The 55,184-nt window shown below is 62.4% G+C and carries 56 protein-coding genes, 1 other RNA gene and 3 pseudogenes (1 of these 60 running past the window's edge); 43 read left to right on the top strand and 17 right to left on the bottom strand.

The window, feature by feature from the left end; translation table 11 throughout:
- Both ACWGTI_RS25445 and ACWGTI_RS25440 read right to left on the bottom strand, forming a co-directional pair.
- Positions 1-105, bottom strand: partial view of a hypothetical protein gene (locus ACWGTI_RS25445; RefSeq protein WP_056582983.1) — the 5' portion only. Its footprint begins 93 nt before the window's first position; the window shows 105 of its 198 coding nt (coding positions 1-105); it begins with the start codon at positions 103-105; the stop codon falls past the left edge of the window.
- 145 nt (positions 106-250) lie between these two features.
- Positions 251-736, bottom strand: coding sequence for a thioesterase family protein (locus ACWGTI_RS25440; protein ID WP_454589672.1), 486 nt, complete (start codon positions 734-736; stop codon positions 251-253).
- 225 nt (positions 737-961) lie between these two features.
- On the opposite strand from ACWGTI_RS25440, the gene ACWGTI_RS25435 reads away from it, so the two are divergent.
- From ACWGTI_RS25435 to ACWGTI_RS25420, 4 genes are all read left to right on the top strand, one after another.
- Positions 962-2,371: an FAD-binding oxidoreductase gene (locus tag ACWGTI_RS25435; RefSeq protein ID WP_454589671.1), complete on the top strand. Its 1,410-nt coding sequence runs from the start codon at positions 962-964 to the stop codon at positions 2,369-2,371.
- A gap of 86 nt (positions 2,372-2,457) precedes the next feature.
- Positions 2,458-2,892, top strand: coding sequence for a hypothetical protein (locus tag ACWGTI_RS25430; protein ID WP_454589670.1), 435 nt, complete (start codon positions 2,458-2,460; stop codon positions 2,890-2,892).
- A 69-nt stretch (positions 2,893-2,961) separates the two neighbouring features.
- A complete protein-coding gene (locus tag ACWGTI_RS25425; protein WP_454589669.1) occupies positions 2,962-3,093 on the top strand; it encodes a hypothetical protein in 132 nt (43 codons plus the stop codon).
- Positions 3,094-3,118: 25 nt separating this feature from the next.
- Positions 3,119-7,090: an AsmA family protein gene (locus ACWGTI_RS25420; RefSeq protein WP_454589668.1), complete on the top strand. Its 3,972-nt coding sequence runs from the start codon at positions 3,119-3,121 to the stop codon at positions 7,088-7,090.
- Positions 7,091-7,096: 6 nt separating this feature from the next.
- Here ACWGTI_RS25420 and ACWGTI_RS25415 read toward each other — a convergent pair whose 3' ends face one another.
- The 4 genes from ACWGTI_RS25415 to ACWGTI_RS25400 all read right to left on the bottom strand — a co-directional run bounded on the left by ACWGTI_RS25415 (position 7,097) and on the right by ACWGTI_RS25400 (position 9,027).
- Positions 7,097-7,318: a ribbon-helix-helix domain-containing protein gene (locus ACWGTI_RS25415; protein WP_023668319.1), complete on the bottom strand. Its 222-nt coding sequence runs from the start codon at positions 7,316-7,318 to the stop codon at positions 7,097-7,099.
- 13 nt (positions 7,319-7,331) lie between these two features.
- Entirely contained in the window at positions 7,332-7,526 is a 195-nt protein-coding gene (locus ACWGTI_RS25410) for a DUF4169 family protein (protein ID WP_454589667.1), read from the bottom strand.
- Positions 7,527-7,544: 18 nt separating this feature from the next.
- Positions 7,545-8,087 carry an SspB family protein gene (locus ACWGTI_RS25405; RefSeq protein WP_454589666.1) on the bottom strand — a complete coding sequence of 181 codons (543 nt, stop codon included), beginning with the start codon at positions 8,085-8,087 and terminating at the stop codon, positions 7,545-7,547.
- Positions 8,088-8,349: 262 nt separating this feature from the next.
- On the bottom strand, positions 8,350-9,027 hold the full coding sequence (locus tag ACWGTI_RS25400) for a TetR/AcrR family transcriptional regulator (RefSeq protein ID WP_454589665.1): 678 nt from the start codon (positions 9,025-9,027) through the stop codon (positions 8,350-8,352).
- A gap of 170 nt (positions 9,028-9,197) precedes the next feature.
- On the opposite strand from ACWGTI_RS25400, the gene ACWGTI_RS25395 reads away from it, so the two are divergent.
- The gene (locus ACWGTI_RS25395) at positions 9,198-10,403 is read left to right on the top strand and encodes a multidrug effflux MFS transporter (RefSeq protein ID WP_454589664.1); all 1,206 of its coding nucleotides are present in this window, start codon (positions 9,198-9,200) and stop codon (positions 10,401-10,403) included.
- A 43-nt stretch (positions 10,404-10,446) separates the two neighbouring features.
- Here the strand turns inward: ACWGTI_RS25395 and ACWGTI_RS25390 are convergent, their stop codons facing one another.
- Positions 10,447-10,596, bottom strand: a complete 150-nt coding sequence (locus tag ACWGTI_RS25390) for a hypothetical protein (RefSeq protein WP_454589663.1) — start codon at positions 10,594-10,596, stop codon at positions 10,447-10,449.
- 18 nt (positions 10,597-10,614) lie between these two features.
- Positions 10,615-10,974, bottom strand: a transfer-messenger RNA (tmRNA) gene (gene ssrA, locus ACWGTI_RS25385).
- A gap of 164 nt (positions 10,975-11,138) precedes the next feature.
- Here ssrA and ACWGTI_RS25380 point away from each other — a divergent pair.
- Together ACWGTI_RS25380 and ACWGTI_RS25375 are read left to right on the top strand one after the other, a co-directional pair.
- Positions 11,139-11,450: a DUF2853 family protein gene (locus ACWGTI_RS25380; RefSeq protein WP_454589662.1), complete on the top strand. Its 312-nt coding sequence runs from the start codon at positions 11,139-11,141 to the stop codon at positions 11,448-11,450.
- Positions 11,451-11,591: 141 nt separating this feature from the next.
- The gene (locus ACWGTI_RS25375; RefSeq protein WP_454589661.1) at positions 11,592-12,386 is read left to right on the top strand and encodes a thymidylate synthase; all 795 of its coding nucleotides are present in this window, start codon (positions 11,592-11,594) and stop codon (positions 12,384-12,386) included.
- Between the two features lie 3 nt (positions 12,387-12,389).
- On the opposite strand, the pseudogene ACWGTI_RS25370 reads toward ACWGTI_RS25375, so the two are convergent.
- Positions 12,390-12,610 (bottom strand): annotated as a pseudogene (locus tag ACWGTI_RS25370) (TOBE domain-containing protein).
- Positions 12,611-12,768: 158 nt separating this feature from the next.
- On the opposite strand from ACWGTI_RS25370, the gene modA reads away from it, so the two are divergent.
- The 4 genes from modA (at position 12,769) to ACWGTI_RS25350 (ending at position 15,812) form a co-directional block, all read left to right on the top strand.
- The gene (modA, locus tag ACWGTI_RS25365) at positions 12,769-13,563 is read left to right on the top strand and encodes a molybdate ABC transporter substrate-binding protein (RefSeq protein ID WP_454589660.1); all 795 of its coding nucleotides are present in this window, start codon (positions 12,769-12,771) and stop codon (positions 13,561-13,563) included.
- A gap of 24 nt (positions 13,564-13,587) precedes the next feature.
- The gene (modB, locus tag ACWGTI_RS25360) at positions 13,588-14,292 is read left to right on the top strand and encodes a molybdate ABC transporter permease subunit (RefSeq protein ID WP_454589659.1); all 705 of its coding nucleotides are present in this window, start codon (positions 13,588-13,590) and stop codon (positions 14,290-14,292) included.
- Positions 14,289-15,401, top strand: coding sequence for a molybdenum ABC transporter ATP-binding protein (gene modC / locus ACWGTI_RS25355; RefSeq protein ID WP_454589658.1), 1,113 nt, complete (start codon positions 14,289-14,291; stop codon positions 15,399-15,401). Before modB ends, modC begins: the two co-directional genes overlap by 4 nt.
- A gap of 69 nt (positions 15,402-15,470) precedes the next feature.
- Positions 15,471-15,812, top strand: a complete 342-nt coding sequence (locus tag ACWGTI_RS25350) for a winged helix-turn-helix domain-containing protein (protein ID WP_454578083.1) — start codon at positions 15,471-15,473, stop codon at positions 15,810-15,812.
- Positions 15,813-15,920: 108 nt separating this feature from the next.
- Here ACWGTI_RS25350 and cobF read toward each other — a convergent pair whose 3' ends face one another.
- On the bottom strand, positions 15,921-16,685 hold the full coding sequence (gene cobF / locus ACWGTI_RS25345; RefSeq protein ID WP_454589657.1) for a precorrin-6A synthase (deacetylating): 765 nt from the start codon (positions 16,683-16,685) through the stop codon (positions 15,921-15,923).
- Between the two features lie 130 nt (positions 16,686-16,815).
- Here cobF and ACWGTI_RS25340 point away from each other — a divergent pair, with 130 nt between their 5' ends.
- From ACWGTI_RS25340 to ACWGTI_RS25310, 7 genes are all read left to right on the top strand, one after another.
- Positions 16,816-17,826 carry a DUF4424 domain-containing protein gene (locus ACWGTI_RS25340; protein WP_454589656.1) on the top strand — a complete coding sequence of 337 codons (1,011 nt, stop codon included), beginning with the start codon at positions 16,816-16,818 and terminating at the stop codon, positions 17,824-17,826.
- Positions 17,826-18,356 carry a dihydrofolate reductase gene (locus ACWGTI_RS25335; RefSeq protein WP_454589655.1) on the top strand — a complete coding sequence of 177 codons (531 nt, stop codon included), beginning with the start codon at positions 17,826-17,828 and terminating at the stop codon, positions 18,354-18,356. The genes ACWGTI_RS25340 and ACWGTI_RS25335 overlap by 1 nt, the downstream gene beginning before the upstream one ends.
- Positions 18,353-18,967 (top strand): dimethylsulfonioproprionate lyase family protein, encoded by a 615-nt coding sequence (locus ACWGTI_RS25330; RefSeq protein WP_454589654.1) that lies wholly within the window; start codon positions 18,353-18,355, stop codon positions 18,965-18,967. The genes ACWGTI_RS25335 and ACWGTI_RS25330 overlap by 4 nt, the downstream gene beginning before the upstream one ends.
- Positions 18,968-19,121: 154 nt before the next feature.
- Positions 19,122-20,237, top strand: coding sequence for an FtsH protease activity modulator HflK (gene hflK / locus ACWGTI_RS25325; RefSeq protein ID WP_454589653.1), 1,116 nt, complete (start codon positions 19,122-19,124; stop codon positions 20,235-20,237).
- Complete coding sequence (hflC, locus tag ACWGTI_RS25320; protein ID WP_454589652.1) at positions 20,237-21,193, top strand: protease modulator HflC; 957 nt, start codon at positions 20,237-20,239, stop codon at positions 21,191-21,193. Before hflK ends, hflC begins: the two co-directional genes overlap by 1 nt.
- A 4-nt stretch (positions 21,194-21,197) precedes the next feature.
- A complete protein-coding gene (locus tag ACWGTI_RS25315; protein ID WP_454578076.1) occupies positions 21,198-21,383 on the top strand; it encodes a DUF2065 domain-containing protein in 186 nt (61 codons plus the stop codon).
- Positions 21,384-21,526: 143 nt separating this feature from the next.
- On the top strand, positions 21,527-23,044 hold the full coding sequence (locus tag ACWGTI_RS25310; protein ID WP_454589651.1) for a DegQ family serine endoprotease: 1,518 nt from the start codon (positions 21,527-21,529) through the stop codon (positions 23,042-23,044).
- Positions 23,045-23,089: 45 nt separating this feature from the next.
- On the opposite strand, the gene ACWGTI_RS25305 is transcribed toward ACWGTI_RS25310, so the two are convergent.
- Positions 23,090-23,662 carry a GNAT family N-acetyltransferase gene (locus tag ACWGTI_RS25305; protein ID WP_454589650.1) on the bottom strand — a complete coding sequence of 191 codons (573 nt, stop codon included), beginning with the start codon at positions 23,660-23,662 and terminating at the stop codon, positions 23,090-23,092.
- Positions 23,659-24,546, bottom strand: coding sequence for a phosphoserine phosphatase SerB (gene serB, locus ACWGTI_RS25300; RefSeq protein WP_454589649.1), 888 nt, complete (start codon positions 24,544-24,546; stop codon positions 23,659-23,661). Before serB ends, ACWGTI_RS25305 begins: the two co-directional genes overlap by 4 nt.
- Here serB and miaA point away from each other — a divergent pair.
- Complete coding sequence (gene miaA / locus ACWGTI_RS25295) at positions 24,536-25,501, top strand: tRNA (adenosine(37)-N6)-dimethylallyltransferase MiaA (protein WP_454589739.1); 966 nt, start codon at positions 24,536-24,538, stop codon at positions 25,499-25,501. The two genes, serB and miaA, sit on opposite strands and share 11 nt — an antisense overlap.
- A gap of 131 nt (positions 25,502-25,632) precedes the next feature.
- Entirely contained in the window at positions 25,633-26,424 is a 792-nt protein-coding gene (locus ACWGTI_RS25290) for a GGDEF domain-containing protein (RefSeq protein ID WP_454589648.1), read from the top strand.
- Between the two features lie 220 nt (positions 26,425-26,644).
- Here the strand turns inward: ACWGTI_RS25290 and ACWGTI_RS25285 are convergent, their stop codons facing one another.
- Positions 26,645-28,474 (bottom strand): ATP-binding protein, encoded by a 1,830-nt coding sequence (locus ACWGTI_RS25285; RefSeq protein ID WP_454589647.1) that lies wholly within the window; start codon positions 28,472-28,474, stop codon positions 26,645-26,647.
- Between the two features lie 152 nt (positions 28,475-28,626).
- Here ACWGTI_RS25285 and ACWGTI_RS25280 point away from each other — a divergent pair, with 152 nt between their 5' ends.
- The 3 genes from ACWGTI_RS25280 to ACWGTI_RS25270 are packed head-to-tail and all read left to right on the top strand — an operon-like array spanning position 28,627 to position 30,062.
- The gene (locus ACWGTI_RS25280) at positions 28,627-29,193 is read left to right on the top strand and encodes a helix-turn-helix domain-containing protein (RefSeq protein WP_454589646.1); all 567 of its coding nucleotides are present in this window, start codon (positions 28,627-28,629) and stop codon (positions 29,191-29,193) included.
- A 4-nt stretch (positions 29,194-29,197) separates the two neighbouring features.
- Positions 29,198-29,506: a hypothetical protein gene (locus tag ACWGTI_RS25275; protein ID WP_454589645.1), complete on the top strand. Its 309-nt coding sequence runs from the start codon at positions 29,198-29,200 to the stop codon at positions 29,504-29,506.
- 22 nt (positions 29,507-29,528) lie between these two features.
- On the top strand, positions 29,529-30,062 hold the full coding sequence (locus ACWGTI_RS25270) for an N-acetyltransferase family protein (RefSeq protein ID WP_454589644.1): 534 nt from the start codon (positions 29,529-29,531) through the stop codon (positions 30,060-30,062).
- Here ACWGTI_RS25270 and ACWGTI_RS25265 read toward each other — a convergent pair.
- The gene (locus tag ACWGTI_RS25265; protein WP_454589643.1) at positions 30,059-31,861 is read right to left on the bottom strand and encodes an NAD(P)-binding domain-containing protein; all 1,803 of its coding nucleotides are present in this window, start codon (positions 31,859-31,861) and stop codon (positions 30,059-30,061) included. The two genes, ACWGTI_RS25270 and ACWGTI_RS25265, sit on opposite strands and share 4 nt — an antisense overlap.
- A gap of 179 nt (positions 31,862-32,040) precedes the next feature.
- A complete protein-coding gene (locus ACWGTI_RS25260) occupies positions 32,041-32,937 on the bottom strand; it encodes a LysR family transcriptional regulator (RefSeq protein ID WP_454589642.1) in 897 nt (298 codons plus the stop codon).
- Between the two features lie 122 nt (positions 32,938-33,059).
- Between ACWGTI_RS25260 and tmpA the strand changes: the two genes are divergently transcribed.
- From tmpA to ACWGTI_RS25230, 6 genes are all read left to right on the top strand, one after another.
- Positions 33,060-34,211 carry a 2-trimethylaminoethylphosphonate dioxygenase gene (gene tmpA, locus ACWGTI_RS25255; protein WP_454589641.1) on the top strand — a complete coding sequence of 384 codons (1,152 nt, stop codon included), beginning with the start codon at positions 33,060-33,062 and terminating at the stop codon, positions 34,209-34,211.
- Entirely contained in the window at positions 34,208-34,792 is a 585-nt protein-coding gene (tmpB, locus tag ACWGTI_RS25250; protein ID WP_454589640.1) for a (R)-1-hydroxy-2-trimethylaminoethylphosphonate oxygenase, read from the top strand. Before tmpA ends, tmpB begins: the two co-directional genes overlap by 4 nt.
- 651 nt (positions 34,793-35,443) lie before the next feature.
- Entirely contained in the window at positions 35,444-36,154 is a 711-nt protein-coding gene (locus ACWGTI_RS25245) for a DUF1236 domain-containing protein (RefSeq protein WP_454589639.1), read from the top strand.
- A 337-nt stretch (positions 36,155-36,491) separates the two neighbouring features.
- Positions 36,492-38,273 (top strand): acetolactate synthase 3 large subunit, encoded by a 1,782-nt coding sequence (locus ACWGTI_RS25240; RefSeq protein WP_454589638.1) that lies wholly within the window; start codon positions 36,492-36,494, stop codon positions 38,271-38,273.
- Between the two features lie 134 nt (positions 38,274-38,407).
- Entirely contained in the window at positions 38,408-38,980 is a 573-nt protein-coding gene (gene ilvN, locus ACWGTI_RS25235; RefSeq protein ID WP_112127254.1) for an acetolactate synthase small subunit, read from the top strand.
- A gap of 176 nt (positions 38,981-39,156) precedes the next feature.
- Entirely contained in the window at positions 39,157-39,792 is a 636-nt protein-coding gene (locus ACWGTI_RS25230) for a macro domain-containing protein (RefSeq protein ID WP_454589637.1), read from the top strand.
- Positions 39,793-39,824: 32 nt separating this feature from the next.
- On the opposite strand, the gene ACWGTI_RS25225 is transcribed toward ACWGTI_RS25230, so the two are convergent.
- The gene (locus ACWGTI_RS25225) at positions 39,825-40,190 is read right to left on the bottom strand and encodes a metalloregulator ArsR/SmtB family transcription factor (protein WP_454589738.1); all 366 of its coding nucleotides are present in this window, start codon (positions 40,188-40,190) and stop codon (positions 39,825-39,827) included.
- Positions 40,191-40,386: 196 nt separating this feature from the next.
- Here ACWGTI_RS25225 and ACWGTI_RS25220 point away from each other — a divergent pair, with 196 nt between their 5' ends.
- The 12 genes and pseudogenes from ACWGTI_RS25220 to ACWGTI_RS25165 all read left to right on the top strand — a co-directional run bounded on the left by ACWGTI_RS25220 (position 40,387) and on the right by ACWGTI_RS25165 (position 52,039).
- Positions 40,387-41,343: an acyl-CoA desaturase gene (locus tag ACWGTI_RS25220; RefSeq protein WP_454589636.1), complete on the top strand. Its 957-nt coding sequence runs from the start codon at positions 40,387-40,389 to the stop codon at positions 41,341-41,343.
- 121 nt (positions 41,344-41,464) lie between these two features.
- Positions 41,465-42,061, top strand: coding sequence for a LysE family translocator (locus ACWGTI_RS25215; RefSeq protein WP_454589635.1), 597 nt, complete (start codon positions 41,465-41,467; stop codon positions 42,059-42,061).
- Between the two features lie 135 nt (positions 42,062-42,196).
- Complete coding sequence (locus ACWGTI_RS25210) at positions 42,197-42,667, top strand: nucleoside deaminase (protein ID WP_454589634.1); 471 nt, start codon at positions 42,197-42,199, stop codon at positions 42,665-42,667.
- A 219-nt stretch (positions 42,668-42,886) separates the two neighbouring features.
- Positions 42,887-44,176 carry an efflux RND transporter periplasmic adaptor subunit gene (locus ACWGTI_RS25205; protein ID WP_454589633.1) on the top strand — a complete coding sequence of 430 codons (1,290 nt, stop codon included), beginning with the start codon at positions 42,887-42,889 and terminating at the stop codon, positions 44,174-44,176.
- Positions 44,173-47,334 carry an efflux RND transporter permease subunit gene (locus tag ACWGTI_RS25200; protein ID WP_454589632.1) on the top strand — a complete coding sequence of 1,054 codons (3,162 nt, stop codon included), beginning with the start codon at positions 44,173-44,175 and terminating at the stop codon, positions 47,332-47,334. The genes ACWGTI_RS25205 and ACWGTI_RS25200 overlap by 4 nt, the downstream gene beginning before the upstream one ends.
- A 55-nt stretch (positions 47,335-47,389) precedes the next feature.
- A complete protein-coding gene (nthA, locus tag ACWGTI_RS25195; protein ID WP_454589631.1) occupies positions 47,390-48,010 on the top strand; it encodes a nitrile hydratase subunit alpha in 621 nt (206 codons plus the stop codon).
- Complete coding sequence (gene nthB, locus ACWGTI_RS25190) at positions 48,007-48,666, top strand: nitrile hydratase subunit beta (RefSeq protein ID WP_454589630.1); 660 nt, start codon at positions 48,007-48,009, stop codon at positions 48,664-48,666. Before nthA ends, nthB begins: the two co-directional genes overlap by 4 nt.
- On the top strand, positions 48,653-49,018 hold the full coding sequence (locus ACWGTI_RS25185; protein ID WP_454589629.1) for a nitrile hydratase accessory protein: 366 nt from the start codon (positions 48,653-48,655) through the stop codon (positions 49,016-49,018). The genes nthB and ACWGTI_RS25185 overlap by 14 nt, the downstream gene beginning before the upstream one ends.
- Before the next feature lie 98 nt (positions 49,019-49,116).
- A pseudogene (gene fusA / locus ACWGTI_RS25180) lies at positions 49,117-50,016 on the top strand (elongation factor G); the annotation flags it as partial.
- A 72-nt stretch (positions 50,017-50,088) separates the two neighbouring features.
- Positions 50,089-50,343, top strand: a pseudogene (locus ACWGTI_RS25175) (IS1 family transposase); the annotation flags it as partial.
- The gene (locus tag ACWGTI_RS25170) at positions 50,340-50,600 is read left to right on the top strand and encodes a hypothetical protein (protein WP_454589628.1); all 261 of its coding nucleotides are present in this window, start codon (positions 50,340-50,342) and stop codon (positions 50,598-50,600) included. The pseudogene ACWGTI_RS25175 and the gene ACWGTI_RS25170, both read left to right, overlap by 4 nt.
- A gap of 311 nt (positions 50,601-50,911) precedes the next feature.
- Positions 50,912-52,039 carry an ATP-dependent DNA helicase gene (locus ACWGTI_RS25165; RefSeq protein WP_454589627.1) on the top strand — a complete coding sequence of 376 codons (1,128 nt, stop codon included), beginning with the start codon at positions 50,912-50,914 and terminating at the stop codon, positions 52,037-52,039.
- Positions 52,040-52,045: 6 nt separating this feature from the next.
- Here the strand turns inward: ACWGTI_RS25165 and ACWGTI_RS25160 are convergent, their stop codons facing one another.
- Positions 52,046-52,465, bottom strand: coding sequence for an STAS/SEC14 domain-containing protein (locus tag ACWGTI_RS25160; RefSeq protein WP_454589626.1), 420 nt, complete (start codon positions 52,463-52,465; stop codon positions 52,046-52,048).
- Between the two features lie 118 nt (positions 52,466-52,583).
- Between ACWGTI_RS25160 and ACWGTI_RS25155 the strand changes: the two genes are divergently transcribed.
- Both ACWGTI_RS25155 and ACWGTI_RS25150 read left to right on the top strand, forming a co-directional pair.
- Positions 52,584-53,345 carry a pyridoxine 5'-phosphate synthase gene (locus ACWGTI_RS25155; RefSeq protein WP_454589625.1) on the top strand — a complete coding sequence of 254 codons (762 nt, stop codon included), beginning with the start codon at positions 52,584-52,586 and terminating at the stop codon, positions 53,343-53,345.
- 64 nt (positions 53,346-53,409) lie between these two features.
- Positions 53,410-55,184: potassium transporter Kup (locus ACWGTI_RS25150; RefSeq protein WP_454589624.1), on the top strand; the 1,775-nt coding region annotated here is incomplete at its 3' end.

Here is a 55,184-nt window from a genome sequence, read left to right as displayed (position 1 = left end):
GAAGATCTCGTTGTTGACGTTCTTCAACGAGCGCCAGAAATCATAGTCGGTGATACGCGGATCGGCAGCCAACCTGTCCACTTCGACCTTGATATCGGTTTTCATGCACGTTCCTCGAACCGCCTGTGCCCGCCGCCCGCATCGCAACTCGGATCAGCCCGTTCTCAAACGGTCTGCTGAGTCGTTCAATGGCTCAAATGGTTTGTTAACGTTAAAACCTTGGTAAGGTTAACGCGGGCGCCGGAGGGCTTCAAGCGGTCTTGCGGCGAATGCCGATTGACCGGCCGGCGCGTTCGGGCATCGGCAGGCCTGAATGGGCGGCGCGCATCGCTTCCACCTTGGCCTGCACGTCGGCGGGGAAGCGCGCAACCTTCGGCCCGGACATATCGACATGCAACGATAGGGTTTCGGAGGTGGCGGCGAGCCAGCCGTCGACGTGGCGGATTTCCTGGTAAGCCCGCAGCCGCTTGTCGTCATGGTCGATCAGCTGGAAGGATACGACGACCTTGTGTTCGAGGTGCAGCTCCTGGACGTAACAGACATGAACCTCGGCCGTGTAGATGGTCAGGCGCCGCTCCTTGACATAGTCCAGCCCCATGCCCATCGCCTCGAACGCCTCGTCCGAGCAGCGGTCGAACAGCACGTTGTAATAGGCCATGTTGAGGTGGCCGTTGTAGTCGATCCAGTCCTTCTCGATGTCCATCGGTTTGGAGACGAAGGGGGCGGAGATGGGCATCGTGAGCTTCCTTGTTTTGGTGCTGGACCGAGTTCTGGCGCTGGACAGGACGCGGCCGGTGAGACTAGAGCGGTTCACCGTTTCGCGGAAACGGTGAACCGCTCTCGTTTTTTGTTTTGACGCAATTCCGGAGGGAAAACCGCTTCACACTTTTCCTGGAATTGCTTCTTGTGCATCCATAATCGCATAACAAGCGTGGACGCTGGTCCATTCGCGGAGGAATTCATGGCTCTGAGCGACCTCAACCCGGTCGAACGCAACGAGGAAGGCATCGCTGCCGTGCTCGGCATCCTCAAGCAGCAGTTCGGCGAACGCTTCCAGACCGGCGCGGCGATCCGCTCGCAGCATGCCCACACCACCACCTATATTCCGACGCAGTCGCCCGATGGCGTCGCTTTCCCGGAGACGGCCGCCGAGGTGCAGGAGATCGTGCGCGCCTGCGCGACGCATCGCGTGCCTGTCATCGCCTTCGGCGTCGGGTCCTCCCTTGAGGGCCACACCAATGCCCCGGGCGGCGGCATCTCGGTCGACACATCGCGCATGAACCGCATCCTGGCGGTCAACCCTGAGGATCTCGACTGCACCGTCGAGCCCGGCGTGACGCGCGAGGATCTCAACCGTCATTTGCGTGACACCGGCCTGTTCTTTCCGATCGATCCCGGCGCCAATGCGTCGCTCGGCGGCATGGCGGCGACGCGGGCCTCCGGCACCAATGCGGTGCGCTACGGCACGATGCGCGAGAACGTGCTGTCGCTGACGGCTGTCATGGCCGATGGGGAGACGGTGACGACCGGCAAGCGGGCGAAAAAGAGTTCGGCCGGCTACGACCTGACGCGGCTGCTGGTCGGCTCGGAAGGCACGCTCGGCATCATCACGTCGCTGACTTTGAAGCTCCAAGGCATTCCGCAGGCGATCTCCGGCGGCGTCTGCCCGTTTCCGAGCCTCGAGGCAGCCTGCAATGCGGTGATCGCCACGATCCAGATGGGCATCCCGGTGGCACGCATCGAACTGGTCAATGCGCTGCAGATGCGGGCGATGAAGAATTATTCGAAGCTCGATTATCCGGAGAGCCCGTGCCTGTTCGTGGAATTCCACGGCAGCGATGCCGGCGTTGCCGAACAGGCGGAAACCTTCGGCGTGATCGCCGAGGATAATGGCGGCGGACCGTTCCTGTGGACCAGCGTCGCTGAGGAGCGGGCGAAATTGTGGAAGGCCAGACACGATGCCTATTGGGCATCGCTGACGCTGCGTCCCGGCACCAAAGGCCTGTCGACCGATGTCTGTGTGCCGATCTCGCGGCTGGCCGAATGCGTTGCCGAAACCGAGGCGGATATTGCCGAGATGGGCCTTGTGGCGCCGATAGTCGGCCATGCTGGCGACGGCAATTTCCACGTGCTGGTGCTGATGGATGTGAACGACCCCAAGGAGATTGCGCTGGCGGAAAAATTCGTCGCCCGGCTGAACATGCGGGCGATCGCCATGGACGGCACCTGCACCGGCGAACACGGCATTGGCCAGGGCAAGATAGGCTTCCTGCGCCACGAACTCGGCCATGGCGTCGACATCATGCGTTCCATAAAACAGGCGCTCGATCCGCAGGACATCATGAACCCGGGCAAGATATTACCTGCATAGGCGAAATGTGAGGGGCGACAATGCGGTACGGGACCGAGACTATTGAGCCCCTGGTTATAAGCGCATCGCGCGGCAAGACACTGTTGTTGCTGTCGACCAGCCTCTTCTTTGTGCTGGCCTGCGCTTTCCTGATCCATGTCTCCGAGGACGGCGACACCACCGGCCTTTGGTGGTGCCTGGCCTTTTTCGGGCTGGGCGTGTTGGTGTTTGCCTGGCAGCTTGTGCGCCCGCAGATCCTGGTGCTGAACGGACAAGGTTTCAGTCTCGGCGGCGGTCTTGTTCGATCGCCGAAGCTGGTGCCCTGGAATCATATCGAAGGCTTCTACGTCGTCCATCGTCGGCGCAGAATCGGCGATATGATCGGGTACAATTTCGCACCGGGGGTCAAGAAAAGCTCCGTCATGCGCAGCGTCACCAAAAGCCTGGGCGCCGAAGCCGCATTACCCCAGGGCTGGACATTGTCGCCCGAGGAGATGGTGGCGCTGCTGAACGAATATCGCCGAAGGGCCATGGCGGGATAGGACCGTTGGGGGCGACAGCTGCGTCGTTGCCGTAGGAGGGCCAGCAGATGCCGACATCAAGAGGCGTTGTTGCCGATCGACGTGCCGCTATCGGCCGCCGGTCCGCCCTTGCCGCATGTCTGTGCCGATGAGGACAGGCTGCTCGTTGCCCAAGGAAATTGCCTCTTTATCGACACGCTGATGCGGGTAGAGTGCGGCTGACTTTCAATCAACCCGTTCGGAGCTGATGCTCGCACGCCTGTTCGTGATCTTCGGTGGCTTGTTTGTGCTGGTGCTGCTTGCAGCACTCGTGGTGCCGTATTTTATCGACTGGACCGGCTACCGCGCCCAGTTCGAGCGCGAGGCGAGCGCCATTCTCGGCCGCAAGGTGACGGTGCAGGGCGATGCCACCGCCCGGCTGCTGCCGTTCCCCTCGGTGACCTTCTCCAACGTCACCGTCGCCGGCGGCCCCGGCGGCCAGCCGGCTATGACCGTCGAGACCTTTTCGATGGATGCGGAGCTGGCGCCGTTCCTGCGCGGCGAAGTGCTGATCTTCGACATGCGGCTGGTGCATCCGAAGGCGACAATCGACATTGCGGACAACGGCACGGTCGATTGGGCGATGCGGCCGTCCTCGCCCTTTGACCTCAACCAGATCTCGATCGAGAAACTGACGGTAACGGAGGGAGAGATTGCGCTGCGTCATGCCGCCGGCGGGCGCAGCCATCTGATTTCTGAAATCAATTCGACCATCTCGGCCAAGTCGCTGGCCGGTCCGTGGCGCATGGACGGCACGTTGCGGCTCGACGGCCTGCACTCGACCGTCGCCGCCTCGACCGGGAAGGCCGAGGGCAATGGCCAGATGCGGCTCAGGCTCAAGGTCGATCCCGATGCCTATCCGCTTGTCGTCGAGACCGACGGCAATGCCGGCATCGTCAATGGGGCTGCCGTCTATTCCGGCCAGTTCAAGATTTCAGGCGCCGACAAGAATAGTCACGAGAAAAGCGGGGCAGCGCTGCGCGGCACCGATGGCGAGGTTGTTGAGATCAATACGGGCAAGGTCAGCGCCGGCAAGCCCGATCCGGGGTTCAGGCTGAACGGCAAGTTCTCGCTCGACCACCAGAAGCTCGGCGTCGATGAATTCCGTTTCGAGACCGGGCCGCTCGACAATCCCTACACCGCCGACGGCAAGGCTTCGATCGATCTCGGGCTGAAGCCGAACTTCGCCATCGAGGCCAATGGCGCGCAGGTGCAACTGGACGAGGCGGTGGGCGCTGAGAAGGGCGCCGGCCTGACACTGGACCAGCGCATTGCCGGGATTGAGCAGGCGCTGCTCGACCTGCCGAAACCGACCATACCCGGCACCGTCGAGGTCAAGCTGCCGGCGGTGGTGGCCGGTGACACCACGGTGCGCGACGTGCATCTCTCCGCCGAGCCGGTCGCGGGCGGATGGTCGGTGAAGTCGATGGCTGCGACCTTGCCCGGGCGCACCACGCTGGAAGCCAGCGGCATGCTCAGCGTGGAGGACCATTTCGGCTTCAGCGGCTCGCTGCTTCTGGCGGTGGCGCAACCTTCCGGCTTTGCCGCCTGGCTGTCGAAGGATGTTGACGAGGCGGTCCGCCGCCTGCCGGCCGCCGGCTTCAAGGCCAAGGTCGATCTGTCAGAGAAGCGCCAGGCGTTCAGCGATCTCGAACTGATCCTCGGCAAGGCAAAGTTTTCCGGCCGCATCGACTCCAGCCAGCCCGACGACGCCAAGCCGTCGGTGCTGATGCGGCTCACGGGCGGCGAACTGGACGTCGACGGGCTGACGGCGTTCGCCTCGATCTTCGTCAGCGACAAAGGCGCCAACCGCTTTTCCGACCGCGACCTCGATTTCCAGATCAAGGCCGGGCCTGTCAGCGCCGGCGGGCTAACCGCCGACACAGTCGATACCGCGCTCCGGCTGCGCGACGGGCTGCTCGAAATCGACCGGCTGTCGATTGGCGGCCTTGCCGGCGCGTCGATCAGCGCCACGGGCCGGATCAAGGATTTCCCGGCGAGCCCTACCGGCAAGCTCGACGCCTCGGTGGTATCAGTCGATCTGAAGCCGCTGATCGACATCGCCGCGCAACGCTATCCCGACAATGATGTGCTGAAGGGGCTGGCAAGCCGCACGACTGCCTATCCCGAGCTGTTCCAGGACGCGCGCGTCGATCTGGTGGCAAGTGCCGCCGACAATGGTGACGGCACAACGGGGCTGGCGGTGAGCGGGCAAGGCAAGGCGGGTGGATCCGCCTTTTCGGCGTCGCTGTCGGGCAAGGGTGCCGTCGGCCAGTTGCTCGACGCGCCGGTGACGCTGACCTTCAACGCCAAAAACCCCGACGCCGCGGCGCTGCTTGCGCTTTATGGAATGCCGGCGCTTCCGCTCGGCATGCTCGGCCAGGCAAGCACAGATATTTCGGCCAAAGGCACGCTTGGCGGCGGCTTGGCGACCAGCTTCAACCTGGCCGCCGATGATTTCAAGGCAACGTTTGACGGCACTATTGCCGAAAGCCCGCAGGGCGCCACCGTCAAGGGCAAGATCGGCGTCGACGCCTCCGATATCGAACCCTGGCTGATGACGACCGGCGTCGGCCTGCCGGGCATGGGGACGGGTACCTCGACCTCGCTCAGCGCGGATGCCGATTTCGGGAATGGCCTGCTAGTGCTGAGCGGCCTCAGCGGGTCCATCAACGAGGCGGAGATCTCGGGCGACGTCAACGTCGATGCGAAGCAGGGGCTGCCGCATCTCTCAGGTGCGCTGGCACTCGACGAATTGGACCTCGACCCGATCGCCGTTGCGCTGTTCGGCGACCAGGCGTTCCTTGCCAGCAACGCGAACTGGCCGACGGCGCCATTCAGCCAGAAATCCAGCCTGCCATTCAGCGCCGATCTCGACTTGACCACGGCCACCCTTGCCGCCGGACCCATGGCGACGGCCTATGACGCGTCGCTAACGCTGAAACTCGATCAGGAAGGCATCCGCGTTTCGGACCTGAAGGCGAAACTGCTCGGCGGCGCGCTCACCGGGCTGTTCGAGTTGAAGAACACGGACGGCACCGGGCTGTTTTCCGGCCAGATGAAGCTTGCCGGCGCCGATCTGGCGACCGTGCTGCCGGATGCCGGCTTGAGCGGAAGCGGCGATTTCTCGACAGGCCTGTCGACCAGCGGCAAATCGGTCGATGCGATGATCGCTGCACTCTCCGGGTCCGGCACGGCGGCGCTGAAAGGCCTGACCATTGCCGGCGTCAATCCCGATGCCTTCGGCGCTTTGATCGCCAAGGCCGATGCGATAGGGCGCGACATCGATGTGGCCAAGACCGCGGGCTTTGCACCTGACATTGTCGGCGGCGGCAATTTTGCCGCCGGCGATACCGATATCGCCTTCACGGTTGCCGGCGGCACGCTGAGGGCGCCGCCGATCAAGCTGGAAAACGCCGGCGCGGCGCTGTCCGCCGACGTCACGGCGGACCTGAACACCGGCACCGTTGCCGCCAGGGGTGCGATCACCTACAAGCCCGGCGACGAGGCGCTGGTCGGGTCGGATCCCTCGGTCAATTTCAGCGTCGACGGGCCGTTCGGCGCGATGAAGAAACAGTTCGACAGCGAACCGCTGGCGCAGTTCTTGACACAGCGCGCGCTGGAAAAAGAGCAGCAGCGGGTCGAAGCGATGCAGGCAGCACTGCTCGAGAAACAGCGGCTGCGGCGCGAGGTGCGCTACTACGCCGCCCTGCAGACCGAACGCGACAACGCGGCCGAGGAATTGCGCAAGCAGGAGGAAGCGGCGCGGCTGAAAGCCGAGGCCGACGCCAAGGCGAAAGCGGAAGCCGACGCCAAAGCACAGGCCGAAGCGGATGCGAAGGCCAAGGCGGACGCCCAGGCAAAAGCAGATGCCGAGGCAAAAGCGCAGGCGGACGCCGACGCCAAGGCCAAGGCGGATGCCGACGCGAAGGCGCAGGCCGAGCAGCAGGCAGCCGAAGACGCAGCCAAGGCCGAAGACGAACGGAAGAAGGCTGAACAGGCGATGCGCATTGCTTCGCAGGAAAAGGCCAGGCTGGAGGCCGAACGCAAGGCTCAGGAGCAGGCGCCGAAGGTCGACCACTCACTGCCCGGCGTCAATGACGGTTCGGCCCCCGCGCCGCCGAAGCCCAAGACAAATCCGTTTTCGGTCGACAATCTGCTGAAGTCGCTGGGCAATTAAGCCTGTTCAGACCGCGCCGCGCTTGGCCCAGTCCAGCACGTGGAGCCTGAGTGCCGATGACAAATTGGCGTCGCGCGGCCTTGTCTCATCAATTTCGGCGACGAGAGCCGCAAGCGTCAGCTTGCGCGCAGCGGCAATGGCGACGAGGTCGTCATAGAACGGCTTTTCGAGTGAGTAGCTGGTGCGGTGGCCGCGGATCGTCACGGAGCGTTTTTCGACTGGGCTCACTGCAGGCTGTCCATCAGTCGCCCTGATCTTCAGGGCGTTCGCGGCGATGGCCGGCGACGAATTTTTCGGCCTTGTCAGCAGTCAGCCGGTCGCGGTCCTTTTCGGCTTTGGAGCGGCCATGCAGAGCGCGGTTCTCGCCCGCCAGCTTTTCCTTTTCGGCGCGAGCCTTCTGCTTGCGGAGCTGTCGAAGGTTGACGACGTCGCCCATGTCGCGCCGTCCGTCCCGCTACTTCTTGCGGAAGGCGTCGAGCGACACGACGTCTGCGCCCTTGCCGGCGGCATCGGCCGCGGCCGGCTTTTTCTCGGCTTCGGCCGCAGCCGCCTTCTTCTCGGCCTTCGGCTTTTTCTCGGAGACGATGGCCAAGGGCTCAAGCGCTGGCTGGGCGGGCGCCTCGTCTTCCGCGGGGACATCTGTCTTAACGTCGAATTCGAGTTCGAAGTTGACCGACGGATCGTAGAAGCCGCGCACGGCCGAGAACGGGATTTCCAGCTTCTCCGGCACGTCGGAGAAGGACAGCCCGACCTCGAAGCCGGTGTCGGTCACCTTGAGGTCCCAATACTGGAACTGGATGACGATGGTCATCTGTTCGGGATAGCGCTCGCGCAGCCTGGACGACACGCGCACGCCCGGCGCGCCGGTCAGGAAGGTGATGAAGAAATGATGATTGCCCGGAAGGCCGGTGCGCGCCACTTCGGCCAGGACCTTGCGCATGACGCCGCGCAACGCCTCCTGGGCCAGAATGTCGTAGCGGATGTGGTCGTCGGCCATGTTCTGGTCGGGTTCCGTTGAATCGTCCGCATAGCTGTAATCAAGCTTGAGGGCGGCGTAAACCGGATATAGGCGCGAACTGATCAGGCCAAGGGGTGTGCCGGCGATTTGATAGCTCAGAGACCGTTTGGAAATTCTACTCTGGCGGCCATCTGATGGCGTTTTCTCCGCTTCCGGTGCTCACGGACCCGAACGTCCGCTGCGCTCCGGTTCTCGAAACCACCACCATATGACTCGCCACAGCGAATTTCGAAACGGTCTCTCAGGCGAGGGCGGCCAGCTTCGCCGTCGCCGCCTTGCGCTTGCCGAAGGCGGCCAGAAAGGTGCGTACACCATTGGTGGCGGACTGCAGGACCTCCTCCCTCGTCGGTACGCCGCCAAGCATGAAGGTGATCTGCAGCTCGGCATTGACCAGCGCAAGAAACTGGCGCGCAGCAATATCGGGATCGTCGACGCTCAGATGCCCGGCATGGGCGAGGCGGGCAAACCGCGCGGCAAGGGCCGACCAAGTGCGGCCTGGCCCCTGTTCGCGCCATACCTCGAAGAGTTCAGGATAACGCCCGCCATCGGTCTGGATCAGCTTGCGCAGGAAGCGGCCATCGCGGCTGCAGATGCAATTGTGGTTCATGCGCACGGCGAAGTCGATGAGATCGGCTTCGAGATTGCCCGGCTGATCGGGAAAAGTGGCAATGGTTGCAAAGATACCGGCATTGCAGCGCTCGGTCAGATCGCGCATCACGGCAATGAAGAGCTTTTCCTTGTCGCGGTGGTGGTTGTAGATGGTCTGGCGCGAGACGCCGGCTTCGCCCGCGATCAGGTCGATATTGGCGCCGGCAAAGCCCTCCCGGCAAAACACCGAGGCCGCCGCATCGATGATCGACATACGCTTGGCCTCGTGGCCGCGTGGCGGGAAAATGTCAGGAGAAACACCAGCCTTCATGAAAATCTATATAGAGGTGATTGACGAATTGGACAAGGCTGTCTAAATTTGTGGACATAAAACAAAGAGATTTCACGCTCCCGGAGAGGAGTCGGAATTTCGCGGGATGGAACGTCCTAGGTTAGACGCCACCTGACGGCGGCAACCAGATTGCGAAAGAAACCACTTTCATGAGTCCCAAATTCCTCCGCATCGCGGTCGTGCTCGGCCTGTTGTCCGCAATCGGGCCATTCGCCATCGACATGTACCTGCCGGCGCTGCCTTCCATCGGCGAGGATCTGCATGCGGGCACTGCCGCTGTGCAAATGAGCTTGCTGATCTTCTTCCTGTCGATGGGCTTCGGCCAGATCGTCGTCGGGCCGATCTCCGACATGGTCGGCCGCAAGCTGCCGCTCTATGGCGGGCTCGCGCTGTTCATGGTCGGCGGCATCGGTTCGGCCATGAGCCCGACCATCGAATGGCTGATCGCCTTCCGCTTCCTGCAGGGTCTCGGCGCCAGCGCGGGCATGGCTGTGCCTCGCGCCATCGTGCGCGACCTGCACACGGGCACTGAAGCGGCCAAGCTGATGTCCTTGCTGATGTTGGTGTTTTCGGTGTCGCCGATCCTGGCGCCGCTCACCGGCAGCCAGATCATCGAGAATTTCGGCTGGCGTGCCGTGTTCTGGACGGTGACGGGCGCGGCCCTGCTGGCGACGATTCTTTTGGCGACCTCTCTCAAGGAAACGCGGCCGGCCGAAGAACGTGTAGGTTCATCCTTCGGAACCGCACTCGCCGGTTACCGCTTCCTGATGGGTGACCGCAACTATCTCGGCCTGGTGGCGATCGCCGGCTTCGGCATTGCCAGCTTCTTCGTCTACCTCTCGAGCTCGTCCTTCATCCTGATCGACCACTACGGGCTGTCGCCTTCGGTCTACAGCGTGTTCTTCTCGATCAACGCGGTAGCCTTCATCGGCATGTCGCAGCTGACGGGAATGCTGTCCGAGCGCTTCGGCCTGAAGCGCGTCGTCTGGGTGGCGGTGACCGGCTACGCCACAACCATGGTGGTGCTGTTCGCCGTCATGGCGACGGGCGTGGACCGGCTCGATGTGATGGCGGCGCTGCTCTTCGTCGGCTACGGCTTCCTCGGCCTAGTCATCCCGACGACCTCGGTGCTGGCCATGGAAGAGCATGGCGAGATCGCCGGCACGGCTTCGGCGCTGATGGGCACGCTGCATTTCGCCATCGGCGCGCTGGCCATGGGCGTCGCCGGCATCTTCTTCGACGGCACGCCGCTGCCGATGATAGCGGGCATTACGCTCTGCGCCGTGATCTCGTTCACGCTGGCCAAGCTGACGCTCGGCCGCTCGCGCGAAGCGGTTGAAGCGCCGGCCGAGTAAGCCAACGACGCTCAATGAAAGGCCGGGTCTGACCCGGCCTTTTTCATGTCTGGGACAATCCGGCCTCGGCCAGCACGAACTCGAGCCCTGTTTCGCCCGGCGCCCGCGGCAGTTCGACCAACTCATATCCCAATTCGTCGTAGACGCCGACCAGCGAATGGTAGGTGCGTTCGGCGGCTGCGCTTGGGCGCATGTCCAGGGAGAGGGGAGAAGTGGAGGTTTCTGTTGCCAGGTACCTCCGAACCCCGCCTAGAAGTGCGAACCTCTAGGGCTTGATTTGAAGCGTTCGCACTGCATTAAGCAGCGAGACGAGCTTCCGCATAGTTGTCGTTGGCAACTATAAGTTTAGCCCGATGACGGTGGTACAATGCCGGGCAAAAGTACGATCTTTACACCTTCGTCGATCCTATTTCGCCCCCAGCAAAAGCCGCTTCGTCGCCAAAGCGGCTTTTGGTGGAGGCGCCGGGTACCGCCCCCGGGTCCGAACGGCTTATTTCATCGCCCATTTATCGCCATAGTCGGTCAAGCCGACAAACCGAATATAGGGGGCCATTGCAGAAAATGAAAGGCCGCAATGGTGCTTTGTCCCCGGGCCAAATCGCAACGCCGAGGGTTGACTTGGGCACGGTCTCAACCGAAGCTTTGGCGCGGTGAGGAGTATCGACCTAGCGCGCAGGTTGCGTAGCGCCACAGCCCTCATCGACCGGATCCGTGGCGCCGACGAGGGAAAGTCTGATGGCCGACTATCTTGCGGATGTGAAGAAATACGACGTAGGCGCCAGCGCCGATGCGGTCGAAAAGATCGTCAAGCATCTCGGTATTGCACTGAGGAACCGCGATTCCTCGCTGGTATCGTGCACTGACCCCAAGGAACTCGATCGCGTCAAGACCAACTGGGTCGCCAAGAAGCTCGGCGTCGCCGACGGCGCCAAGGCGGATGCATCCATCGACAAGACCTGCAAGGCGATGGCTGCCGACAACACCAAGAGCCGCGTGACCTTTTATTACCTGGTCGCCAAGGATCTGGGCAAGCTCGGCTCGCTCTGATCGGCCACACCGCCTGAAAAATGGATGCCGGCGCGGTGCGCGCCGGTTGCCAGGCAATATCCCCGAGGCATTTTCGCTTTGCAGTGTTCGGCCGGCGGCCAGTCAGCTATGATACCGCCATCCCGAATCGAGGCGAAGCCGATGCGCCAATATCTCGACCTTCTGCAGCATGTGCTGGACAACGGCGCCGATCGCGGCGATCGCACCGGTATCGGCACGCGTGGGGTGTTCGGTCACCAGATGCGCTTCGATCTCAGCCGCGGCTTTCCAGTCACCACGACCAAGAAGCTGCATTTGAAGTCGATCGTCCATGAACTCCTTTGGTTCCTGGCCGGCGACACCAACATCAAATACCTCAACGACCATGGCGTTTCTATCTGGGATGAATGGGCCGACGAGAATGGTGACCTCGGCCCGGTCTATGGCAAGCAGTGGCGTTCCTGGCCGGACGGCCATGGCGGGTCGATCGACCAGATAGCCAATCTTCTCAAAGAGATACGCAAGAATCCGAATTCGCGCCGGCTGATCGTTTCGGCGTGGAACCCGGTCGAGGTCGAGGCCATGGCGCTTCCGCCCTGCCACTGCCTGTTCCAGTTCTACGTCTCGGAAGGCAAGCTGTCCTGTCAGCTCTATCAGCGTTCGGCCGACATTTTTCTCGGCGTGCCCTTCAACATCGCCTCCTACGCGCTGCTGACCCTGATGGTGGCGCAGGTCACCGGGCTGAAGCCCGGCGATTTTGTTCACACGCTGGGCGACGCGCATCTTTACTCCAACCATTTCGAGCAGGCGCGCGAGCAATTGCGGCGCACCCCAAAGGCGCTGCCGACGCTGTGGATCAACCCGGACGTGAAGGACCTGTTCGCCTTCCGCTTCGAGGATTTCCGGCTGGAGAACTATTTTGCCGACGCGACGATCAAGGCGCCGATCGCGGTCTGATCCTCACAAGCCTGCCATCAGTCGACGCCCCACCATGACGTCCGGGGCCTTGATCACGGCATAGGCCTGCTTGCCCTTTTCGAGCTTGAGATCGGCGACGGCCTCGTTGGTGATCGAGGCGGCGACGACGGAGCCGCCGACATCGATGCGGACATGCGAGGTGGTGGCGCCTTTGACATCTCGACGATCGTTCCCTTAAGGATGTTGCGCGCGCTGATTTTCATAAGGACGTCCTTTCCAAGGTTTCGGTGCCCGTCCTAGCCAGAACAATCGCTGCCGAACAGACGCTTTCGACGCATGATGGCTTCCCTTGTTATATTCATCCGGATATATCGGTCGGCAGGCGTCGAGCTGAGCGGATTCAAACCCAGGGAGAGAATTCATGACGGGCAAAGGTTTTGGATTGAGGGCGATCGCGATTGGCGGCTTTGCTGCAACGTTGATGGCTGCGGTGCCGGCGGCCCACGCAGACGACAAAGTGATCGTGTTTGCCGCGGCCAGCCTCAAGGACGGGCTCGACGCGGTCAACAAGGCCTGCCAAGCCGATGTCGGCGAAGCGGCGACCGTCTCCTACGCCGCGAGTTCCGCACTGGCCAAGCAGATCGAGGGCGGGGCGCCCGCCGACGTCTTCATCTCGGCCGACCTCGACTGGATGAAATACCTCTCCGACAAGAAGCTGACCAAGCCCGAAACCGAGGTGAAACTGCTTGGCAACCAGATCGTCCTGGTGGCGCCGAAGGATTCGAAGGTCGAGATCAAGATCGAGAAAGGCTTCGACCTTGCCAAGCTGGTTGGTGACGGCAAGCTCGCCATGGGCGACTTCAAGGCGGTGCCGGCCGGCAAATACGGCAAGGCGGCACTGGAATCGCTTGGCCTCTGGTTGTCGGTTGAAGGCAAGGTGGCGCAGGCCGAGAATGTGCGCGCGGCACTCAAGCTGGTTTCGACCGGCGAGGCCCCGCTCGGCATCGTCTATGCCACCGACGCGCATGCCGACAAGGACGTCAAGGTGGTCGGCACCTTCCCGGAGGATTCGCATCCGCCGATCATATATCCGGTCGCCCAGACTGCCGATTCGAAGGACAAGGATACGCCGACCTTTCTGAAGTGCCTGCAATCCGCCAAGGCGGCGGAGCTGTTCAGGAATCAGGGTTTCACGGTGTTGGCGCCAAGCAACTGAGCTCGAAGGACTTCACCTCACGATATGAGCTGGCTGCTGGACCTCACTCCCGACGAATGGAATGCGGTCCGGCTGTCGATCAAGGTGGCGACGGTGGCGATGCTGTTCAGCCTGCCGCCGGGCATCCTGATTGCGCTCTTGCTTGCCCGGGGGGAATTCTGGGGCAAGACGCTGCTCAACGGCGTGGTTCACCTGCCGCTGATCCTGCCACCGGTGGTGACCGGCTATCTCTTGCTGCTCACCTTCGGCCGGCGCGGGCCGGCCGGTGCTTTTCTCGCCGAGCATTTCGGCATCGTTTTCTCGTTTCGCTGGACGGGCGCGGCTCTGGCCTGCGGCATCATGGGCTTTCCCCTGATGGTGCGGGCGATCCGATTGTCGATCGAGGCGGTCGACCGCAAGATGGAGGCGGCGGCAGGAACGCTCGGCGCCAACCCGCTGTTTGTGTTCGCCACCATCACGCTGCCGCTGATCCTGCCAGGGCTGATCGCCGGCTCTATTCTGTCTTTTGCCAAGGCGATGGGCGAATTCGGCGCCACCATCACCTTCGTCTCCAACATTCCCAACGAGACGCAGACTCTGCCGTCGGCGATCTACACCTTTACCCAGGTGCCGGGCGGCGATGAAGGCGCGCTGCGGCTGACGCTGATTTCGATCATCATTTCGATGGCGGCCCTGGTCGCCTCGGAGGTGCTGGCACGGCGCGTCGGCCGGCGGATGGAGATAGAATGAGCGTCCTTGTCGACATCAGCCATCGGCTGGGCGATTTCGTCGTCGACGCGCGTTTCGAAAGCGCCGGGCGGCTGACGGCGCTGTTCGGGCCGTCTGGTTCGGGCAAGACGACGCTGATCAACATGATCGCCGGCCTGATCCGGCCGGACAAGGGTCGCATCGCGGTCGACGGCCGCGTGCTTGTCGACACCGATGCCGGCATTTTCGTGCCGAAGCACAAGCGCCGGATCGGCATGGTGTTCCAGGATGCGCGGCTGTTTCCGCATATGAGCGTGGCCGGCAATCTGCGCTATGGGCGCTGGTTCACGCCACCGGCGGAGCGCTACGCGGGGATGGACGCGGTCGTCGAACTGCTCGGCATCGGTCCTCTGCTCGACAGGCGACCGGCAAAACTATCTGGCGGCGAGAAGCAGCGCGTGGCGATCGGGCGGGCGCTGCTGGCTAGCCCCAAACTCCTGTTGATGGACGAGCCGCTGGCCTCGCTCGACGACGCGCGGAAGGCCGAGATCCTGCCCTATATCGAGCGGCTGCGGGACGAGACGAAGATCCCGATGGTTTATGTCAGCCACTCCGTCGCCGAGGTGGCGCGGCTGGCGAGTAACGTGGTGGTGATGGCGCAAGGCAAGGTCGCGGCTTCCGGCCCGACCGGCGCGATCATGCAACGGCTCGATTTGTTGCCGGCGGAAGAACGCGGCGAGGGTGGTGCGGTGCTGGACGCACATGTGCTGCGTCATGACGAGGCTTTCGGCATGAGCGTGCTGGGCTCGGCGGCAGGCGAAATCCGGGTGCCGCGGCTGGCTGGGGCGACCGGCGCGCCGGTGCGCATCCGCATCCGCGCCCGCGATGTGATGATCGCCACCGAGCAGCCGACGGGCCTCAGCGCGCTCAACATCCTGCCGGGCACCATCGTCGCGATCAGCCCGGGCGAGGGGCCAACGGTCGAGATCGGCATCGACTGCAACGGCGCAACCGTGCTTGCCCGCATCACCGAGCAGTCGCGGCAGGCGCTGAAACTTCATCTTGGCGGCAATGTGTTCGCAGTGATCAAGACGGTCAGTTTCGACCGCGCCAATACCGGTGCCGGGTTGCCGGCCGAAGCGGATGGCTGATAGTCGCTATATCGTTTTGGAATAGCGCTACGGATCGGGAGGCGCTACTGTGACCGTGGAGGACAAGAGATGCCGTCGCTGAGCCTTCGGATAAATCTCGATCCGGACGGGCGCATAGGTCCGGGCAAGATCGAATTGCTGGAGCAGATCGCCACCTTCGGCTCGATCTCGGCCGCCGCGCGCGGCATGGAGATGTCCTACAAGCACGCCTGGGATCTGGTCGAGGACATGAACCGCGTATTCGGCAAGCCGCTGGTCGCGGCGCAGACCGGCGGCCGCAAGGGCGGCGGCGCGCAGCTGACCTCCGTCGGACTGGCGGTGGTCAGCCGTTTTCGCGCCATCGAGCGCGCTGCGGCGTCGGCGGCAGCAACGCATATGGCGGCGTTGCAGGCGGAGATCGATGCTGGATAGGCAGTAGGGCAGTAGGGCAGTAGGGCAGTAGGGCAGTAGGATTTGACGTTCTGGCCCGCTCAAATATCCGAGATGCGAACCTCCCTATTGCCTTACTGCCCTACTGCCTTACTCCCCTAATTTTCTCAGCAAATACGTATCCATGATCCAGCCCTTCTTCCGGCGGGCTTCTTCGCGCACCTTCTCGATCTCCGCACCGACATCGCCGAGGCGACCCGCAATGATGATTTCATCCGGCGTGCCGAGATAGGCGCCCCAGTGGATGATGAGATCCTTGTCGGCCAGCGTGTTGAAGGCGCATTTGCCGTCGAGCATGACCACCGCGCTGCCGGCATTTTGCGGCATGCCTTCTTCGGTCAGGCGACGGCCGGTGGTGATCAGCATGGGGTCGCCGATACGGTTCAGCGCCATTTTGTGGCTGGCGGCGAGCGCCTGGACGGAGGTGATGCCGGGGATGACCTCCAGCTCGAACCCGACATTGCCCCGTAGGCGCACACGCTCAAGAATGCGCAGTGCGCTATCGTAAAGAGAAGGGTCGCCCCAGATCAGGAAGGCGCCGCAGCCATCTTCGGCAAGCTTGTCGCGGATCAGGCTTTCATAGATTTCGGCGATCGCCTCGTGCCAGTCGTCGACGGTCGAGCGGTAGAACGGCGCCGGCTCGGCGCGCACCGGCACGTCGAACTCGACGCGGCGCGAGTTCGGGTTGGTGACGAAACGATCACAAATCTGGCGGCGCAGTTCGGCAAGATCGTTCTTTTTCACGCCCTTGTCGGGAATAAACAGGACGTCCGCCCGGTTCAGGCCATCAATCGCCTGAACGGTCATATGATCGGGATTGCCGGCGCCGATGCCGATGACAAGAAGCTTGCGCATGTGGCGAACTCCTGCCCGATCGAAAGCTGTTAGTCCAGACCGCGTTTGGGCACTCCGGGCAACGGAATGGCTTTGAAACGCCACATTGAAACCGCTAGGGTCGCGCCGCATTGTCGCCGAGGGGGCTTTCATGCTGCGCTATGTTCTGACCGCCGTGCTGGCCTTATCGGCCGCGCCGGCATTGGCCAATGATTCCACCGCCGAGCTTGGTACGGGCGGCCTGATCCTGTCGCGCAGCGACGCGGTGTCGATGCAAAGCGAGGATCTCTTCATCTCGCCGGAAAAGGTGACGGTCGACTACGTCTTCCACAACAACACCGACAAGGATGTCGATGCCATCGTTGCCTTCCCGCTGCCCGACATCGAAGGTGACCCGGAGGAAATGCCGGCCATCCCGGAAAACCAGAGCGACAATTTCCTCGGCTTCGAGGTAACGATCGATGGCGTGCCGGCAAAGCCGCAGCTCGAGCAGAAAGTGTTCGCTGTCGGCATCGATATCGGCGCCGATCTGAAGGCGCAGAACGTACCGTTCAATCCATTCGGCGATGCGGCCAAGGCGGCCCTGGCCAAGCTGCCAAAAGCGGTCGCCGAGGATTGGGAGAACCGCGGCATCATCATCGAGGATACCGGCAGCGACGGTACCGAGGCGAACAAGGTCTATACGCCGTGGTGGCAGTTGCGCTCGACCTATTGGTGGCGCTCGACCTTTCCGGCCAACAAGGATGTCCATGTCTCGCACCGCTACAAGCCCAGCGTCGGCGGCACGTCGTCGGTCAGCTTCTTCTATGAAGGCAAGTTCTCCGAGGGCAGCCAATATGCAAGCTACAAGACCCGCTTCTGCATGGACGACGCGTTCGAGAATGCGGTTCGCCAGGCCGCCAAGGCCGACGGCTATCCGCATTTTTACGAGAACCGCATTCAATATATCCTGACCACCGGCGGTAACTGGGCGAACGGCAGCATCGGCAAGTTCAAGCTGACTGTCGACAAGGGCAATCCGAAAGCGCTGATTTCGTTCTGCGGCGACAATGTCAAAAAGGTCGGGCCGACGACCTTCGAGACGACAGCGAAGGATTTCTATCCCGAGCACAACATCGACATATTGCTTTTGGAGCCGTCGGATAGCGGAGATGCCAACTGATGGACCTCGCGATCTATGTCGCCATCGCCGAGAACGGCGTCATCGGGCGCGAAGGCGGCCTGCCGTGGCGGCTATCCGCCGATCTCAAGCGCTTCAAGGCCGATACGATGGGCAAGCCCGTCATCATGGGCCGCAAAACCTATGAAGGCATCGGCAGGCCGCTGCCGGGCAGGCTGAACATCGTGGTGACGCGCGACAAGGCCTGGCACGCCGAGAGCGTTGAAACAGCAAATTCGCTGGAAGCCGCGATCCAACTGGCCACGGTGCGCGGGCGTTGCATGAGCGGGGTCGACGAAATCTGCGTCATCGGCGGCGGCGAGATCTATGCCCAGGCGCTTCCACTCGCCGACCGGCTGCATGTCACCCATGTGCTGGCCAAGGTCGACGGCGATGCGCATTTCCCGCCGATCGATCCAGCCAGCTGGCGAATTGTGCGATCGCAGGATTTTCCGGCTGGTGAAAAGGACAGCCACGCAACGCGCTATACGATCTACGAGCGCCGCCGGCCAATGACGCAGGTATCCCGGTGACGGATAACAAGCATCAGCCGCTCGGCACTTTCATGGATTTGCTCGGCACAGAAATACGCTTGCGCATGGGAAATGACCCTGCGCGTGAAGCCGCACATCGGCGGATTTTCGCTAACACGGCGCTTGAGGCACCACACGGGAGCGGTGAGCGGCCCCAGCGTCAACCGGCTTGTCGCCACCTTGCGGAATGCTTTGCCGGGCTTGAGAAAGTCGGCGGCAATCTTGGCAAGCTCGCCGCCGCGCTGCGCGAGATTGAGCCGCATCTCAGCTGGAACAATCAAAGCGAGCGCCGCAAGTCCGCGGTCCTGGCCGAGAATTATGCCGATTCCTTCATTGTCGGTCCGGGCGGTTTCGTCTCGAGCAGTGCAATCGAGATCGGAGTCTCGGTCATGGCGCCGCACACGACCTATCCAGATCATCGGCATCCGCCGGAAGAGCTTTACCTTGTCCTGTCGCAGGGCGAGTGGCGGCAGAATGCCGAGGCGTGGCATGAACCCGGGGTCGGCGGGGTCGTCTACAATCCACCCGACATCGTTCATGCCATGCGCGCGGATGCCAAGCCGCTTTTTGCCATTTGGTGCCTTCCCCTCGACAATACGCCGCAACGATAGGGCGACTTATTGGAATTTGCTGCTTGCAGCGGTCCAAATCGGACGGTGCAGTGTCGGATCGCGTTGAAAGCGCATCGCGGCGTCCCTATAGAAGAACAACTGGATTTTGCGCCGCAAGGCCGGCGCTGAGGGAATTCCAAGCGAAAGGACATTCATGCCCTGGAACGACAAGAGTGGTGGCGGCGGCCCATGGGGCGGCGGCGGCGGCAATCAGGGGCCATGGGGGCAGGGACCAAAGGGACCTAGCGGCCCGCAAGGGTCACCTCCCGATCTCGAAGACATCATCCGACGCGGCCAGGACCGGCTGCGGCGCGCGCTGCCCGGTGGCGGCGGCGCCAGCCCGGCCGTCTTTGCGCTGATCGCTGCGGCCCTGATCGTGCTGTGGGCGTTCAAGGCCGTCTACACCGTGCAACCGGACGAAGTTGCGGTCGAGTTGCGCTTCGGCAAGCCGAAGGCGGAGCTGTCGCAGCCGGGTCTGCATTTCCATTGGTGGCCGGTCGAAACCGTCGAGACGGCCAACATCGCCGAGCAGCTCGTCGATATCGGTGGTGGCGGCGCGACGAGCGGCAACACTTCCGGGCTGATGCTTACCGGCGACCAGAATATCGTCAACGTTCAGTTCTCGGTGGCCTACCAGGTCTCCGATCCGAAGGCCTATCTGTTCGATGTCTCCGATCCCGAAGGCATGCTGCAGCAGGTCGCTGAAAGCGCCATGCGTGAAGCCGTCGGCCGGCGACCGGCCCAGGACATTTTCCGCGATGATCGCCAGGGTATAGCCGCGTCGGTGCGTGAAATCATCCAGACGACGCTGGACGGGTATAAGGCCGGCCTGAACGTCAACGCGGTTTCGATCGAGGACGCGGCGCCGCCGCGCGAAGTGGCGGACGCGTTCGACGAAGTGCAGCGCGCCGAACAGGACGAGGACAAGTTCGTCGAGCAAGCCAACCAGTATTCCAACCAGAAACTCGGCCAGGCGCGCGGCGAGGCCGCACAGGTCCGTGAAGACGCGGCGGCCTACAAGAACCGCGTCGTGCAGGAGGCCGAAGGCGAGGCGCAGCGCTTCATCTCGGTCTATGACGAATATGCCAAGGCCCCCGATGTGACGCGCAAGCGCCTCTATCTGGAAACGATGGAGAAGGTCCTGAAAGACTCCAGCAAGGTCATCGTCGAACAGGGCAATGGGCAAGGGGTCGTGCCCTATTTGCCGCTGCCGGCACTGCAGCCGAAGGCGCCGGCGCCCCTTGGCGCCACGACCGGAGGAGCACAGTGATGGCCAATCGTCTTCCCATCCTCGCCGTCATCGCGGTCGTGCTTCTGTTCCTGCTCTACTCCTCGGTCTTCGTGGTCAACGCGCGCCAGCAGGCGCTCGTGCTGCGGTTCGGTGAGATCGTCGATGTCAAGAATGAACCCGGCATCTATTTCAAGGCGCCTTTCGCCTTCTTCGACGCCGACAGCGTGCAATTGATCGAAAACAGGGTGCTGCGTTTCGATCTCGACAACATCCGCGTCCAGGTTTCGGGCGGCAAGTTCTACGAGGTCGACGCCTTCATCGCTTACCGAATCTCGGATCCGCGCGTGTTCCGCTCCGCCGTGTCCGGTCAGATCACACTGGCCGAAGCCCGACTGAGGACGCGTCTCGATGCAGCGCTGCGCCGTGTCTACGGTCTGCGCGACTTCGAAGCGGCGCTCTCGGAAGAGCGGGCCGTGATGATGCGGGAAGTGCGCGATCAGCTTCGGCCGGACGCAACGTCGCTCGGTCTGCAGATCGAGGATGTGCGCATCCGCCGGACCGACCTGACGGCGGAGGTTTCGCAGCAGACCTTCGACCGCATGAAGGCCGAACGCCTGGCCGAGGCCGAACGGCTGAGAGCGCGCGGCAAAGAGGCCGCGCAGCGCATCACCGCACGCGCCGACCGCGAAGTGGTGGAAATCGTCGCCGAAGCGCGCAAGGAATCGGAAATCCTGCGCGGTGAGGGCGAGGCCCAGCGCAGCGCGACCTTCGCCGATGCCTACAAACGCGATCCGGCCTTCTTCGACTTCTACAGGTCGATGAATGCCTACGGCACGGCGCTGGACAATTCCGGGACGACGATGGTGCTGTCGCCGAACTCGGAGTTCTTCCGCTTCTTCCGCAGCCCGGATGGCACGGACGCGAAGCCGGCGACCCCTGCGGCTCCAGCGACGGCACCTGCCGCGCCGGCGGCACAACCTGCACCCGCCCAGTAGGGCGGTGCAGGATTTCCTTGCGGCCATAGGCCTGGTCCTCGTTGTCGAGGGCCTGGTCTATGGCGGCTTTCCCGGCCTCGCCAAACGCCTTGCCGGCGAAGTGCTGTCGACGCCGGAAAATGCGCTGCGCATCGTCGGGCTGGCGGCGATTGCCATCGGCGTCGGCATTGTCTGGCTGGTGCGTGGCTGAGGACCGCTGATATCAGGTGTAACGGAGGATTTATCCTCCTGATGTGGCCATAGCCGCAAACGTGCCGTATTTCTTGCCAACATGACGCGACGCGGCGTTTTGCCGAAGCGCTTTTTCTTTTCAGCAATTCCGGGAGGCTCTCGATGACATCCAACACCCTTCTGCGCGCGGCGCGACGGACGTTCATCGCAGGTGCTGCGGCACTTATGGTCGGTGCGCTTGCCATACCGGCTTTCGTGACGCCGACGGTTGCCGCCGACGGACCGGCTTCGGTCGCCGACCTAGCCGAGGGCCTTTTGGGCGCGGTGGTCAACATCTCGACCTCGCAGACCGTGAAGGGCACGGAAGGTCCGGGCGCGGTGCCGATGCCGCAACTGCCCGAGGGGTCGCCGTTCCAGGATTTCTTCGACGATTTCTTCAAGAACCGCGGCGGCGACAAGGATGGCGGCGCGCAAAAGGTGCAGTCGCTGGGCTCCGGCTTCGTGGTCGATGCCGAGCAAGGCATTGTCGTCACCAACAACCACGTGATCGCCGATGCAGACGACATCGAGGTGAATTTCTCCGACGGCGTGACGCTCAAGGCGACATTGGTCGGCACCGACACCAAGACCGACGTCGCGGTGCTCAAGGTCGACCCGAAGGGCCACAAGCTGACGGCGGTGAAGTTCGGCGATTCCAACAAGATGCGCGTCGGCGACTGGGTGATGGCGATCGGCAATCCGTTCGGCCTCGGCGGCACGGTCACGGTCGGCATCGTCTCGGCCCGCAACCGCGACATCAATTCCGGCCCCTATGACGACTTCATCCAGACCGACGCCGCGATCAACCGGGGCAATTCCGGCGGTCCGCTGTTCAACAGCATGGGCGAGGTCATCGGCATCAACACCGCGATCATCTCGCCGTCCGGTGGCTCGATCGGCATCGGTTTCTCCATTCCCTCTCAGATCGCTTCGGGCGTCGTCGACCAGTTGCGCCAGTTCGGCGAAACCCGCCGTGGCTGGCTCGGCGTGCGCATCCAGCCGGTGACTGACGACATCGCCGAGAGCCTCGGCATGGCGACCGCCAAGGGTGCGCTGGTGGCCGGCGTCATCAAGGGCGGACCGGTCGACAACGGCACAATTCTCGCCGGCGATGTCATCGTCAAGTTCGACGGCAAGGACATTCATGAAATGCGCGACCTGCCGCGTGTCGTGGCGGAAAGCCCGGTCGGCAAGGCGGTCGACGTGATCATCGTGCGCAAGGGCGTCGAGCAGACGGTGAAGGTGACGCTTGGCCGGCTTGAAGACGGCGAGAAGCTCGCCAGCGGCGAAGACGGCACTACCGATGAGGACAAGGGCGGCGACAAGGCGCCCGCGGTTTCGACGGCTTCGGTGCTCGGCATGACTGTCGGTGAACTCAATGACGAAACACGGACCAAGTTCGGCATCGCTGCCGATGTCTCGGGCGTCGTGATCACCGACGTCACCAAGGATTCGGCTGCGGCCGAGCGCGGCATTCAGGCCGGCGAGGTCATCACCGAGATCGCCCAGGAATCGGTCGCGACCCCGAAGGACGTGATGGACCGGATCGGCGCGCTGAAGGAGCAGGGCCGCAAGAACGCGCTTCTGATGCTGGCGTCCAAGACCGGCGAATTGCGGTTCGTCACGATCCGGATGGATTGAGTCCGGAAAACACCCTAAGCGATTGTGTTTCAAGAAAAAGGGCGGCTAGCGAGCCGCCCTTTTTCTTGCCTGCCAGTCCTTGCGCGACAGGGCGTAGAGGACATGTCGCTTCAGGTGCGGATGGCTGCCGGGGATCGAAGGGTGGTCGAAATCGCGGGCCGGGTCCGGGCTCATGCCGAGGCGCTCCATGACGGCCGTCGAGCGGCGGTTGCCGGCGACGGCGAAGGAGACGATTTCATCGCGGTCGAGCGTTTCGAAGCCAAAGGCGAGCCATGCCTCGGCCGCCTCGGTGACATAGCCCTTGCCCCAGAATTCGGGCGCCAGACGCCAACCGATCTCCACTGTGTCGGAAGGCATGGACGGCACGTGATCGGTTTCGAGGAGGCCGACAAATCCTATGCATTCGCCCGTCGCGGCGATTTCCGCGGCGGCAAAGCCAAAGCCGTCCTCGGCAATCCAGCCGCGGAACTCATCCATCTTGGCATCCGTCTCCGCTCGGTCGCGACGGAACGGAAAAAACTCCATCACGCGCTCGTCCGAATTGATGCGGTGAAAAAGCTCGCGGTCGCGGTCCTCCCAGTTGCGCAGGATCAGGCGTTCGGTGTGCATCGGTTTCATCCGGCAAACTCTTCCTGGCGATAACCTTGGAGATAAAGCAGGGCCGTGAGGTCACCATGGTCGATCCGGACCTTGGCTTGCGCGGCGACGGTGGGCTTGGCGTGGAGCGCGACACCGGTGCCGGCAAGCCGGATCATGTCGAGATCATTGGCGCCGTCACCGACGGCAATGGCGTCGGCTGGAGTCAGGCCGAGACGGGCCGAGATCTCGTTCAGGGCATCAGCCTTGGCGGCGCGGCCGAGGATCGGCTCGGCGACCAGGCCGGCAAAGCGCTCATTCTCCTCGATCAATCGGTTGGCGCGGTTTTCCTGGAAACCGAGCATGTCCGCGATGCGGCTGGTGAAGACGTCGAAGCCGCCGGAGACGAGTGCCGTCCAGGCGCCATTGGCCCGCATCGTCTGCACCAGAGCGCGACCGCCCGATGCCAGTGTCAGGCGGTTTGCGATGATGCGGTCGACAACGGCGGTCTCGAGGCCTTTCAGCAGCGCCACGCGTTCCCGTAAGGCCGGCTCGAAGGCGATCTCGCCATTCATCGAGCGCGCCGTGATGGCGGCAACGCGATCCTTGACGCCGATCTCGTCGGCCAGTTCGTCGATGCATTCCTGGTCGATCATGGTCGAATCCATGTCGGCAAGCAGGATTGTCTTGCGGCGTGTTCCAGCCTGCTGGACGATCACGTCGACGGGTTCGGAGCCAAGCACGGAGCGTAAGGCGGCAATCATCTCAGCGGCTTCAGCCCCTTCGGCCAGCACCAGATCGCAGGCGACGCCGTCGCCCAGCCAGCGAACAGCGCTTGCGCCGACCGACCGTGAGGCCATATTCGCAAGCGAGGCCGACACGGAGCGGCTGACAGGGTGTGACACAAGCGTGGCAATCAGCGGCATCGAAAATTCCAGGCAGGCGGGCGAAGGCCGCGTGAAGAACGCGATCCTGATAGCCGGGCCAACCGCCAGCGGCAAGTCGGCGCTGGCGCTCGATCTCGCCGAGCGCGAGGGCGGCATCATCGTCAACACCGATTCCATGCAGGGCTATTCGGTGCTGGATGTGCTGACGGCCCGGCCGGCTGCCGCCGAACTCGCCCGCGCGCCGCATTTTCTCTACGGTCACGTGCATCCCTCCACAGCCTATTCCACCGGCGCCTGGCTGCGCGACGTGATCAAGCTGATCGATGACGGCACGCTAGCCCGGCGGCTCGATGGACCTCCCTTCGAACATCCCGTGATTTTCGTCGGCGGCACCGGGCTCTATTTTCGCGCGCTTGCCGAGGGCATTTCGGAAATGCCCGACATTCCGCAGCAGGTGCGCGACCGCTGGCGCTACGAGTTGAAGGAGCAAGGCGCGGCCAAGCTGCATCGCCTCCTGATGCACGAGGATTCCGCGGTCGCCATGCAGCTGAAGCCGACCGACGGCCAACGCATCGTGCGGGCGCTGGAGGTGCTTGACGCATCCGGCCGCTCCATTCTGGAATGGCAAGCGGCGCGCGGCCGGCCGCTGATCGACCGCGACAGCGCGCGTTTCTTCGTTATCGAGCCGGACCGCGCGGCGCTTGTCGAGCGGATTGAGAGCCGGTTCGACCGGATGCTCGATCTTGGCGCTCTCGATGAAGTCAAACGGCTTGTGGCGCTTGGCCTCGATCCTGATTTGCCCGCCATGAAGGCGATCGGCGTCCGCGAACTCTTGGCCGCGATGGCTGATGACATCAGCTTTCCCCAGGCCATCGAGCGCTGCAAGGCAGCGACGCGGCAATATGCCAAACGGCAAACGACGTGGTTTCGCCATCAGCTGGGCCCGGAATGGCTGAGATTGCAGCCTGGTGACGACCCGAAAACCGTGATTTGATTTTCCTGCTGCTAATACAATTAAAGAAACAGAATCCGGAATGAACATTCCCGCTCCGGTTGTCGGGGTTAACCCTCCGTAAGGCGCCCGCGTGCCATAAAGCCGCCGGGCACTTTTCCAACGGGGAGCAGATGCGTTTCCATAAGGCGGAATCCGCATTTTTCGTTTTTATTTTCGTGATCCTCGCTGCAGGCCTGGTGACGCTTCATGCCTATGGTCTTTTGCAGGGCATCGCCGCCGACATGGATACCGCTTCCCGCATCGAGAGGATCGTCTACCTCAACAGGCTGCTGTTCATCACCGGGGTGCTTCTGGCGACGGCGCTGTTCTTCGGCGTGTTCTTCATCTACCCGCTGATCCGCAGTCAGGCGACGGAAGAGGGCAAGCTGCGGGCGATGACGGTTTCGCTCAGCGCCCGTTCGGAAACATTGCAGCATGCGGCGCTGACCGACGGTCTCACTGGCATGCAGAACCGGCGCTATTTCGACGATGCGCTGAAGGAATATCTCGAGGAATTCCGCCGCATCGAAAAGCCTGTCGGGCTGATGATCCTCGACCTCGATCACTTCAAGCAGGTCAACGACACACATGGCCACGATGTCGGCGACGAGGTGCTGCGGGCGGTCGCCAATTGCCTCAAAGGCATGACGCGCTATCACGACGTGGTGGCGCGGCTCGGCGGCGAGGAGTTTGCGGTGGTCACGCCCAACATGGATGCAGAGTTGCTGGGGAAATTCGCCGAACGCATCCGCAAGGCGATCGCCAACATGTCGGTGCTGTCGGGTAATGTCCGCCTCAAGATCACCACCAGCGTCGGACTTGCTGTCTGGGATCGGAAGGAAACTGCCGAGGAATTTTACCGCCGGGCCGACCGCCAGCTCTATGAGGCGAAGAGGCAAGGCCGCAACCGCGTCTGCGCCTAAAATTCCACCATCAAATTCGTGATGCTGGCCGTCTGCTGCCGGCTTCTGCGCTTCCGGTGCTCACGGACTGAATGTCCGCTCCGCTCCGGTTCTCGAAGCCGACACCAGCCGACTCAGCCTGACAAATTTCCTGACGGAATTTGCCCGGGCTTGTCAGCAAGACGGTATCGGAAGCGTCCGACGGAGCTTCCGGAGCCGTCAGCGGATGTGACGCCCAGGCTCAGTCGTTCTGTGAGCGCAGGCCGAAGGTGGCGGGCTTCAGGCCGTAGCGCATGTCGAAATCGTCGTCGGGCTGGATGCGCGGCGCCGGCGGTTTGCGATAGTCGGGATCTCCGGCTTGTCGGCCCGAATCCACGACCTCGGCGAAGGCCATCTGCTGCTGCGGCTTCGGCACGTTGCGCAGCCGCTCGACGATGGCCGCGAGATCGACGTCGTTGCCGTCCTGCGCGAACTCGTCCTGCTCTTGCTTGGCGGTGCCGGGGATCAGTTCCTGAGACAGCTTTTCGAACTTCAGCCGCATGGTCGTCGCCACGCCTTCACCGAAGGCAATGGCTTCGCGCTGGCCCATGGAGGACAGGAAGGCCAGCGTCGAGGCCGAAGAATCGGCGATCGCCGAGCGGATGATTGCCTGGTCCTGCTCGTTGGCCAACCGCATGGCGAAGAAGGTCGAGCACTGCGACAGGATGGTCGGATCGAGCTCGCCCGGACGCTGGGTGACGACGCCGAGATAGCAGCCATATTTGCGGCCTTCCTTGGCGATGCGCGACAAGGCATGCCTTGTCGGTGCAAAGCCGAGCCGCGCATCGGCCGGCATGTAGCGATGCGCTTCTTCGCACAGGAAAAGCAGTTTCAGCCTGCCCTCGCTCCACAGGGCAAGGTCGAAGGCCAGGCGGGCCAGCACCGAACAGACGGAGTTGACCACCTCGGACGGCATGCCGGCCATCTCGAAGCAGGTCACCGGGCGCCCGTGATGCGGCACGCGGAAAATGTTGCCGATCGTCTCGTGAATCGTGTCCTCGATCAGCCGCGAATTGAACATGAAGCGATAGCGCGGGTCCGATGCCGCCGACTCGATGCGCGTCTTCAGCGATTTCAGTGTCGGACGGTCGTTCTTGCTTTCCAAGAGCCCCATGCGCTCGTCGATCTGCTTGATGAGATCGACCATGCGGTAGGGTACCGGCGTGTCGGCGGTCAGTGCATCGCTGCCACGCTTGATATAGGCGCCGGAATTCGGATTGCGGTAGAGGTTCTTGGCGGCTGGGATCAGATCGCGCAGCACATCGACTTCTTCCGGCACCGTCTCGCGGCCGCGAAACAGCACTTCGGCGAATTCCTCGAGCCTGAACATCCAGAACGGCAGATCGAGCGTCTTGGAATCGACCCGGACGCAGAATTCGGGGAGCGAGGCCGCGAACTCATTGTGCGGATCGAGGATGAGGATACGCAGGTCGGGTCGGGCTGCGATCGACTTGCGCAACAGCAGCGAGACGGCGGTGGATTTGCCGACGCCGGTTGTGCCGACAATGGCGAAGTGGCGCGCCAGCGTGTCGTCGATGGCGATGTTGGCGTCGATCGCCTCGTCCTGCGACAGCGTGCCGATGGTGATCGAATGACGCCCGGCAAGGTCGTAGACCGCCTGCAGGTCGCGGCTGCGGATGCGGTGGGCGATGGCGCCGATATGCGGATAGGTGGTGATGCCGCGGTCGAAGACCGGTTTGTCGCCGGGCTCGGCGCCGTCACGCACCTCGCCGATCAGTTCGACGCTGACCTCGATCGGGTTCTGTCCCTCATTGCTCCAGGCGCGATCCGATTTACCGATCTCGTAGACCAGGCCAACGGTGCGCGATGTCCCGAGGTTGATGGAGATCATCTTGCCGACCGTCCACAGGCCGGTGACCGCGCCTTCGAGATCGTCGGCATAGGCGCTGATGGTGGCGCGTGCGCCGTCGCACTGCACGACATTGCCCAGGATGCGCTTGTCGTTCTGCTCGGCGCGGCGACGCTCCTGCGAGGTCGGTTCTCCAACGGAGGCTTCGCGCTCGACAAACATACGGTCCGATCCCCATTTCCGTGGAGTGTCGACCCTACGCAAATGGGGTTAAGGTGGCGTGTGGCGGGATGGTGTAGCAGGCGTTAACCCATCAGTGAAAATTCAACCGACCAGCCCCTTTCCCAACTCCGGATTTTCGATATATTGGACGAATGACTGATATAGCGAATGATATTTCCGTCACCATCGGCCGACGAATCCACTCCGAAAGAACCTTGCGGGACTGGTCGCTGGCCGATCTGGCCGACCGCTCGGGCGTCTCCAAAGCCATGCTCAGCACCATCGAGCGGGGCATGACCAGCCCAACCGCGGCTTTGCTGGTGCGCATTGCCGCCGCCTTCGGCATGACGCTGTCGACGCTGATTGCCCGTGCCGAGCAGCAGGGCGGCGGCCTGTTGCGCGAAAGCGAGCAGCCGGTGTGGCGCGACCCCGGCACGGGCTATGTCAGGCGACATCTGTCGCCGGTCTCCGACATGCCGCTCGAACTGATCCGGGTGCAACTGCCGGCCGGCGCCAAGGTGAGCTTCCCGGCGGCCTCCTATGCCTTCATCAAGCAGCAGATGTGGCTGATCTCCGGGCGGCTTGAGTTTACCGAGGGCGATGTCGTGCACAGTCTCGAGCCCGGCGACTGCCTGGCGCTCGGCGCGCCGTCGGACTGCACGTTCCACGCCGTGGGGCCGCAGCCCGCCGACTATCTGGTTGCGCTGGTCAGGGGCTGAAGCCGTGGCAAGACGTCCCAAGCGCTCCGACAATGGCGGACCGCCGCTCAATGATTACAAAGGCCCGCCCTGGGGCAAGGGCGATCCATACATCTTCCTCGCCTGGCAGGCAGCGCACGCCAAGGCGTGGAAGGCGCCGAGCCGCGATGTGATGCTGATGCGCATGGAAAAGGCCGAGCAGCTCGGCCTGACCTATGAGGAATACACGCTCGAAATCCTCGAGCGCGGGCTGCATCTGCAGCCGAAAGACGCTGATCGCATCGCTGCGATCAAGGCAGGACGAAAGCGACGCCGAGTCGTGCGTCTGGAATGATGGCGGCAAGGGAAAGGCACGCATGAGCACTATCGAAATCAGGTCGCTGACTGCGGAAACACGCGACATGCTAGCTGACTTACTGATTGAGACGGTCGCGTCCGGCGGCTCCGTCAGCTTCATGCATCCATTATCTAGGCAAGCGGCGAAAACCTTCTGGGACAACTCGCTGGCGGCGGCAGAAACAGGCGGAAGAGCTGTGCTGGGCGCCTGGGACGGCGATGCTCTGGTCGGCACCGTGACCTTGCTGCTCGATTTCCCTGATAACCAGCCGCACCGGGCCGAGACCGCCAAGCTGATGACCCGGCTCGAGCACCGTGGCAAGGGAATAGCGAGCGGGCTGATGCGCGCTGCCGAAACGCTCGCCATCGAGAAACACCGCACGCTGCTGGTGCTGGATACCGCGACGGAGGAGGGCGCTTCCGGCCTCTATGAAAAGCTGGGCTTCACGCTCACCGGCGAAATACCGGACTTTGCCTTGAAGCCGCACGGCGGGCTGACCGGCACGCTCATCTACTGGAAGCGCATCGGCCAGTCCGCCAGTGGTCCCGCCTAACCCTTGTGATGAACCTGCTGCAGCCCATAGACCGGCGCTGCGATGCCCTCCATCCGCGCCTTCAGCTGCAGCGACAGGAACTGCGAATAATGGCGCGACTGGTGCAAATTGCCGCCATGGAACCACAGCGCCTCCTGCTGCGTCGGCTTCCACATGTTGCGCAGCTCGCCTTCCCAAGGCCCGGGATCCTTGGTGGTGTTCGAGCCGAGGCCCCAGCACTTGCCGACCTTGTCCGCGACCTCTCTTGAGATCAAATCGGCCGCCCAGCCGTTCATCGAGCCGTAGCCGGTGGCGTAGACGATGAGATCCGCCGGCAGCTCCGACCCGTCGGAGAGCAGGACGGAATGCGCCTTGATCTCCTTCACCTCGACGCCGCTCTTCAGCTTGATCGAGCCGTCGATGATCAGGTCGGAGGCGCCGACATCGATATAGTAGCCTGAGCCACGCCTCAGATACTTCATGAACAGGCCGGAGCCATCATCGCCCCAGTCGAGCATGAAGCCGGCCTGCTCCAGGCCTTTGTAGAAATTGGCGTCGCGCTTCTTCATCTCGGCATAGGCCGGGATCTGGAATTCGTGCAGGATCTTGTAGGGCAGCGAGGCGAAGACGAGGTCGGCCTTGGCGGTGGTCATGCCGCTTTCGACCGCCTTTTCCGAATAGAGCGAGCCCAGCCCGATCTCCATCAGCGTGTCCGACTTGACGATATGCGTGGTCGAGCGCTGCACCATGGTGACGTCGGCGCCCGCTTCCCAAAGGGCGGCGGCGATGTCGTGGGCTGAGTTGTTCGAGCCGATGATAACAGCCTTCTTGCCGACATAGGCGTCGGGGCCGGGATGTTTCGAGGAGTGATGCTGGTCGCCCTTGAAGCTTTCCATGCCCTTGAAATTTGGCAGGTTGGCTTTGCCGGACTGGCCCGTGGCCAGCACCAGCTGCTTCGGCTTCAGCGTGATGTCCTTGCCATCGCGGCGCACGACCACGGTCCATTCCTTCTTCGTGTCGTCATAGACGGCGCTTTTGGCCTCGGTCGAGGACCAGTAATTCAGCTCCATCACCTTGGCATACATTTCCAGCCAGTCGCCGATCTTGTCCTTGGGCGCGAAGACCGGCCAGTTCCTGGGGAAGTCGATATAGGGCAGATGGTCGTACCAGACCGGGTCGTGCAGGCAGAGCGACTTGTAGCGCTTGCGCCAGCTGTCGCCGGCGCGCTCGTTCTTCTCGACGATGATGGTCGGCACGCCGAGTTGCCGCAGCCTCGCGCCTAGCGCGATGCCGCCCTGGCCGCCGCCGATGATGAGCGTATAGGGCTGCGTCTTGAAGCCGAGCTCGTCGGCTTCCTTCTCGCGCTCCTCTTTCCAGGTCGGGCGGTTTTTGCCATGGCCATGCTTGGCGCCGAGCGGGCGGTCGAAGCCGGCCGGCTCCTCATGGCCCTTCAACTCGACCATGGTGGTGAGCAGCGTCCAGATCTTGCCGTCCTTCAGCCTGATGTGACCGAAGCCGCGCGCCACCGCCGTCTCGAAGCTGATCCAGCCGTCGAGCACGCCGTCGTTTTCCGTGGCGTCCTCGCCCTTGGCGACCGCCCAGTTCGACGGTTTGGTCTTGGCCAGCTGGCTCACCAGCATATCGCGAACCTGGTCGCGCCCTTCCATCGTCTTGATGTTCCAGGTGAAGCTGACGAGGTCGCGCCAATAACAGTCCTCCTGAAAGCAGGCGACAGCCTTGTCGATGTCGCCGGCGGCGAGTGCCGCGCCGAAGCGATCGAGCAGGTCGGACAGCTTCTTGTTCGGGGCCTTGTCGAGCATCGAATTTCCTCCGCGATTTTTCCTGGCCGCCTGTAGCGAGCGGAACCCTGCCGAAGCTTGACGTCCGGCTTCGCGCAGTATCGCGGCAAATCATGCACCGCGTCACGTCGTCCAATAGTTTGGCGCGTTTTCAGCGGCTTATCGGGAAATCGCCGTGCGGACCGCACCCTGCTCAAATGCTACAGGCGCTCAGCCATGCGCTGGCCGAACACGGTTGCGAACCAGTGACGGACATCGTCCTCGGCCCGGCTGAGATGGGCGCTGGAAGGGGCAGTCAGGTAGTGGCCGGCGCCGCTCCACAGCGCGAAGCCGGAAAGGGTGACGAGCGATCCGTCGCGCAGTGCCGCATCGGCCAGCGGGCGCGAGCCGAGCACCATTCCGGCGCCGTGCTTTGCCGCCTCCAGCGCGGTAACGAAACTGTCGAATTTGTGCACCGGCCCGATCGTCGGCTTCATCCGTGCGACGGCGAACCATTCGCCCCACATTTCCCGCGCGCCGACGACCGTAAGCCTTGGCAATCCGGTCCAATCCGAGACTTTGGCAAGCTCGGGGGCGGCCATCGGCGTCAAGGTTTCGCGGGTGAGGCGGTCGGCCTGCCGCCCAGTGAAGGAACCGGAGCCGCTGCCGAAGCGGATGTCGAGCCCAGCGGAGCGCTCGCCATAATCGGCCGGGGTATGGATGGTCTCGATCTGCAGCTGGACGAAGGGCAGGTCTTTGGCCATTTGCGGCAGTTTCGGCGCGATCATCAATACGGCAAACGAGATCGGCGAGCGGATCGTCACACTCTGGACGGTCCTGGACTCGAACAATTCGCGCGTGCTGTTGGCGATGGTGGCAAAAGCCGATTGCAGATGCGGCAGGTAGGCACCACCCTCCGGCGTCAATTCGACGCCACGCGCCATGCGGATGAACAGCTTCTGCTTCAGCCGCTCTTCGAGCGAGCGTATGTGTTGACTGACGGCCGCCTGGGTCAGGCCGAGCTCAGCCGCGGCGGCGGTGAAATTCGACAGCCGCGCGGCGGCTTCGAAACTGCGCAGCCAGTCGAGCGGCGGCAAGGGCAGGGTCTTTTTAGGCATAAGCTATTTATGGCCTTTGACCGAAAAATGATAATTTGAATTATGCCTGTCGCGCCGCCACCATGCAATCGGAAACCCTGCGGAACTGGCCGTGGGGAATTGCAAACAGGACACGGATCTCCATGCTTACCAACGTGCTGATCGGCGACGAAGGCAAAACAATAGACCTTGGCTGGAAGGACGGGACGCGCACCCGCTTTCACGCGATGTGGTTGCGTGACAATGCACTGGACGACAAGACGCGCAACACCGGCAACGGCCAGCGGCTCATCACCATTCTCGACATTCCAGTGCAGACCCGGATCGGCGCTGCGGTGATCAAGGGCGATGCCCTTGAAATCACCTTCGTGCCTGAACAGAAAACCGTCAGCTTTCCCGCGGCCTGGCTGAGTGCCAATGCCTATGATCGCGATGCCGCCCGCCAGCTTGGCTGGACGGGCGAGGCCACCGTGCGATGGACCAAGGCCTCGATGCAGAATTCGGTGCCGCGCGCCGGCTATATCGCCGCCAGCCGCGACCGCGCCGTCCTGCGACAATGGCTGTCGGCGGTGAAGACCTATGGCTTTGCGGTAATGGACGACCTGCCGACCGAATCCGGGGCGCTGTGCAAGGTCTCCGACCTGTTCGGCTATATCAGGGAGACCAATTACGGCCGCTGGTTCGAGGTGCGCGCCGAGGTCAATCCCAACAACCTTGCCTACACCAATCTCGGCCTGCAGGCGCATACCGACAATCCCTATCGCGACCCGGTGCCGACGCTGCAGATCCTGTCCTGCATCGAAAACACGGTGGAGGGCGGCGAATCCAGCGTCGTCGACGGCTTTGCGGTGGCAGCCGTCTTGCAGGCTGAGAATCCCGAGGGCTTCCGTCTCTTGAGCACTTATCCCGCGCGTTTCGAATATGCTGGCTCTTCCGGTGTGCGGCTGCAGGCCAAGCGGCCGATGATCGAGCTTGGGCCGGATGGCGAACTCATTTGCATCCGCTTCAACAACCGCTCGCTGGCGCCGACCGTCGATGTGCCCTTCGCCGACATGGAGGCCTATTATGCCGCCTATCGCCGGTTCGCCGAACTGATCGAGGATCCGTCCTTCGAAGTGACCTTCAAGCTCGAGGCCGGGCAGGCCTTTATCGTCGACAACACGCGCGTCATGCATGCCCGCAAGGCGTTTTCGGGCACCGGCAAGCGCTGGCTGCAAGGATGCTACGCCGACAAGGATGGCCTGCTGTCGACGCTCGCATCAATCGAACACGGCTTCAAGGAGGCTGCGGAATGAGCGGCCAGGATTTGAACGCGGACACCATCGTCGAGTTCATCGCCGACATTTTCGAGCGCCGGGGCGCCGAATCTTATCTCGGCGAACCCGTCACCATGTCGCAGCATATGCTGCAGGGCGCCTGGTTTGCCGAACAGGACGGTGCGCCCGATGTGCTGGTGGCGGCGGCACTGCTGCACGACATCGGCCACTACACCAGCGAATTCGGCACCTATTCGCCCGACGATGTCGAGGACAAGCATCATGACGAGGCCGGCGGCGAGGTGCTGGCGCCGTTCTTCCCACCTGTGATCGTCGAATGCGTCCGGCTGCATGTCGCCGCCAAGCGCTATCTCTGCGCGACCGACCCGACCTATTTCGGCAAGCTCTCGCAGGCCTCTGTCCACACGCTGTCGCTTCAGGGCGGGCCGATGAACGCGGAGGAGGTGGCGGAGTTCCGCAAGAACCCCTTCCACGAGGAAGCGGTTCGCGTGCGCATCTGGGATGAAGCCGGCAAGATCGCCAACATGAAGACGCGGACGTTTCGCGACTACGTGCCGTTGCTGCAAGGGGTTGTGCGCGACTTCGCCAGTCGCGCCTGATCGCAAATCCACACTCGAGAGACAACGGCCATGTGCTTCGGCTTCGAAGGCAAGGATGCGGTAACCGCATGCCGGCCGGAGACTTGCCGCAAGCACCTGCGTGAGCGAAGCACTCGCACTCCATTGTCTATCGCCAACGGTGTGCCGATGCAGACACCACAAGCCAAACGAACTCTTGCGGCTGCGTTCCCCTCTGGGGCTTCGGTCCCAGCGTCGTTGGGCCGATGGGCGGCGAAGGTTGCGACCAACGCCTGATAGCAACTTGTGAAGGTCCCCAAAGATCATTCAGGCCGGAACACTGGGTGGCCGGCATCGTTGGATATCTTAAGGGGAAGTGTTTGTGGACAACGGCGTCCGTCAGGCACCATGGTTGCTCTTGCCTGTTTCGGAGCGGCCATCCGGGTCTTGACGACAGGAGTACTTCTAAGCTCGTGAACAGGATGTCGTTCCCGCCTAAGCCAAAGTTTAGGTATGATGGAAAATCTTGCGTTGTATTGACATGTTGCCGCAACGTGTGGCTGAGGCTTTATCTCATTACTCTCGACATTCATCCATCTTCTTAATGGGTGGGTTTTCTGCGCAAAATTTGGAACAAAGTTTTTTTGGCAGAGTTGGCTAGGCAGAGGGACCCACTGTTAAGGGAGAAAGCAAATGAGACATGTGTTGATCACCAGCATGATTGCGCTTGGCGTCGGCTGTGGCGCCGCGATCGCCCAGACCGAGGCCGTGCAGCCGAGCGGCGGCGAAAATTGCGCTGCGGGCACAGCCGATTGCCAGAAGGGCGGTAAGGCCGGCGAGCAGGCGCAAGGCAAGATGAAGTCACAGACCGAGCAGAATGCTCAGGGCCAGGCCGGCGCTACGACCGACCAGCAGGCTCAGGGCAAGCCCAAGCTCAAGACAGATGAACAGGCACAGGGCAAGGCCAAGGTCAAGACAGATGAACAGGCCCAGGGTAAAGCCGGAACCAGCACCGAGCAGCAGGCTCAGGGCAAGGCCAAGGTCAAGACGGACGAACAGGCCCAGGGCAAGGCCGGAACCAGCACCGAGCAGAATGCTCAGGGCAACACGAATGTTCAGACCGACCAAGGCAAGACGGCCTCGATCAACAACGTGACCGTCGAGCAGAAGACGCAAGTCACGCAGATTATCCACGAGACCAGAGTTGAACCGGTGAAGACCGTCGATTTCGACATTTCGATCGGCATCGAGGTGCCGCGGCACAAAGTGCGCCTGCAGCGTCTGCCAGCGCGCATTGTCAAGATCGTCCCGGCCTACGAGGCTTATGAGTACTTCGTGCTGGCCGACGGGCGCATCGTCATAGTTGACCCGGATACGTACAAGATCGTGCTGATCCTGACGTGACCGGGAAGCGGCCCTTGTGGCTCATTCTCGGCGCGGTGTGAGTGAGGAGTATCGCATCCGCCGCGGTGGCCCGCCGACCACAGGCGGCGGGCCACTTGCTTTGTTCTTCGCGTCGCGCGTTTTTCCCGTTGACACCCTGCCTTTCACACCCGTAGTGTCCGCCACCATGAAAAAGGCACTCATTCTCGTAGGAAAGCGCGTGGGCAAGGCGGTGTAACCGCCGGGCGAAATCCCCCCATGCGCAACACACAGGCTCCCTCGGGGGCCTTTTTTATTGCCCGAAACACGACTAAACGACCAGCAAACGCCCATGGGGCGACAGTACGGGACAGGACCGATGAGCAACGGACAGAGTGAGCGGCGCGAAATGACGGGCGCCGAAATGGTGGTGCAGGCGCTGAAGGACAATGGCGTCAAGCACGTCTTCGGCTATCCCGGCGGCGCGGTCCTTCCGATCTACGACGAGATTTTTCAACAAGACGAGGTCGAGCACATTCTGGTCCGCCACGAGCAGGGCGCCGGCCATGCGGCCGAAGGCTATGCGCGCTCGACCGGCAAGGCTGGCGTGCTTCTGGTGACGTCTGGCCCCGGCGCCACCAATGCGGTGACGCCGCTACAGGACGCGCTGATGGATTCCATCCCGATCGTCTGCCTGACCGGCCAGGTGCCAACCTCGCTGATCGGCTCCGACGCCTTCCAGGAATGCGATACGGTCGGCATTACGCGGCCCTGCACCAAGCACAACTGGCTGGTGAAGGACGTCAACGAACTCGCCGCAACCATCCACGAGGCATTCCATGTCGCGACGACCGGCCGTCCGGGTCCGGTTGTGGTCGACATTCCGAAGGATGTGCAGTTCGCCAAGGGAATTTACGTGCCGCCGCAGACGGCGCCGCGCACCAGCTACCAGCCGAAGGTCCAGGGCGATCTGGACAAGGTCAAGGCAGCGGTCGAACTGATGGCCAGCGCCAAGAAGCCGATCATCTATTCGGGCGGCGGCGTCATCAACTCCGGCCCGGAAGCGAGCCATCTGCTGCGCGAACTGGTCGACCTCACCGGTTTCCCGATCACATCGACACTGATGGGGCTCGGCGCCTATCCGGCATCGGGCAAGAACTGGATGGGTATGCTCGGCATGCACGGCACCTACGAAGCCAATATGGCCATGCACGATTGCGACGTGATGATCTGCATCGGCGCGCGTTTCGACGACCGCATTACCGGCCGGCTGACCGCGTTTTCGCCGAACTCGAAGAAGATCCACATCGACATCGATCCGTCGTCGATCAACAAGAATGTCCACACCGACGTGCCGATCATCGGCGATGTCGGCCGCGTGCTCGAGGACATGGTGCGGTTGTGGCGGGCGTCAGCCAAGGCCGACAAGAAGGCGCTCTATCCCTGGTGGGAGCAGATCGCCAAATGGCGCGCGCGCGATTCACTCGCCTTCAAGATGAACAACGATGTGATCATGCCGCAATACGCCATCCAGCGGCTCTACGAACTGACCAAGGACAGGGACACCTACATCACCACCGAGGTCGGCCAGCATCAGATGTGGGCGGCGCAGCACTATCATTTCGAAAAGCCGAACCGCTGGATGACATCAGGCGGGTTGGGCACGATGGGCTACGGCCTGCCGGCGGCACTCGGCGTGCAGATCGCGCATCCCGATGCGTTGGTCATCGACATCGCCGGCGACGCCTCAGTGCAGATGACGATGCAGGAGATGAGCGCGGCGGTGCAGCACGATGCGCCGATCAAGATCTTCATCCTCAACAACCAGTATATGGGCATGGTGCGGCAGTGGCAGCAGCTGCTGCACGGCAACCGGCTGTCGCATTCCTACACCGAGGCGATGCCCGACTTCGTCAAGCTGGCCGACGCCTATGGCGGCCATGGCATTCGCTGCGAGAAGCCGGACGAGCTGGACGACGCGATCAAGGAGATGATCGCGGTGAACAAGCCAGTGCTGTTCGATTGCCGCGTGGCGACGCTCGCCAACTGTTTCCCGATGATCCCGTCGGGCAAGGCGCACAACGAGATGCTGTTGCCGGACGAGGCGACCGACGAGGCCGTGGCCAACGCCATCGACGCCAAGGGCAGGGAACTGGTCTAGAGCATGATGCCGAAAAGTGCGCAGCGGTTTTCGGGCGACATCATGCTCCGATGAACAAGCCGGGCAGGGCTTGTTAAAAGAAGCCGTGCGCAAACAGAGAATTAGCTCAAAAGTCTGAAATCGAGATTCATGTCATGAACGCACAGCTTCAACCGACCGGTTCGGCCTACTTCATCGCCAAGGAAACGGAAAAGCCGGAATCGCATACGCTATCGGTGCTGGTCGACAATGAGCCGGGCGTGCTTGCCCGGGTCATCGGCCTGTTTTCCGGTCGCGGCTACAACATCGAGAGCCTGACCGTTTCGGAAACCGAGCATGAAAAGCATCTGTCGCGCATCACCATCGTGACGCGCGGCACGCCGCATGTGATGGAGCAGATCAAGCACCAGCTCGAGCGTATCGTGCCGGTGCATCGCGTGGTCGATCTTACCGTGCGCTCGCACGAGCTCGGCCAGGAGCGGCCGCTGGAGCGGGAGCTGGCGCTGGTCAAGGTCGCCGGCACCGGCGATGCCCGCGTCGAAGCGCTGCGGCTTGCCGATGCCTTCCGCGCCAGCGTCATCGACGCCAACACCGAGCACTTCATCTTCGAGATCACCGGCAAGGGTTCCAAGCTCGACCAGTTCATCGCCATCATGAAGCCGCTCGGCCTGGTCGAAATCTGCCGCACCGGCGTGGCGGCCATGAACCGCGGCCCGCAGGGGATGTAGGCTGATGGCGCGGCAATCCTGATAGGCGCGTGGACCATCGTGACTGCGCGAAAGACGTACTGGTCTGCGCCGACCTCTGTTTCGAGAGACGCAGCGGCGTAATGGGGCGATTCCACGTGACCTTTGCGCCTTAACGGGGCATCTTGTCGGCTGCCGCCCGTCAAGAAACAGGATAGATGGAAGCTACAATCCGAAGCCAACTTGCCGTGACTGATCTTTCCATCATCCTGTCTGCGCCCGATCGCCAGCTTGAGCGGGCGTGGAGCGATCAGTTTGCCGGGGCGGTGGATGTAATTGTCACAGATTGCTCAATCCTGGATGTCGACTGCGACGCCATGGTAAGTCCTGCAAACAGCTTCGGCTTCATGGATGGTGGGATCGACGCCATCTACTCCCAACACTTCGGTTGGGACCTTCAACTGAAGCTGCGAAGGAAGATCCTTGATAACCATCACGGGGAACTTTTGGTTGGATCAGCTGAAATCGTAGAGACTGGCAACGGCCGACATCCGTATCTCGTCGCTGCGCCGACAATGCGTGTACCGATGCGATTGGGAAAAGAAACGATCAATCCCTACCTTGCCACGCGTGCCGCCTTGCTTCTTGCAAAGCGCGTTGGCGCCATACGTGCGATAGCCTTTCCGGGAATGGGAACAGGGGTGGGGCGTGTGCCTGCGGAGATTTGCGCGAGGCAAATGCGCACTGCCTATGACGAGGTCATCCTGGGAAACTTCCGATTGCCCCAAAGCTGGGCGGAAGCAGCCGAACGACATCAACTGCTCTATACCGACAGGCCCGTTCGTCTCCAATAGTCAAGAAAAATGCTAGTGGATGCTGCGCGAGCTTAACCTCGACCCTTGGCGGCGTCGCTCCGGCCAAGCTCCTTGCTCTCCCTTTTGATCGGGCGCGAGACCGGGCAGACGTCCTGGACGAAACCGTTCAGCGTGTTCACCAGATTGTTCTGAACCAGCGAGTAGTGGATGAATTGTCCCTGCCGCTCCCTGGCGATGAGGCCGGCCGTTTCCAGAATGGAGAGATGCTGCGAGATCGACGGCTTCGACATGTCGAAGCGCGCTGCGATCTCGCCCGCGGTCAGCGACGAGTGGGCGAGATAGGCGAGGATCTTGCGCCGGGGCTGCGATGACAGCGCTTCGAACACGCGCTGTATGGCGCTGTTTGCGCCGGCGGCCGCCGTTTCGCTGTCCGTCATGTCGTCGTCGATCACCGTTCTGCCTCGTAAGTCGCAAAGGCATGCGCCTTCGGTCCATCTTTTATTCGGCATTTAGACTATTGCCTAAATGCCTAATTCGAGATAGTAGATAATTAGCTTATTGCCTAATTAAGCGCCGGCGCGGCGAAAGGCAAGGCGTTGGATCGGAAATGTTTTCTGCAGAGGAGGGGTGCCGATGAAAACCATATCCACAGGTAGAATGATATCGCAGCCCTTGAGCGACGCAGAAGACGGCAAGGTCGTCTGGATGCCGGCCAAGTCGATCTGGGTCGGCGCGATGACGGTTGTAGCACTGGTGTTCGGGCCGCTGACCTTCAGCTGGAGTGCCTTGGCTTTGTTCGTCTTGACGACGGCGGTGACGATCTGCGCCGGGCACTCGGTCGGCATGCATCGCCTGCTCATCCACCGCTCGTTCAAGGTGCATATCTGGATCGAGCATGTGCTGGTCTATCTCGGCGTACTTGTCGGCATGGCCGGCCCCTTCGGCATGATCTATGCGCATGACATCCGCGACTGGGCGCAGCGGCAGAGGGCGTGCCACGATCTGCATGCGCACCGCCGGCCGTTCTTCATCGACGCCTTCTGGCAGATGCATTGCGCGGTCGCGCTGCGCAATCCGCCGGACTTCGTCATCGAGCCGTCGATCCGCAACGACCGCTTCTACAAATTCCTCGAGCGGACATGGATGCTGCAGCAATTGCCGTGGGCGATCCTGTTTTTCCTGCTTGGCGGCTGGAGCTGGGTTGTCTGGGGCATCGCGGTACGGGTCTCGGTGTCTCTCACCGGGCATTGGCTGATCGGGCATTTCGCCCATCGCAGCGGGCAGCAGGGTTGGCGCGTCGATGGCGTCGCCGTGCAGGGCTACAACCTGCCCAGTTTCGGCCTGGTGACTTTCGGCGAGAGTTTTCACGGCAATCATCACGCGTTTCCCGAATCCGCCCGGCTCGGGCTGGAACGCGGCCAAATCGATCTCGGCTGGATCTTCATCCGCATCCTGACAGCCCTCGGCTTGGCGCACGGCGTGAAGCTCCCGGAGAACACGCCGAAACGCAAAGGCTTACGGCGTCTGGGCGGACGTGGCGACAGGGCGACTCCTTCTGGCATGTTGCCGCTGCGGCCCCACGGCAGGTAGAGTATTTCCAGCTGTTGGCTGGCTAGGATGGACTCGCGGCGGGCACATTGGACCAACCGAATATCGTTGCGTCCGACGCCTCCTCGATTTAAGTCAGCAGTGCTGACCTTTGTGAGCCGTCATGTCGCTGGACGCCTTTCTTGCCCTGCTGGTCTACGCCTTCGTGACTTCGATCACGCCGGGGCCGAACAACCTCATGCTGTTGGCCTCGGGCGTGAATTTCGGCATCGTCAGGACAATCCCGCATATGCTGGGCATCAGCATCGGCTTTTTCGTGCTGCTGCTGGCGGTCGGCTTCGGGCTCGGCGCGGCGCTGACGGCTGTTCCGGCGCTTCATACAGCGCTCAAAATAGCGGGTGCGGCCTACCTGCTCTATCTCGCCTGGAAGATCGCCATGTCGCGGTCGATCGGCGACAAAGGCGAAGTGGAAGGCAAGCCGATGCGCTTCATCGATGCGGCTGCCTTCCAATGGGTCAATCCCAAGGCATGGGTGATGGCGATCACCGCCATGGCCGTCTACACCAACCCCGACCGGCCGTTCCTGTCCGTCGGTCTGATCGCGCTGGCTTTCGCCATCGTCAACCTGCCGAGCGTGTCGGTGTGGGCAGGTTTCGGCACTGCGTTGCGCGGCTTCCTGTCCGATCCGGTGCGGCTGAAATGGTTCAACATCGCCATGGGCGTGCTGCTCGCGGCGACGCTGTGGCCGATGCTTCGCTAGGCTAGGTCATTGTTTAGAGCCGGAAGATGCGGTTGCGGCGATGCAGGTCGCCGACTTGAATCTGATTGCAGCTCCCTTGGAAATCCCCCTGATTCAAGACAAGATCATCCCGCTCTAGCCCTTTGAGGAGACTGGATGGAAAACCACGAGCCGTTTCTACGCGAGGCGATTGCGCTCTCGAAATCCGCGGTGGAACGCGGCGACGAACCGTTTGGCTCGGTGCTGGTGAAGGGCGGCGAAGTGATCTTGCGCGCCGAAAACAGCGTCTTCACCGGCCACGATATGACGAACCATGCCGAGATGAACCTGGTTAAACTGGCGGCGAAGCACTACGACACTGCTTTTCTGGCTGACTGCACGCTCTATACCAGCACCGAACCGTGTGCGATGTGCGCGGGGGCGATTTACTGGTCAGGCATCGGGCGTATGGTCTTTGCGTGCTCCGAAACGCGGCTTGGCGAGATCGCCGGGATCGGGTTGAACGTGCCGAGCCGGGCGGTGCTGCAAACCGGCGCGCGCATCGTCACTGTGGTTGGCCCCACCCTCGAAGACGAAGCCGCCGAAGTCCATCAGGAATTCTGGCCGAAGCATCTGGGCAAGGCTTAAGGCCCGACTATCGAGGCCCACGAAAGGCGTCGGCTGGTGATAATGAGCCAGCTGCCTATTCATTGTGCAGTGCACATTAAATCTTCGTAATGCCGCGTTTTGGCCCTTTTCCGCCCAAGGCGTGTCCTATCTACTTTCGCAAAATCGCGGCAGGCGCCGTGATTTGCTGTAGAATGAGACCACCGGGTTCGGCGTGTCAGATCATAGGGCTTGCAGTCGATGCGCGGAAAAGTCGTTCTGGCGGTGGTGGCGGCAGCGGCGTGTATCGCGGCGGCCTGGGTCTATTTTTCGCCTGGTGCGATGAGCGGCCTGCAGCAGATGCTGCCCGGCGCCAGGCAGACGGCAGCGGCGGACAAGCCGGCTGCATCAGACAAGACGTCGGCTGACAAGGCTGGGGGCAAATCCGGTATCGGCGCAAATGCCGCCCGTTCAGCCTCGATCGTTTCGGCGACCGCCACAACCGCCGATTTCCCGATCCGCCGCTACGCCATCGGCTTCGTCTCGTCGCCGGCCGTGGTCAACATCAATGCCCGCGTGTCGAGCCAGATCGTGTCCATCGACGTCAAGGATGGGCAGATGGTGAAGGCCGGCGACTTGCTGTTCTCGCTCGACGACCGCGCGCTGAAAGCGCAGCTTGCCAAGGATCGGGCGACGCTCGCCAAGGACCAGGCGCTGCTCGCCAGTTCGAATTCCGACCTCCAGCGCGCCAAGGATCTCGTCGCCAAGCAGGCGGGCACCCAGCAGACCTATGACCAGGCTGTGGCAGCGCAGAAGGCGGCTTCAGCGACCGTCGATGCCGACGGCGCGACGATCGATGCCGACAATGTCCAGCTCGGCTTTGCCGCCATCAAGGCGCCGATCGCCGGGCGGCTTGGCGCGGTCAACGTTTCGGTAGGCGACCTCGTGACGGTCAGCAACGGCAATTCGAGCACGGCGACGCCGCTGGTGACGATCACCCAGATCGATCCGCTGCAGGTCAACTTCAATTTGCCGGAAAGCGATCTGGCGCTGCTGCACAAGGCGCTGGCCAACCCGCGGCAAGACGCGGTGACACTGACCAAGGATGGCGACCCGACGCCGATCGGCAAGGGCACGCTCGACTTCGTCGATTCCAGCGTCGACACCGCTTCCGGAACCATTGCTACTCGCGCCAGCATCCCCAACGCCGATCTGTCGCTGTGGCCCGGGCAATATGTGAATGTCGTGCTCGACGCCGGCATCATGTCGCAAATGACTTCGGTTCCCACCGTAGCCGTGCAGCCTAGCCAGAAGGGTCCGTTCGTCTATGTCGTGAGGCCGGACAATACGGTCGAGATGCGGCCGGTGCAGGTGGCGCTGACCGAAGGCGAAAACAGTGCCATCAGCCAGGGCGTCAAGGCGGGCGAGAAGGTGGTCATCGAGGGCCAGACCAGGCTGAAGGACGGCGCCGCCGTGCATGAAGGCAAGGCGACGGCCGGCGATCAGGCAGCGCCCAAGGTCGCTGAAGCCGAGAAGGCCGCCGCCCAATGATCTCCGAATTCTGCATACGCAGGCCCGTCGCGACATTGCTGATGTCGTTCGCCCTCGTGCTGGGCGGGCTGTTTGCCTACAAATTCCTGCCGGTGGCGGCACTCCCCACCGCTGAATTCCCGGTGGTCAACGTCTCTGCGACCTTGGCCGGCGCTTCGCCCGAAACCATGGCGACCTCGGTGGCAACGCCGCTGATCAAGCAGTTCGCCACCATTGCCGGCATCGATTCCATCTCGACCAGCAATTCGCTGGGGCGCACGTCGATCGCCATCCAGTTCGTGCTCAACAGGGATATCGATGCGGCGGCCGCCGACGTGCAGGCGGCGATCGCGCGTACGCAGCGCCAGCTGCCGCCCGAGATGACGGCGCCACCGAGCTATCGCAAGGTCAATCCGGCCGATGCGCCGATCCTTCTGATGTCGCTGGTCAGCGATACGGTTCCGCTGACCGATCTCGACGCGTTTGCCGAAAATGTCATCTCGCCCTCGCTGTCGACCATCGATGGTGTCGCGCAGGTGTCGATCTTCGGCCAGCAGAAATACGCGGTGCGCGTCCAGATCGATCCGACCGCGCTTGCCGCGCGCGGCATTTCGATCGACCAGCTGCAGACCGCGATCGCGTCGGCCAACAGCAATACGCCACTTGGCGTGCTGCAGAACGACAAGCAGCAGCTGACCATCACCGCCAACACGCAGCTTACCGACGCGGCCGGCTTCTCCAATCTCATCATCGCCACCAAGAACGGCCATCCGGTGCGGCTGGGCGAGGTGACCCGTGTCATCGATTCCGTCGAGACCACGACGACGGCGAGCTGGTATGACGGCACCCGCGCCATCATCCTGGCCGTGCAGCGCCAGCCCGACGCCAACACGGTCGACGTCGTCGACAAGGTCAAGGCGATGCTCCCGTCCTTTAGGGATCAGATGCCGGCGGCTGCCGACATCAAATTGCTCAACGACCGTTCGACCTCGATCCGCCAGGCCGTCGGCGACGTGCAGTTCACGCTGCTCCTCACCATCGTCTTGGTGGTGATGGTGATTTTCGTCTTCCTGCGCCGGGTCACCGCGACCATCATCCCGGCCGTGGCGGTGCCGATCTCGCTGATTGCGACGCTGGGCGCGATGTTCCTGTTCGGCTTTTCCGTCGACAACATCTCGCTGATGGGCCTGACGCTGGCCGTCGGCCTCGTCGTCGACGATGCCATCGTCATGCTGGAAAACATCTTTCGGCACATGGAGGAGGACGGGCTGTCGGCCTTCGACGCGTCGCTGAAAGGCGCGCGCGAAATCGGCTTCACCATCATCTCGATTTCGATCTCGCTGGTGGCGGTGTTCATCCCCGTGCTTCTGATGGGCGGTGTCATCGGCCGCATATTCAACGAATTCGCCGTCGTGGTGACCGTCGCCATCCTGGCGTCGATGTTCGTTTCGCTGACGCTTACGCCGATGCTGTGCTCGCGCCTGTTGTCGGTAACCAAGGCTGACCGCGAAAAACATGCCCCCGGCCACAGACCGGACATGGTCACACGCGGCTACGACCGGCTGCTCAGCTTCTGCCTGCGCCACACTTTCCTGGTGTTCCTTGTCTTCGTCGGCACGGCGGCGGCGTCGGTCTGGCTGATCGAAGTGTCGCCCAAAGGCTTCTTCCCGCAGGAGGATATCGGCCAGATCTCGGTGACGACGATTGCGCGGCAGGACATATCCTTCGACGCCATGGTCAAGCTGCAGGGCCAGGCGGCAAGCGTGTTTTCGAAGTCGCCCTACGTCTCGCATGTCGCCTGGTCGGCCGGCGGCGGCGGCAATGCGCTGAACCAGGGCCAGCTTTATGTCCAGCTGAAGGACAAGAGCCAGCGCCCGGACATCGACAAGGTGCTCGCCGATCTCAGGCGGCAACTGGCGACCGTACCGGGGATCGATGCCTATATGCAGCCGGTGCAGAACCTGCGGCTCGGCGCGCGCTCGTCGGCCAGCGCCTACCAGCTCGTGGTTCAGGGCCTCGATACCGGCCTGACCGACACATGGGCGCAAAAGCTCAATGACGCGATGGCGGCGGATCATCAGCATTTCACAGACGTTACAGACGATTTGCAGAACAACTCGCTGCAGGCGACGCTGGTGGTCGACCGCGACAAGGCGGCCTCGCTCGGCATCGACACCGACACGCTACGCTCCAGCCTCTATGGCGGCTTCGGCACGGCGCAGGTGTCGACCATCTTCGGTTCGGCCGACAGCTATGAAGTCATCATGGAGCTCGATCCCGGGATCGAGTGGTCGCCGGAGCGAATGCTTGCCATCCAGGTGAGGACGGCAAGCGGCAGCCTGGTGCCGCTCGGCGCCTTTGCCAGCGTCGACCGCACAGCGGGCGCGCTGACCGTCAATCAGCTCGGCCAGCTTCCGGCGGTGACCATCTCCTACAATCTGCCGCAAGGCGTGGCGTTGGGCGACAGCACGGCCCGCATCGCCGCGCTGAAGGAGCAGATCGGCATGCCGCCGGCGATTTCGACCAGCTTCGCCGGCACGGCGAAAACCTTCCAGGATTCGCTGGCCAATCAGGGCCTGCTGATCGGCGGCGCCATCCTGACCATCTATATCGTGCTCGGCATCCTCTATGAGAGCTTCATCCATCCGCTGACCATTCTGACCGGCCTGCCATCGGCGGTGCTCGGTGCAGTGGTGGCGCTACGCTTTGCCGGCATGGACCTGTCTGTCATCGCGGTGATCGGCATCCTGATGCTGATCGGCATCGTCAAGAAGAACGGCATCATGATGGTCGATGTCGCGCTGGAACTGCGACGAGAAGGCATGTCGGCAAAGGAGTCCATCCACAAGGCCTGCCTGATGCGTTTCCGGCCGATCATGATGACGACGCTGGCGGCATTGATGGGCACCTTCCCGATCGCGCTCGGCACCGGCGCCAGCGCTGAACTCCGCCAGCCGCTGGGCGTCGCGGTGGTCGGTGGCCTGTTGGCATCGCAGGCGCTGACGCTGTTCGTCACGCCGGTGATCTATGTCTATTTCGAGAACTTCTCCGGCTGGCTGATGAGCTTCTTCACCTCGAAGAAGCGGCCGGCGCTGCATGCTGTCGAAAGCGGCGAGCAGGCTTCGCTGTTCGGCCCCGAGGATCGGCTCATGGAACCGCAGAAGGCCGCCGCCGAGTAATCTGGCCCAAGCTGTCATGCTTGCGGCCGGAGATCGGTGATCGTAATTTGAGGTCATGTCCCATGATCATGACCACGACAACGAGCTTGATCCGTTTGCGGCGCGGGTGCGCGCCTTGGAAACCATCCTCACCGAAAAAGGCCTGATCGATCCGGCGGCGATCGACGTCATCGTCGATACCTACGAGACCAAGATCGGACCGCGCAACGGCGCCAGGGTGGTCGCCAAAGCCTGGAGCGATCCCGCCTATGCCGACTGGCTGAAGCGCGATGCGACGGAAGCGATCGCCTCGCTGAGCTATACCGGCCGCCAGGGCGAGCACATGCAGGCGGTGTTCAATACCGACGAGACGCACAACCTCGTCGTCTGCACGCTCTGCTCCTGCTATCCGTGGTCGGTGCTCGGCCTGCCGCCGGTCTGGTACAAGGCGCCGCCCTACCGCTCGCGCGCCGTGATCGATCCGCGCGGCGTACTCGAGGAATTCGGGCTGATCTTGCCGGCGGACAAGAAAATCCGCGTCTGGGATTCGACCGCTGAGCTGCGCTATCTCGTGGTGCCGATGCGGCCCGAAAATACCGAAGGCTGGAGCGAGGAGCAGCTCACCGAACTGGTCAGCCGCGATGCCATGATCGGCACGGCCTTGGCCAAAGAACCCGGGAAAAGAGAGGCTGCATGAACGGGCCGCAGGATCTCGGCGGACAGATGGGGTTCGGGCCGGTCGCGCCCGAAAAGGACGAGCCTTACTTCCATGCCGACTGGGAGAGGCGGGCGCTGGGCGTGACGCTGACGGCAGGCGCCATGGGCGCCTGGAACATCGACGAGAGCCGGCATGCCAGGGAATCGCTGCCTCCGGCCGTGTATTATTCATCGAGCTACTACCAGATCTGGACCAAGGCGCTGGAGGTGCTGTTGAAGCGCCATGGCTTCGTCAGCGAGCGCGATCTTAAGGCCGGCAAGGCCGTCGATGCGGCTGCGACGCCGAAGCGGGTGCTCAAGGCCGAAAACGTGCCGGCGGTGCTGGCCAAGGGCGGCCCCTGCGACCGGCCGGTTGCGACGCCGGCACGGTTCAAGGCCGGGCAGGCCGTGCGGACGAAGAACTTCAATCCGACCGGCCATACAAGACTGCCGCGCTATGCGCGCGGCAAGCAAGGCGTGGTCGAGGCTGTGCGCGACGGTTTCGTCTTCCCCGACAGCAACGCGCATGGCAAGGGCGAAAACCCGCAATGGGTTTATACCGTGGTCTTCGATGGCCCGGAAATCTGGGGCGAGGGCGCCGACCCGACGCTCAGCGTCTCGATCGATGCCTGGGAGAGCTATCTTGAGCCGGCATGAGGACGCATTGCCCGCCGGTTTCGACGAGCCGGTGTTCGCCGAACCCTGGCAGGCCCAAGCCTTCGCCATGACGGTGGCGTTGCACGACAAAGGGCTGTTTTCGTGGACCGAATGGGCCGATGCGCTGTCAGCCGAGGTGAAGCAGCCCGGGGCCGCAAGCGACGGTCACGTCTATTACGAGCACTGGCTGGCGGCGCTGGAGAAACTGCTGGCCGCCAAGGGCGTCGCGGGAAAAAGCGATGTCGACACACTCGCCGCCGCCTGGGAGCGCGCCGCGCATGCGACACCGCACGGCAAGCCGATCCTGCTGGAGAACGATCCCCGGGCGATCGAAGATCGTCCCGGGGCTTGATGGCGGCTGCGGTCCGTCAGGTTTAGTCTTCTGTTATCTTCGTCTGGATTTCGCGTCGGGCCTCAGTTGCAAATATTGAGGCGACCCGCAACTATGTCGTCATGATGGAAAAGCCTGTCGCACCTTGGCCTTTGCTGCAAATCGCGATCGAGGCGAAGTCGAGAGCCGATGAGGAGAAGTTGCGCGCCGCCTTGTCGACGCTGGCGGAGGGGCCACCTGACTTTGAGGTAAAATGGGACGAGGAAGCTGGCCAGACGATCATCGCCGCGATGACCGAGCTTGACCTCGACATCATCATCTAACGGCTGCTCAAAGAGTTCGAAATCGCGTTCAAGGTCTGGGCTCCGCAAGTGGCCTATCGCGAAACGATTATCCACGCCCGCGAACAAGACTATACGCATAAGAGACAGTTTGGCGGCCACGGACAGTTCGCCCGAGTCAAGATTCTGTTCGAGCCGAACGGGCGCAATGCGGAGTTCGTGTTTCTCTCGAAGATCGCCGGGGGTGCGGTTCCCGAGGACTATGTCGTGGGGGTCCAGGCCGGATTGCGCAGCATCCTGTCCTCCGGTCCCTTCGCGGGCTTTCCAATGGTCGGCATCAAGGCGACACTGATGGACGGCGCCTATCATGGCACCGACTCCTCGGCGTCTGCTTTCGAGATCGCCGGCCGCGGCTGTTTTCGCGAAGCCGCACCCAAGCTTGGCGTCCAATTGCTCGAACCGATCATGAACGTCGAGGTGGTGGCGCCGGAAATCGATGTCATCAGCATTATCGGCGATCTGCACGGCCGCCGCGGTCTCATCAAGAGTCGGAAGAGCCACGGCGAGGCCATTGTCATCACCGCGATGGTGCCACTGTCCAACTTGTTCAAGTATGTCAACAGCCTGGACTCGATAAGCCGGGGCCGTGCGGCCTACACGATGCAGTTCGACCACTACGCGCCCGTTCCTATGCCTGACCACGACCCGCCGCCGCCGGCAGTGGCTGCCTACGGCTGACTTGTTCTTCGTCGGAGTCAATCGAGTACTGCGACTTGGTAGTGTCTCAGTTTGAAATTTGCCCTCCCGCATTTGCGCATGGCGAACCGTCGCTTCACGCGCCTTACCAATGCGTTCTCAAAGAAGTTCGAAAACCATGTCCACATGGCCGAGATCTACACCGTCTGGTACAACTTCATCAAAATGCACAAGACGTTGAAGATGACGCCGGCAATGGCGGCTGGCGTGTCGCAAACTCTCTGGTCGATGGAAGACCTTTGCGAGAAGATGGACGCCGTTGCGCCGAAGCCGGGCAAGCGCGGTCCCTATAAAAAGCGACTGGGATGAGCACTGTACTCAAAACGATCTATCGGGATGACCGGCTTGCACGGGCCAAAGTCGTCAGAGTTGAAGTAGGTGACGCGTCTTATTTCACGTTCCATGAGGACGCTTGGTACGAAGGTGAGCACGGCCTCGACGAGAAATATGCTTATTGGGCACCTTCCGAAAACGGCTTCGGAGGAGGATTTTACGAAACCGCTGAGGCGGCCGAGAGTGAATGCCGTGCTACTATCCCTTGGCTCAGGAAGAAGCGGGGGGCATGACAAAAGAGCACAACGAGCGAATCAGGCGAACGATCTGGATTTCTGTGGCGGTGTTGTCTTTTGGGACAATCGGCGTCCTGCTTGCCGTGATGCTGTTCTATCTGCTCTGGCCTCCGTTAGCGTTGTAACTGTCGTAAATGGCTCAGAGCCATGATTTCAAACTGAGACACCACCCTGCGATTTTGTTCTCTTTACGTTCCGGTTTGTGGCTGATAGCTTGACTTTGTCGGAGGCGCTAGCGATGGCCGCCGACAACGGTCGACATGGCGGCCAATCTTGTCTTTCGCTTGCGAATCCGGTCTGTCGCACTGATGGAATTTTCTCCCCAACAGGATGACGCCTTGAAGGCGGTTGCGCGCTGGCTCAAGGAGGGCCGGCCGCAGATTTTCCGGCTGTTCGGCTATGCCGGCACCGGCAAGACGACGCTGGCGCGCTATTTCGCCGAGCATGTCGACGGGCAAGTGCAGTTCGCCGCCTTCACCGGCAAGGCGGCGCAGGTGCTGCGCTCCAAGGGCGCGGTCAATGCCCGCACCATCCATTCGCTGATCTACAGGCCAAAGGGCGAGGAGTCGGTCGCTGACGAGGTCACCGGCAAGACCTCGATGTCGCCGACCTTTTCGCTCAACCGGCAAAGCCCGATCTCGCGCGCCAAGCTGGTCGTCATCGACGAATGCTCGATGGTCGACGAGCAGCTCGGCCGCGACCTCCTGAGTTTCGGCACGCCGATCCTGGTGCTCGGCGATCCGGCGCAGCTGCCGCCGATCTCGGGTGGTGGCTTCTTCACCGAGCACGAGCCGGATGTGCTGCTCACTGAAATCCACCGTCAGGCGCGCGACAATCCGATCATCCAGCTGGCTCTCGACGTGCGCGAGGGCCGCGAATTCATGCGCGGCGACTTCGGCACCGCGCAGGTTATCGGCAAGGAGGACGTTACGCAGGAACTGGTGCTGAAGGCGGACCAGGTGCTGGTCGGCACCAACCGCACGCGGCGCCGCTACAACCAGCGCCTGCGCGAGCTCAAAGGGTTCAATGCCGATTATCCGCAGGCCGGCGACAAGCTGGTCTGCCTGCGCAACGATCCCGCCAAGGGCCTGCTCAACGGCTCGCTGTGGAAGGTGATGACCTCTTCGCGCGAGACGGTGAAACCCGGCATCAATCTGCTGGTGTCGCCCGAAGAAGACGATCCCGACCGCGGCGTCGCCAAGATCAAGCTGCTCAAGGCGGCGTTCGAGGACCCCGACGCCGACATCCCCTGGCAGCAGAAGAAGCGTTTCGACGATTTCGACTATGGCTATGCGCTGACCGTGCACAAGGCGCAGGGTTCGCAGTGGAACGACGTCGTGCTGTTCGACGAGAGCTGGGCGTTCAAGGAAACCCGCCAGCGCTGGCTTTACACCGCCATCACCAGAGCGGCCGAGCGGCTGACCATCGTCAGATAGCTGGCGTCAGGTAGCAGCCGGCGTAGCAGGGCTGAGTGGCGTCGCGTCCAGCCACGCCCAGGCCTCCGCTTCATCCTCGGCGTTGAAATGCCTGAACTCGATGGGCGATGATGCGGGAAGGAAGCCTTGCGCATCCGCTACCCAGTTCGGCTCGCCGATTGTCGCGCAGCGCGCGATATGCTCCAGGGCGTGTACCGTGCCCTGTTTCAGGGTTTCGTCGGCCACATCGGCCCAGTCGACGCCTTCATGATCGACCAGCCGCATCAGCACGTCGATCCTTGGGTGAAGCGCGTAGGCAGCCTCCAGCAATCCGAACAGATTTTCACCGTCTGCCGCTGAGACATGGCCAACGACCTCGACGGCGAACAGCTCTTCGCGGTCGGTTTCGATACGGCGGATCGCCGGCACGGATTGGAGAAAATTCATCGGCCAGTTTCCCTCTTGCGATTGAATGCCTGACTGGAACACCCGAAACCCCCTGTCTGTTCCCATCAAAGGCAGTATAGATGCGCAGCCAAAACGCCTCCTGACCGGACCCAAAGCCATGCCCGCCAAGCTTTCCGTCAATCTCAATGCCATCGCCATGCTGCGCAACCGCCGCGACCTGCCATGGCCGAGCGTCACTGGGCTCGGCCGTCTTGCCCTTGCCGCCGGCGCGCACGGGCTGACGGTGCATCCACGGCCCGATGAGCGCCATACAAGGCATTCCGACCTGCCTGAGATACGGGCGCTGATCGACGACGAGTTCCCCAAGGCGGAATTCAACATCGAGGGCTACCCAACGGAAGATTTCCTGGCGCTTGTGGAAAAACACCAACCAGAACAGGTCACACTGGTGCCCGACGATCCGGCGCAGGCGACCTCCGACCATGGCTGGAACTTTGCCGCCGAGGCCGCGTTCCTTAACCCGATCGTCAAGCGCCTGAAAAAGGGGGGCTTTCGCGTGTCGCTGTTTTCCGACCCGGATCCCGCTGGCGTCAATGCCGCGCGCGACACCGGAGCCGACCGGATCGAGCTGTATACCGGGCCATACGGCAGCTACCATTCCGATTCAGCCAAGGCTGCGAAGGAGCTGGAAAGATTGGGAAAAGCCGCCGATGCCGCGCTCGCCGCCGGGCTCCAGGTCAATGCCGGGCACGATCTGGTGGTGAACAATCTGCCGGCCCTGGCAAAGCGCATTCCGGCATTGGCCGAAGTGTCTATCGGCCATGGGTTGACAGCCGATGCGTTGGAGTATGGCATGGCCGGCACGGTGGGCCGGTTCCTTAAGGCCTGTGGTTGGTATGACAGCAGTTCGCGCCGCTAGCGCTGCAGCAGTCACGTGACGGCACTGCATCGCAAGCAGGCTCACGCTTATTGGAGTGTCATTGATGGCCCTTGCCAATGCTGGTAGCGAGGCAGATGCCGTCGAACATTCTGAGATCGAGCAGCACAGCACCAAGGTGCTGATGCTGGGAGCGCTCGGTGTCGTCTATGGCGATATCGGCACCAGTCCGATCTACGCTTTTCGCGAGGCGCTCCACGCATCGCCCGGCACCGACACGCGCAGCGACGTGCTTGGCGTGCTTTCGCTGATCGTCTGGGCGCTGACGATCATCGTCACGATAAAATATGTCGCCTTCGTGCTGCGGGCCGACAACAAGGGCGAGGGCGGCACGCTGTCGCTGATGTCGCTTGCTCGCAGCGCCTACCCGAAAGGCGCCGGCCTCATCCTCGCAATCGGGCTTTGCGGGGCGGCGCTGTTTTTCGGCGATGCGATCATAACGCCGGCGATCTCGGTGCTTTCAGCGGTCGAAGGCCTCGAAGTGGTGACGCCGACGCTCGACGCCTATGTCGTTCCCATCACGCTGGTCATCCTGGCAGTGCTGTTTTCGGTGCAACGCTTTGGCACCGGAAAAGTGGCCGCCGTGTTCGGGCCGGTGACGGCACTGTGGTTCCTGGCGATCGGCGTCGCCGGGCTCTATCACCTGATGGACGATCCGTCGGTGCTGCTGGCGATCAATCCATACTATGCGATCGCCTATCTCGCCGGCACGCCCACCGCGGCGTTCGTGACCGTCGGCGCCGTCTTCCTGGCGGTGACCGGCGCCGAGGCGCTTTATGTCGATCTCGGCCATTTCGGGCGCAAACCCATCGTGCTGGCCTGGTTTTCCGTGGTTTTCCCGTGCCTGCTGCTCAATTACTTTGGCCAAGGCGCCTTTGTGCTCTCCAATGGCGGCAGGCCGACCAATCCGTTCTTCCAGATGCTGCCGGACTGGGCGCAGATGCCGATGGTCGGCCTGGCGACCGCCGCGACCGTCATTGCCAGCCAGGCCGTCATTTCAGGGGCTTTTTCGCTGACCCGCCAAGCCGTGCAGCTCAACCTTCTGCCGCGCATCGAGGTTCAGCATACATCCGAAATGCAGCTCGGCCAGATCTACATGCCGCGCGTCAACCTACTGATCGCGATGGGGGTGATGCTGCTGGTCGTCGGTTTCGGCAGCTCGAGTTCGTTGGCTTCCGCTTACGGCATCTCGGTAACCGGCGAGATGCTGATGACGACGATCCTGCTGTTCGTGGTGATGCGCAAGCTGTGGAAGTGGAAGCTGGCGCTAGCTTTGGCGTTGGCGATTGTGTTCGGTATCATCGACAGCGGCTTCTTCCTGGCCAACGTCGTCAAACTCGTCGAAGGTGGATGGGTCTCGATCACCGTGGCCTGCATCATGGGGCTGATCATGACGACGTGGATACGCGGCAGCCGCTACCTTTTCGACAAGACCCGCCGCAACGAGATCCCGCTCGATTTCCTGGCCGGCAATCTGTTGAAGAAGAAGCCGCAACTGGTCGCCGGCACCGCCGTGTTCCTGACCAGCGATCCGCAAAGCGCGCCGACGGCGCTGATGCACAGCCTGAAGCATTACAAGGTGCTGCACGAGCAGAATGTCATACTGTCGGTTGTCACCGCACCGCAGCCGCTGGTGCCCGACAGCGAACGGGTCAAGATGGAGACGGTCAACGACCTCTTCATGCGGGTGACGCTGACCTTCGGCTACATGGAACAGCCCAACATTCCGCGCGCTCTGGCGATCTGCCGCAAGCAGGGCTGGAAGTTCGACATCATGACGACGTCATTCTTCCTGTCGCGGCGCTCGCTCAAGGCATCACC

It is taken from the genome of Mesorhizobium sp. ArgA1 (assembly GCF_053714375.1).
The sequence above is the reverse complement of the archived record's forward strand: the minus strand, read 5'-3'. Positions and strand labels throughout refer to the sequence as shown.

Excerpts from the sequence above, each read along its gene's own strand:
- ACWGTI_RS25440 (WP_454589672.1), bottom strand. The coding sequence starts at position 736 with ATGCCCATCTCCGCCCCCTTCGTCTCCAAACCGATGGACATCGAGAAG.
- ACWGTI_RS25435 (WP_454589671.1), top strand. The coding sequence starts at position 962 with ATGGCTCTGAGCGACCTCAACCCGGTCGAACGCAACGAGGAAGGCATC.
- ACWGTI_RS25420 (WP_454589668.1), top strand. The coding sequence starts at position 3,119 with ATGCTCGCACGCCTGTTCGTGATCTTCGGTGGCTTGTTTGTGCTGGTG.
- ACWGTI_RS25410 (WP_454589667.1), bottom strand. The coding sequence starts at position 7,526 with ATGGGCGACGTCGTCAACCTTCGACAGCTCCGCAAGCAGAAGGCTCGC.
- ACWGTI_RS25405 (WP_454589666.1), bottom strand. The coding sequence starts at position 8,087 with ATGGCCGACGACCACATCCGCTACGACATTCTGGCCCAGGAGGCGTTG.
- ACWGTI_RS25400 (WP_454589665.1), bottom strand. The coding sequence starts at position 9,027 with ATGAAGGCTGGTGTTTCTCCTGACATTTTCCCGCCACGCGGCCACGAG.
- ACWGTI_RS25395 (WP_454589664.1), top strand. The coding sequence starts at position 9,198 with ATGAGTCCCAAATTCCTCCGCATCGCGGTCGTGCTCGGCCTGTTGTCC.
- ACWGTI_RS25390 (WP_454589663.1), bottom strand. The coding sequence starts at position 10,596 with ATGCGCCCAAGCGCAGCCGCCGAACGCACCTACCATTCGCTGGTCGGC.
- ACWGTI_RS25380 (WP_454589662.1), top strand. The coding sequence starts at position 11,139 with ATGGCCGACTATCTTGCGGATGTGAAGAAATACGACGTAGGCGCCAGC.
- ACWGTI_RS25375 (WP_454589661.1), top strand. The coding sequence starts at position 11,592 with ATGCGCCAATATCTCGACCTTCTGCAGCATGTGCTGGACAACGGCGCC.
- modA (WP_454589660.1), top strand. The coding sequence starts at position 12,769 with ATGACGGGCAAAGGTTTTGGATTGAGGGCGATCGCGATTGGCGGCTTT.
- modB (WP_454589659.1), top strand. The coding sequence starts at position 13,588 with ATGAGCTGGCTGCTGGACCTCACTCCCGACGAATGGAATGCGGTCCGG.
- modC (WP_454589658.1), top strand. The coding sequence starts at position 14,289 with ATGAGCGTCCTTGTCGACATCAGCCATCGGCTGGGCGATTTCGTCGTC.
- ACWGTI_RS25350 (WP_454578083.1), top strand. The coding sequence starts at position 15,471 with ATGCCGTCGCTGAGCCTTCGGATAAATCTCGATCCGGACGGGCGCATA.
- cobF (WP_454589657.1), bottom strand. The coding sequence starts at position 16,685 with ATGCGCAAGCTTCTTGTCATCGGCATCGGCGCCGGCAATCCCGATCAT.
- ACWGTI_RS25340 (WP_454589656.1), top strand. The coding sequence starts at position 16,816 with ATGCTGCGCTATGTTCTGACCGCCGTGCTGGCCTTATCGGCCGCGCCG.
- ACWGTI_RS25335 (WP_454589655.1), top strand. The coding sequence starts at position 17,826 with ATGGACCTCGCGATCTATGTCGCCATCGCCGAGAACGGCGTCATCGGG.
- hflK (WP_454589653.1), top strand. The coding sequence starts at position 19,122 with ATGCCCTGGAACGACAAGAGTGGTGGCGGCGGCCCATGGGGCGGCGGC.
- hflC (WP_454589652.1), top strand. The coding sequence starts at position 20,237 with ATGGCCAATCGTCTTCCCATCCTCGCCGTCATCGCGGTCGTGCTTCTG.
- ACWGTI_RS25310 (WP_454589651.1), top strand. The coding sequence starts at position 21,527 with ATGACATCCAACACCCTTCTGCGCGCGGCGCGACGGACGTTCATCGCA.
- ACWGTI_RS25305 (WP_454589650.1), bottom strand. The coding sequence starts at position 23,662 with ATGAAACCGATGCACACCGAACGCCTGATCCTGCGCAACTGGGAGGAC.
- serB (WP_454589649.1), bottom strand. The coding sequence starts at position 24,546 with ATGCCGCTGATTGCCACGCTTGTGTCACACCCTGTCAGCCGCTCCGTG.
- ACWGTI_RS25290 (WP_454589648.1), top strand. The coding sequence starts at position 25,633 with ATGCGTTTCCATAAGGCGGAATCCGCATTTTTCGTTTTTATTTTCGTG.
- ACWGTI_RS25285 (WP_454589647.1), bottom strand. The coding sequence starts at position 28,474 with ATGTTTGTCGAGCGCGAAGCCTCCGTTGGAGAACCGACCTCGCAGGAG.
- ACWGTI_RS25280 (WP_454589646.1), top strand. The coding sequence starts at position 28,627 with ATGACTGATATAGCGAATGATATTTCCGTCACCATCGGCCGACGAATC.
- ACWGTI_RS25270 (WP_454589644.1), top strand. The coding sequence starts at position 29,529 with ATGAGCACTATCGAAATCAGGTCGCTGACTGCGGAAACACGCGACATG.
- ACWGTI_RS25265 (WP_454589643.1), bottom strand. The coding sequence starts at position 31,861 with ATGCTCGACAAGGCCCCGAACAAGAAGCTGTCCGACCTGCTCGATCGC.
- ACWGTI_RS25260 (WP_454589642.1), bottom strand. The coding sequence starts at position 32,937 with ATGCCTAAAAAGACCCTGCCCTTGCCGCCGCTCGACTGGCTGCGCAGT.
- tmpA (WP_454589641.1), top strand. The coding sequence starts at position 33,060 with ATGCTTACCAACGTGCTGATCGGCGACGAAGGCAAAACAATAGACCTT.
- tmpB (WP_454589640.1), top strand. The coding sequence starts at position 34,208 with ATGAGCGGCCAGGATTTGAACGCGGACACCATCGTCGAGTTCATCGCC.
- ACWGTI_RS25245 (WP_454589639.1), top strand. The coding sequence starts at position 35,444 with ATGAGACATGTGTTGATCACCAGCATGATTGCGCTTGGCGTCGGCTGT.
- ACWGTI_RS25240 (WP_454589638.1), top strand. The coding sequence starts at position 36,492 with ATGAGCAACGGACAGAGTGAGCGGCGCGAAATGACGGGCGCCGAAATG.
- ilvN (WP_112127254.1), top strand. The coding sequence starts at position 38,408 with ATGAACGCACAGCTTCAACCGACCGGTTCGGCCTACTTCATCGCCAAG.
- ACWGTI_RS25230 (WP_454589637.1), top strand. The coding sequence starts at position 39,157 with ATGGAAGCTACAATCCGAAGCCAACTTGCCGTGACTGATCTTTCCATC.
- ACWGTI_RS25225 (WP_454589738.1), bottom strand. The coding sequence starts at position 40,190 with ATGACGGACAGCGAAACGGCGGCCGCCGGCGCAAACAGCGCCATACAG.
- ACWGTI_RS25220 (WP_454589636.1), top strand. The coding sequence starts at position 40,387 with ATGAAAACCATATCCACAGGTAGAATGATATCGCAGCCCTTGAGCGAC.
- ACWGTI_RS25215 (WP_454589635.1), top strand. The coding sequence starts at position 41,465 with ATGTCGCTGGACGCCTTTCTTGCCCTGCTGGTCTACGCCTTCGTGACT.
- ACWGTI_RS25210 (WP_454589634.1), top strand. The coding sequence starts at position 42,197 with ATGGAAAACCACGAGCCGTTTCTACGCGAGGCGATTGCGCTCTCGAAA.
- ACWGTI_RS25205 (WP_454589633.1), top strand. The coding sequence starts at position 42,887 with ATGCGCGGAAAAGTCGTTCTGGCGGTGGTGGCGGCAGCGGCGTGTATC.
- ACWGTI_RS25200 (WP_454589632.1), top strand. The coding sequence starts at position 44,173 with ATGATCTCCGAATTCTGCATACGCAGGCCCGTCGCGACATTGCTGATG.
- nthA (WP_454589631.1), top strand. The coding sequence starts at position 47,390 with ATGTCCCATGATCATGACCACGACAACGAGCTTGATCCGTTTGCGGCG.
- nthB (WP_454589630.1), top strand. The coding sequence starts at position 48,007 with ATGAACGGGCCGCAGGATCTCGGCGGACAGATGGGGTTCGGGCCGGTC.
- ACWGTI_RS25170 (WP_454589628.1), top strand. The coding sequence starts at position 50,340 with ATGAGCACTGTACTCAAAACGATCTATCGGGATGACCGGCTTGCACGG.
- ACWGTI_RS25165 (WP_454589627.1), top strand. The coding sequence starts at position 50,912 with ATGGAATTTTCTCCCCAACAGGATGACGCCTTGAAGGCGGTTGCGCGC.
- ACWGTI_RS25160 (WP_454589626.1), bottom strand. The coding sequence starts at position 52,465 with ATGAATTTTCTCCAATCCGTGCCGGCGATCCGCCGTATCGAAACCGAC.
- ACWGTI_RS25155 (WP_454589625.1), top strand. The coding sequence starts at position 52,584 with ATGCCCGCCAAGCTTTCCGTCAATCTCAATGCCATCGCCATGCTGCGC.